This window comes from Anaerobacillus arseniciselenatis (assembly GCF_001865995.1).
In the GTDB taxonomy this organism is placed as follows: Bacteria; Bacillota; Bacilli; order Bacillales; family Anaerobacillaceae; genus Anaerobacillus; species Anaerobacillus arseniciselenatis.
In genome coordinates, this window is record NZ_MLQQ01000040.1 from 115,344 (window position 1) to 173,014 (window position 57,671).

Annotated in this window: 47 protein-coding genes (1 of these 47 only partly in view); 12 read left to right on the forward strand and 35 right to left on the reverse strand. The window is 36.8% G+C overall.

The window, feature by feature from the left end:
* Both BKP35_RS13850 and BKP35_RS19645 read left to right on the forward strand, forming a co-directional pair.
* Positions 1 to 2,113, forward strand: partial view of a DEAD/DEAH box helicase gene (locus BKP35_RS13850; protein WP_084031663.1) — the 3' portion only. The gene continues 905 nt to the left of window position 1, outside the view; the window shows 2,113 of its 3,018 coding nt (coding positions 906-3,018); its start codon lies beyond the left edge, outside the window; it ends in the stop codon at positions 2,111 to 2,113.
* Between the two features lie 151 nt (positions 2,114 to 2,264).
* Entirely contained in the window at positions 2,265 to 2,432 is a 168-nt protein-coding gene (locus BKP35_RS19645) for a hypothetical protein (protein WP_169819229.1), read from the forward strand.
* Between the two features lie 62 nt (positions 2,433 to 2,494).
* Here the strand turns inward: BKP35_RS19645 and BKP35_RS13855 are convergent, their stop codons facing one another.
* On the reverse strand, positions 2,495 to 2,827 hold the full coding sequence (locus BKP35_RS13855; RefSeq protein WP_071313954.1) for a BsuPI-related putative proteinase inhibitor: 333 nt from the start codon (positions 2,825 to 2,827) through the stop codon (positions 2,495 to 2,497).
* 241 nt (positions 2,828 to 3,068) lie between these two features.
* A complete protein-coding gene (locus BKP35_RS13860) occupies positions 3,069 to 3,890 on the reverse strand; it encodes a YitT family protein (protein WP_420534833.1) in 822 nt (273 codons plus the stop codon).
* A 200-nt stretch (positions 3,891 to 4,090) separates the two neighbouring features.
* Here BKP35_RS13860 and BKP35_RS19200 point away from each other — a divergent pair, with 200 nt between their 5' ends.
* On the forward strand, positions 4,091 to 4,225 hold the full coding sequence (locus tag BKP35_RS19200; RefSeq protein ID WP_139192886.1) for a DUF3941 domain-containing protein: 135 nt from the start codon (positions 4,091 to 4,093) through the stop codon (positions 4,223 to 4,225).
* Between the two features lie 167 nt (positions 4,226 to 4,392).
* On the opposite strand, the gene BKP35_RS13865 is transcribed toward BKP35_RS19200, so the two are convergent.
* From BKP35_RS13865 to BKP35_RS13920, 13 genes are all read right to left on the reverse strand, one after another.
* Positions 4,393 to 5,127: a P-II family nitrogen regulator gene (locus BKP35_RS13865; protein WP_071313956.1), complete on the reverse strand. Its 735-nt coding sequence runs from the start codon at positions 5,125 to 5,127 to the stop codon at positions 4,393 to 4,395.
* Complete coding sequence (locus BKP35_RS13870; RefSeq protein ID WP_071313957.1) at positions 5,102 to 5,854, reverse strand: DUF1538 domain-containing protein; 753 nt, start codon at positions 5,852 to 5,854, stop codon at positions 5,102 to 5,104. Before BKP35_RS13870 ends, BKP35_RS13865 begins: the two co-directional genes overlap by 26 nt.
* Positions 5,851 to 6,543, reverse strand: a complete 693-nt coding sequence (locus tag BKP35_RS13875) for a DUF1538 domain-containing protein (protein ID WP_071313958.1) — start codon at positions 6,541 to 6,543, stop codon at positions 5,851 to 5,853. The genes BKP35_RS13870 and BKP35_RS13875 overlap by 4 nt, the downstream gene beginning before the upstream one ends.
* 772 nt (positions 6,544 to 7,315) lie before the next feature.
* Positions 7,316 to 7,684, reverse strand: a complete 369-nt coding sequence (locus BKP35_RS13880; RefSeq protein ID WP_071313959.1) for a rhodanese-like domain-containing protein — start codon at positions 7,682 to 7,684, stop codon at positions 7,316 to 7,318.
* Between the two features lie 1,512 nt (positions 7,685 to 9,196).
* A complete protein-coding gene (locus BKP35_RS13885; RefSeq protein ID WP_071313960.1) occupies positions 9,197 to 10,282 on the reverse strand; it encodes an AI-2E family transporter in 1,086 nt (361 codons plus the stop codon).
* A 388-nt stretch (positions 10,283 to 10,670) separates the two neighbouring features.
* Complete coding sequence (locus tag BKP35_RS13890) at positions 10,671 to 11,711, reverse strand: LacI family DNA-binding transcriptional regulator (protein WP_071313961.1); 1,041 nt, start codon at positions 11,709 to 11,711, stop codon at positions 10,671 to 10,673.
* Positions 11,712 to 11,784: 73 nt separating this feature from the next.
* On the reverse strand, positions 11,785 to 14,163 hold the full coding sequence (locus tag BKP35_RS13895) for a glycoside hydrolase family 31 protein (protein WP_071313962.1): 2,379 nt from the start codon (positions 14,161 to 14,163) through the stop codon (positions 11,785 to 11,787).
* A 252-nt stretch (positions 14,164 to 14,415) separates the two neighbouring features.
* Entirely contained in the window at positions 14,416 to 16,083 is a 1,668-nt protein-coding gene (locus BKP35_RS13900; protein ID WP_071313963.1) for a glycoside hydrolase family 13 protein, read from the reverse strand.
* A 139-nt stretch (positions 16,084 to 16,222) separates the two neighbouring features.
* Positions 16,223 to 17,065, reverse strand: a complete 843-nt coding sequence (locus BKP35_RS13905; protein ID WP_071314116.1) for a sugar ABC transporter permease — start codon at positions 17,063 to 17,065, stop codon at positions 16,223 to 16,225.
* Between the two features lie 5 nt (positions 17,066 to 17,070).
* Positions 17,071 to 18,378 (reverse strand): sugar ABC transporter permease, encoded by a 1,308-nt coding sequence (locus BKP35_RS13910; protein WP_071313964.1) that lies wholly within the window; start codon positions 18,376 to 18,378, stop codon positions 17,071 to 17,073.
* A gap of 66 nt (positions 18,379 to 18,444) precedes the next feature.
* Positions 18,445 to 19,731: an extracellular solute-binding protein gene (locus BKP35_RS13915; RefSeq protein ID WP_071313965.1), complete on the reverse strand. Its 1,287-nt coding sequence runs from the start codon at positions 19,729 to 19,731 to the stop codon at positions 18,445 to 18,447.
* A gap of 400 nt (positions 19,732 to 20,131) precedes the next feature.
* Positions 20,132 to 20,272: a hypothetical protein gene (locus BKP35_RS19650; RefSeq protein ID WP_169819230.1), complete on the reverse strand. Its 141-nt coding sequence runs from the start codon at positions 20,270 to 20,272 to the stop codon at positions 20,132 to 20,134.
* 97 nt (positions 20,273 to 20,369) lie between these two features.
* Positions 20,370 to 21,245 (reverse strand): AraC family transcriptional regulator, encoded by an 876-nt coding sequence (locus BKP35_RS13920; protein ID WP_169819231.1) that lies wholly within the window; start codon positions 21,243 to 21,245, stop codon positions 20,370 to 20,372.
* A 270-nt stretch (positions 21,246 to 21,515) separates the two neighbouring features.
* Here BKP35_RS13920 and BKP35_RS13925 point away from each other — a divergent pair, with 270 nt between their 5' ends.
* From BKP35_RS13925 to BKP35_RS13935, 3 genes are all read left to right on the forward strand, one after another.
* The gene (locus BKP35_RS13925) at positions 21,516 to 22,886 is read left to right on the forward strand and encodes an MATE family efflux transporter (RefSeq protein ID WP_071313967.1); all 1,371 of its coding nucleotides are present in this window, start codon (positions 21,516 to 21,518) and stop codon (positions 22,884 to 22,886) included.
* Positions 22,887 to 23,173: 287 nt separating this feature from the next.
* Positions 23,174 to 24,121 (forward strand): TAXI family TRAP transporter solute-binding subunit, encoded by a 948-nt coding sequence (locus tag BKP35_RS13930; RefSeq protein WP_071313968.1) that lies wholly within the window; start codon positions 23,174 to 23,176, stop codon positions 24,119 to 24,121.
* A 162-nt stretch (positions 24,122 to 24,283) separates the two neighbouring features.
* On the forward strand, positions 24,284 to 26,227 hold the full coding sequence (locus BKP35_RS13935) for a TRAP transporter permease (protein ID WP_071313969.1): 1,944 nt from the start codon (positions 24,284 to 24,286) through the stop codon (positions 26,225 to 26,227).
* A 314-nt stretch (positions 26,228 to 26,541) separates the two neighbouring features.
* Here BKP35_RS13935 and BKP35_RS13940 read toward each other — a convergent pair whose 3' ends face one another.
* Positions 26,542 to 27,396, reverse strand: coding sequence for a MurR/RpiR family transcriptional regulator (locus BKP35_RS13940; RefSeq protein WP_071313970.1), 855 nt, complete (start codon positions 27,394 to 27,396; stop codon positions 26,542 to 26,544).
* 127 nt (positions 27,397 to 27,523) lie between these two features.
* Entirely contained in the window at positions 27,524 to 28,918 is a 1,395-nt protein-coding gene (locus BKP35_RS13945; protein ID WP_071313971.1) for an aspartate aminotransferase family protein, read from the reverse strand.
* 333 nt (positions 28,919 to 29,251) lie between these two features.
* On the opposite strand from BKP35_RS13945, the gene BKP35_RS13950 reads away from it, so the two are divergent.
* On the forward strand, positions 29,252 to 30,421 hold the full coding sequence (locus BKP35_RS13950; RefSeq protein ID WP_071313972.1) for a KamA family radical SAM protein: 1,170 nt from the start codon (positions 29,252 to 29,254) through the stop codon (positions 30,419 to 30,421).
* 401 nt (positions 30,422 to 30,822) lie between these two features.
* Here BKP35_RS13950 and BKP35_RS13955 read toward each other — a convergent pair whose 3' ends face one another.
* The 4 genes from BKP35_RS13955 to BKP35_RS13970 all read right to left on the reverse strand — a co-directional run bounded on the left by BKP35_RS13955 (position 30,823) and on the right by BKP35_RS13970 (position 35,082).
* A complete protein-coding gene (locus BKP35_RS13955; RefSeq protein WP_071313973.1) occupies positions 30,823 to 31,443 on the reverse strand; it encodes a polyadenylate binding domain-containing protein in 621 nt (206 codons plus the stop codon).
* A 602-nt stretch (positions 31,444 to 32,045) separates the two neighbouring features.
* A complete protein-coding gene (locus tag BKP35_RS13960) occupies positions 32,046 to 32,840 on the reverse strand; it encodes an ABC transporter ATP-binding protein (RefSeq protein WP_071313974.1) in 795 nt (264 codons plus the stop codon).
* A 16-nt stretch (positions 32,841 to 32,856) separates the two neighbouring features.
* Positions 32,857 to 33,834, reverse strand: coding sequence for an ABC transporter permease (locus BKP35_RS13965; RefSeq protein ID WP_071313975.1), 978 nt, complete (start codon positions 33,832 to 33,834; stop codon positions 32,857 to 32,859).
* A 189-nt stretch (positions 33,835 to 34,023) separates the two neighbouring features.
* Positions 34,024 to 35,082, reverse strand: coding sequence for an ABC transporter substrate-binding protein (locus BKP35_RS13970; protein WP_071313976.1), 1,059 nt, complete (start codon positions 35,080 to 35,082; stop codon positions 34,024 to 34,026).
* Positions 35,083 to 35,317: 235 nt separating this feature from the next.
* Here BKP35_RS13970 and BKP35_RS13975 point away from each other — a divergent pair, with 235 nt between their 5' ends.
* Positions 35,318 to 35,872 carry a GNAT family N-acetyltransferase gene (locus BKP35_RS13975; RefSeq protein ID WP_071313977.1) on the forward strand — a complete coding sequence of 185 codons (555 nt, stop codon included), beginning with the start codon at positions 35,318 to 35,320 and terminating at the stop codon, positions 35,870 to 35,872.
* A gap of 74 nt (positions 35,873 to 35,946) precedes the next feature.
* Here the strand turns inward: BKP35_RS13975 and BKP35_RS13980 are convergent, their stop codons facing one another.
* Entirely contained in the window at positions 35,947 to 36,261 is a 315-nt protein-coding gene (locus BKP35_RS13980; protein WP_071313978.1) for a YbjQ family protein, read from the reverse strand.
* Entirely contained in the window at positions 36,242 to 36,445 is a 204-nt protein-coding gene (locus BKP35_RS13985) for a hypothetical protein (RefSeq protein WP_071313979.1), read from the reverse strand. Before BKP35_RS13985 ends, BKP35_RS13980 begins: the two co-directional genes overlap by 20 nt.
* Before the next feature lie 338 nt (positions 36,446 to 36,783).
* Here BKP35_RS13985 and BKP35_RS13990 point away from each other — a divergent pair, with 338 nt between their 5' ends.
* The gene (locus BKP35_RS13990; protein WP_071313980.1) at positions 36,784 to 38,553 is read left to right on the forward strand and encodes a B12-binding domain-containing radical SAM protein; all 1,770 of its coding nucleotides are present in this window, start codon (positions 36,784 to 36,786) and stop codon (positions 38,551 to 38,553) included.
* A 162-nt stretch (positions 38,554 to 38,715) separates the two neighbouring features.
* Here BKP35_RS13990 and BKP35_RS13995 read toward each other — a convergent pair whose 3' ends face one another.
* From BKP35_RS13995 to BKP35_RS19655, 3 genes are all read right to left on the reverse strand, one after another.
* A complete protein-coding gene (locus BKP35_RS13995) occupies positions 38,716 to 39,972 on the reverse strand; it encodes a M48 family metallopeptidase (RefSeq protein ID WP_071313981.1) in 1,257 nt (418 codons plus the stop codon).
* A 159-nt stretch (positions 39,973 to 40,131) separates the two neighbouring features.
* Entirely contained in the window at positions 40,132 to 41,010 is an 879-nt protein-coding gene (locus tag BKP35_RS14000) for a methyl-accepting chemotaxis protein (protein WP_071313982.1), read from the reverse strand.
* A 148-nt stretch (positions 41,011 to 41,158) separates the two neighbouring features.
* Positions 41,159 to 41,335 carry a hypothetical protein gene (locus tag BKP35_RS19655; RefSeq protein WP_169819232.1) on the reverse strand — a complete coding sequence of 59 codons (177 nt, stop codon included), beginning with the start codon at positions 41,333 to 41,335 and terminating at the stop codon, positions 41,159 to 41,161.
* A 258-nt stretch (positions 41,336 to 41,593) separates the two neighbouring features.
* Between BKP35_RS19655 and BKP35_RS14005 the strand changes: the two genes are divergently transcribed.
* Genes BKP35_RS14005 through BKP35_RS19660 form a run of 3 tightly spaced genes read left to right on the forward strand, consistent with a single transcriptional unit; the run spans position 41,594 to position 42,398 of the window.
* Positions 41,594 to 42,115 carry a TlpA family protein disulfide reductase gene (locus BKP35_RS14005; protein ID WP_071313983.1) on the forward strand — a complete coding sequence of 174 codons (522 nt, stop codon included), beginning with the start codon at positions 41,594 to 41,596 and terminating at the stop codon, positions 42,113 to 42,115.
* Entirely contained in the window at positions 42,115 to 42,231 is a 117-nt protein-coding gene (locus BKP35_RS19000; RefSeq protein WP_084031667.1) for a cytochrome c biogenesis protein CcdA, read from the forward strand. Before BKP35_RS14005 ends, BKP35_RS19000 begins: the two co-directional genes overlap by 1 nt.
* Positions 42,232 to 42,233: 2 nt before the next feature.
* A complete protein-coding gene (locus BKP35_RS19660) occupies positions 42,234 to 42,398 on the forward strand; it encodes a hypothetical protein (protein ID WP_169819233.1) in 165 nt (54 codons plus the stop codon).
* Between the two features lie 188 nt (positions 42,399 to 42,586).
* Here BKP35_RS19660 and BKP35_RS14010 read toward each other — a convergent pair whose 3' ends face one another.
* The 9 genes from BKP35_RS14010 to BKP35_RS14050 all read right to left on the reverse strand — a co-directional run bounded on the left by BKP35_RS14010 (position 42,587) and on the right by BKP35_RS14050 (position 57,007).
* Positions 42,587 to 43,495 (reverse strand): phosphatase PAP2 family protein, encoded by a 909-nt coding sequence (locus BKP35_RS14010; RefSeq protein ID WP_071313984.1) that lies wholly within the window; start codon positions 43,493 to 43,495, stop codon positions 42,587 to 42,589.
* Between the two features lie 508 nt (positions 43,496 to 44,003).
* On the reverse strand, positions 44,004 to 45,020 hold the full coding sequence (gene meaB, locus BKP35_RS14015) for a methylmalonyl Co-A mutase-associated GTPase MeaB (protein WP_245741972.1): 1,017 nt from the start codon (positions 45,018 to 45,020) through the stop codon (positions 44,004 to 44,006).
* Positions 45,021 to 45,289: 269 nt separating this feature from the next.
* Positions 45,290 to 47,440 carry a methylmalonyl-CoA mutase gene (gene scpA, locus BKP35_RS14020; protein ID WP_084031669.1) on the reverse strand — a complete coding sequence of 717 codons (2,151 nt, stop codon included), beginning with the start codon at positions 47,438 to 47,440 and terminating at the stop codon, positions 45,290 to 45,292.
* Entirely contained in the window at positions 47,433 to 49,532 is a 2,100-nt protein-coding gene (locus tag BKP35_RS14025) for a methylmalonyl-CoA mutase family protein (protein ID WP_071313985.1), read from the reverse strand. The genes scpA and BKP35_RS14025 overlap by 8 nt, the downstream gene beginning before the upstream one ends.
* 182 nt (positions 49,533 to 49,714) lie before the next feature.
* On the reverse strand, positions 49,715 to 51,271 hold the full coding sequence (locus BKP35_RS14030; protein WP_071313986.1) for an acyl-CoA carboxylase subunit beta: 1,557 nt from the start codon (positions 51,269 to 51,271) through the stop codon (positions 49,715 to 49,717).
* Between the two features lie 92 nt (positions 51,272 to 51,363).
* Positions 51,364 to 51,882 (reverse strand): acetyl-CoA carboxylase biotin carboxyl carrier protein, encoded by a 519-nt coding sequence (gene accB / locus BKP35_RS14035; RefSeq protein WP_071313987.1) that lies wholly within the window; start codon positions 51,880 to 51,882, stop codon positions 51,364 to 51,366.
* Positions 51,883 to 51,902: 20 nt separating this feature from the next.
* On the reverse strand, positions 51,903 to 52,517 hold the full coding sequence (locus BKP35_RS14040) for a TetR/AcrR family transcriptional regulator (protein ID WP_071313988.1): 615 nt from the start codon (positions 52,515 to 52,517) through the stop codon (positions 51,903 to 51,905).
* A gap of 84 nt (positions 52,518 to 52,601) precedes the next feature.
* Positions 52,602 to 53,948: an acetyl-CoA carboxylase biotin carboxylase subunit gene (gene accC, locus BKP35_RS14045; RefSeq protein ID WP_071313989.1), complete on the reverse strand. Its 1,347-nt coding sequence runs from the start codon at positions 53,946 to 53,948 to the stop codon at positions 52,602 to 52,604.
* Between the two features lie 1,076 nt (positions 53,949 to 55,024).
* On the reverse strand, positions 55,025 to 57,007 hold the full coding sequence (locus tag BKP35_RS14050; protein WP_071313990.1) for a methyl-accepting chemotaxis protein: 1,983 nt from the start codon (positions 57,005 to 57,007) through the stop codon (positions 55,025 to 55,027).
* Positions 57,008 to 57,671 lie beyond the last annotated feature (664 nt).

Below are 57,671 nucleotides of genomic sequence, written 5' to 3' on the forward strand. Positions count from 1 at the left end.
TCAAGACCGTAAAGATCCTACGTTAATGATTGATGTTAGTGATCTTTTAGTTGGTCATCATCCTTGGCGAGAAAACCCGATTACATATTTTAATGAAGCTTTAATAAAAGGGAAAAATCACATTCATCAATTTAATAAGTTCTCTTTAACCTCCCCCTCCTTTGAGGCTACCATCGATGAGGTTTATGATTTTTTAACGGAAAATGAAGAAGCTCTTAACCAATTAGGAATTAAAATTCTCGTTCCAAGCTGGTGGCATAAAAAAGAAAAAGATTTTTCCGTCACCTTAACGCAAAAAGATAGGATTGAAACGAGAGGAGAAGCGGAACCTTTATTAAATTGGCAAGCGATTGCTGACTTTAATTATTCAATATCAGTTGGCGGAATTACCGTTTCTGAAAAAGAGTTCCAACAACTCGTTGATCATAAACGACCAATTGTAAAGTTAAGAGGAAATTGGGTATATTGGGACGTTTCTACGGCAGAAAAAATTCAATCAAAATTAATACAATATAAAGAAAAAAAGAAACTGACCTACATGGATGCTTATCAAATTCACCTCGAAGAAGATAAAAATATAAAGTGGGAAACTCAATGGAACGACAAAATCAATGAGTTATTAGAAGACTTAGCAATACATACGTGGAAAAAAAGAACAATCCCCAAAGCGCTAAATGGGGCATTACGCGCTTATCAACAAGACGGATACTCATGGCTATTAAATATGCGTAAAATTGGATTTGGGGCGTGTTTAGCCGATGACATGGGGTTAGGGAAGACGATCCAGACGATTACCTATTTACTTGCCGTAAAAGAAGCAAGACAAGGTGATTTAAATGAGCCTTTTCTTCTTATTTGTCCTACATCGTTAATCGGAAATTGGGAACATGAAATCCACACATTCGCTCCATCATTAAACATATATGTACACCACGGCCATAATCGCTCTACTAAAGAACAGCTAGGAGATTCACTTCATGAATATGATATTGTGATCACTTCCTACTCTCTATCTGTTCGTGATGAAGAGTTATGGATGTCCCGTACATGGGAAGCCCTTATTTTAGATGAAGCTCAACATGTAAAAAACATTGAAACAAAGCAGCGTAGGAGTATAAAGCAAATTACCGCTGTTCATAGGATCGCTTTAACAGGAACACCGATCGAAAATCGCTTAAAAGAAATGTGGTCAATCATCGACTTATTAAATGACCATTTTCTTGGCTCATATCAACAATTCTCGAAACGATACATTAAAGAGATTGAAGGCGAAAAACAAAATAAAGAAAGGCTACAAGAGCTAAAGCAGCTTATTTCTCCTTTTTTACTAAGAAGAACAAAACAAGACAAACACATCCACTTACAACTCCCTAGTAAAAAAGAGATCATTCATCGCGTAGGGTTAACTGTTGAGCAAGCTAGTTTATATCAAGCGGTCATTAACGATCTTTTTGATAAAATTGATCAAGTGTCGGAAATGGAGCGAAGGGCCCTTATTTTAAGTAGCTTAACAAAACTAAAACAAGTTTGTAATCACCCCGTTCACTACTTAAAAAATGGTGACGAGCTCGAAAACCGCTCTGAAAAATGGGAAAAACTAATGTTATTAGCTGAAACGATTGAATCAAATCAAGAAAAAGCACTAATCTTCAGCCAATATAAAGAGATGGGAGCGATTCTCAAAAAAGGGCTAGAGGCGAAATTCAATACCGAAATCCCTTTTTTACACGGAAGCTTAGAACGTCAAAAACGTGAGGCACTCATTTCTAAATTTACAAATGAGGACATACCGTTTTTTATCCTATCTTTAAAAGCAGGTGGGGTTGGACTTAATTTAACAGCAGCAACACACGTCATTCATTACGATCGTTGGTGGAATCCAGCTGTTGAAAATCAGGCAACAGACCGTGCCTACCGTATCGGTCAAACCGAAGATGTCACCGTTCATAAACTATTAACTAAGGGAACACTTGAAGAAAAGATTCATTTAATGTTGGAGAAGAAACAAGCCTTATCTGATCAGTTACTTAATACAAATGAAAACAAGCTTTCTGAGCTTTCTACAGATGATTTAGAACAATTTTTAACGTTACGCGTTTCTAATTTATCGTAGCTAGAAAAGTGTATGGCGCCTAAAGCTAGCCAAAGAAAAGCGCAGGCGCCTTGGTTAGCTTCGACAATCCAAATAAAAAAGCTCCGCGTCAGAGTAATGGCACAGAGCTAGAAGAAAGTTTAACAATTAAACTTGAGAGGTGGTGTGTTTAGTGGACAAAGAACAATTACCAAAACCATTTAATGAATACTGGAAGATCAAGAAACCACTCCCTACCAGCAATAGCACTTCGACTAATCACGAAAACCTCAGCAAAGAATGGAGTGATTTTTTGTTAGCGGTAAAAAATCGCGTTGAAAAGGATTTACAAGAAGAATGACGTCAATAGGACCTACTTGTGCTAACAGCGATAAGCTCTTAATACAAGTAAAGGTCCTTTTGCTATATCACGACCTTTTTTTCAATCATAAATTGTTGTGGATCAACACTTTCTCCATTCAAAGACATGATTTGGAGTTGTGCAGTTACAAAATACTCCCCTTGCTTCACTAACTCCCCATTTACCTTCATATCCCATTCATCCGTCCATGTGACCGTTTCTCGTGGCTTGATCTCCTTTATGACAATTGCCTGAGTAAACACTTTTCCTTCACTGTATTGGTATACAATAGTGCCCTTTCGATCACGAACAATAATCTCAAATTGCTGCCCAGAAGGAAATTGTAATTCAACTGTCTCTTCAGTTTGGTTCGTTAACGAAATTTCAAATTTCATGTTCCTCAATTCCCCCAGATACATAGTAGTGGCTATCCATATATCACCCTAATTTATTTATAAGTACGATAAGATGTACTTTATGCTAAATGATATAAATTTTTGATAACACTACTGAGTCTACCGCCACCATCTAACATGAAAAGTCAAGCGAGTGTCCTAACCAACAAACCAAATTTCTACAAATCACCCTCACATTTTTAATTTTAATATTTTTAAATTTTAGATTCTACATTTTAATTTAACGATCCTTCCTAAACATCCCATAAATCCCCGCCGTTTCAACGATATTCGTGAACGCTTTGTCATCAACGTTTGCAATTATATTTTGTAAACTATACAACTCGTACCTAGTAATGACAATCATCAGCATTTCTTTATCCTCTTTTGTATATCCACCCTTAGCAGGAATACGAGTAATACCCCTCGTTAATTTTTCATGAATGGCGATTTGAAGGTCATCAGGTTTTTTCGTAACAATCATTGCTGTTAGCTTCACATGACGAGTATGTATAGAATCGATAATTCTTGAACTTACATATAACGTGACAAGCGTATAAAGTGCTTTTTCCCAATCAAATAAAAAACCAGCAGTTATTACAATTAAGCCATTTATAACAAAGAAATAAATTCCTAGAGGTCGATCACTATACCTAGCTAAAATAAGTGCAATAATATCAACTCCGGCAGTTGAAGCACCATATTTTAAAATCACACCCGCGCCAATTCCGATAATAACACCACCAAATACTGAATTTAATAAAATATCCTCTGATATTGAAATAACCGGTAATACTTCAAGGAAAACGGTTGTAATTGCAACACTCAAAAAGCTATAAAGTGTAAATAACTTGCCAATTTTTAACCAACCTATTAACGCAACTGGAATATTTAACGCAAATAAATAAATCCCAGTCGATATAGGAGTAATCGCCGCCAATATTTGCGCAAATCCCGTGAAACCACTAGCAAAAACGTTCGCTGGTATGAGAAAAAAATTTAATGCAACTGCAACTAAGATTGATCCAATAGTATAGATGGACACCTTTTTAAAAGTTTCCACGAATTTTCCTCCTTCCATCCTTTATTTACTATTCCCAAAAACAATAAGTTCAATTTACACTCTCAAAGGTCGGAACAAAATCACTAGTTTAACTTTGTAATGATAAAAATGGTATTTCAATACGAACTTCATTTCCGCTTACATAGGAGTATTCGTTTTGGAGATAATATCGTTAGAACGATCTGAAAGGAGTTTTATGAATGCCTCATACAAAAGACGATGATAAAAAGAAGCAAGATAATAATGCAAAACGTCACATGAAAAATGTTTTAAGAGAAAAGAATGCAGAAGAACGCGGAGAAAGACAATTTTCAAAGAAAACAGATCATCTATAATAAGAAAAGCGCAAAGCGCCCGCCTATCGGCGAAAACCGGTGGAAGACCTGCCCGTAGGCGCTGAAGCTAGACAGCTTTCAAAGTTCAAAATTATATGCTTATCTTTAAGCAAACGGGCTATCCCAACAAAGTGTCAGACACTTTTGGGACAGCCCTTTCCTTTTATTTAGGCATCATTATCACTGAATTTTTCATTCACCATTCGATTTAAAATGTGGTTAATACCAATCGTCTTCTCAACTTCAAGAACAAAGGCAATACCTTTTCCAGGTTGATTTAATCCTGCATCTTCATCAATCTTTTTTAATACATGCGCTGTCTTCTCGCGGTCAATTAACGTCAATACGATATCTTTTTCCGGCTCAATAGGAATGTTAAATAGTTTTGCTTGCTCATGAATTCCTGTTCCACGTCCTGAAATAATTGTTCCACCTTCTGCACCGGACTTTTTTGAAGCTTCAACGACTTCATCCGCATCCCCTTTGTTAACAATAGAAACAATGAGATCATAAAGTACTGCTTGATTTTCCATACAAGATTTTACCTCCGTCCATTCATTTATATAAGTATTAATCCCGAGTAAATGAGCAATCCCTGTGATTGTCTTCGTATTTATAACCATTGCTAACCCTGTCCCTGGACAACAGAGGTTAGCCTCTTCTTCAATGGCTGATAAAACTCTATTACTTATATCACTACCAACAAGAGTTAAAATGATTTCTTTTTCAGGAATGATCGGTATACCTAAAAATGATTTATTTTCATGGACACCTGTTCCACGCCCTAAAATAATTGTGCCACCTTCTGCACCGGCTCGTTTGGAAACTTTTACGACCTTTTTTGCTTGTCCCTTTTTGACAATAGTTACAATAAGTTTATGCGCCTTGTTTACGGTGTTCATTGCTTTGTTCTCGCCCCTTTCCTTCAAATAAAAGCCCTAATGTAAGGACAGAAATTATTGGCGATAATGCGACTAATGCGATCATACCAAATCCATCTATTAGTGGGTCGCGCCCTTCCATTACCGATGCAACTCCGACTGCAATCGCTAAAATAAACGTCACCGTCATTGGACCAGTTGCAACTCCCCCTGAGTCAAACGCTATTGCTGTAAACCTTCTGGAAGAAAAAAACATTAATACTAGTGCAATCAAATACCCTGGAATAACAAAATACCATAACGGGATCCCTAATAATATACGGAGCATCGATACTGCAATTGAAACTGCCACACCTATCGATAATGTATAGAGCATCATTTTTTGTGATATCGATCCACCGGAAACTTTTTCGACTTCATGGTTTAAGATACGGACGGCAGGTTCTGCAAATGTTGCCACAAAACCAAATATAAACCCAATCGGGATTAAAATCCACCGGTATGATAAACTCCCTAGTTTCTCCCCAATCATCTCACCTACAGGAAAAAAGCCGACATGAACTCCTTGTAGGAAAAAAGCTAATCCAAAAAACGATAAAACAAGCCCTTTACCAATATTGATTAATTTTTTCTTATCTAATTTTAAAAAGAAGAATTGAAAAATCAGGAAAAAGATAATTAACGGAATTAATGCAAATGTAACTTCGAGCAATACATGGCTAAATCCTTTAAAAACATGAATTGTCATCCGTAGATCACCCCCAAAATAAGGACTGCTAAAATCGGACCTATAGAAGCTAACGCCACTAGCCCGAAGCTATCACTTGAAGTTGCTTTCCCTTTTAAAACAGAGGCAACACCTACACCTAACGCTAAAATAAATGGAACAGTCATTGGACCCGTTGTTACCCCACCTGCATCAAAAGAAATCGGAATAAAATTTGCAGGGGTAAAAGCTGCTAATAAAAACACTAACCCATATCCACCCATTAAAAGGTGGGTAATTTTAATATTAAAGATAATTCTTAACATTGCAAGCGCGACAAAAATTCCAACCCCTAAAGCAACTGAATAAATAAGAATATTACTTGAAATTTCACCATTTGAAACAAGGTCAATTTGCGTTGCTAGCACACGTACATCCGGCTCAGCAACGGTAACGACAAAGCCTAATAAGAAACCAAAAAATAAAATCATCCATAACTTATTCGTTTTCGGTAATGACGATCCAATCATTTCTCCAACGGGTAAAAGACCGATATGCACCCCTAAAAGAAAGAGGATAAGACCAACAGTAACAAAGGCGACCCCTACTAAAAATTGCAAAAACATTTCAAACGGTAACCATATAATTGTAAATTGCAGGATGATGACAACTAACGTAATTGGAATGACGGCATAGATAACTTCTTTAATTGTATCCTTGAAATCTTGCATAACTGTCTCCTCTCCTATTTTAAAAAATAAACAACATTAACTATAGTAAGTATTTTTTGACTTTGAAATATCTCTTTTCCCTTTTCCATGGCAAACTGAACATTTTGATTTTACATTAAGGAATTTCAGTAAAGTTTTTTCCACGTTTCCTGTACCTTTACACTTTTTACAAATCACAATAATTGCCATGACCTCACCTCTTTTAGTTGGTATTTACCATTATATTTAAAGAATAAACTTTTAATTTCTAATTTATTAATTAATTATAATTATTATAACATATATTCAAAAAATACGTTACTTATAACTATAAGATAATATCATTATGTAACATAGACAGTGATAATGAGTGTAAATTATTTTGAGGAGGTCATTCAAGGTTAATCATCTGAAAATAAAACAAAACGAATAACTTTAAAAAGAATATACAGGAGGGAATAATCGATAAATTGATGTCAATGTATAAGGTAGAATAGGAAGAGCTATGATTTGGGGACAAACTAAAACTATTAAATGATTTTTGCAAGATCATATACTGTTAATAAAAGTGATTAAAGAGCAGAGACTAGCCAAAAAATAGTGTTTATGTCCCTTCATAGAGGAAAGGGGAAAACATTAATCGGATAGCCTCCTCACTTCCAAAGTTTTACGAAAAGCGTGAAGACGATGCTTCGCTGACAACAATCACAAAAGCTAAAAGTAACAACTTTTTTGAAAAGAACCTCTGTTTTAGTACTACTTCATTAATTTAAATCACAAAGAGGTCCGTTACTTATTTATATAACTTAGATACATCATCGACGACGTTTTCTAATCCAGTTTTTACTTCTTCATCCCAAGTGAGCATCCCACCATAAAAATTATGAGCTTCTTTAATTCCATTTTCCTTTAAAAATCGTGCTACGTGATGACTTCGATTACCACTGCGACAAACAAGAATATACTCCTTATCCTTCTTTAATTCGGTTATGATATTCGGAATATTATGCATCGGTATAAGTGGGACCCCTGGAATATGAAATTCATCATATTCCTCTCGTTCTCTCACATCGATCATCACTACATCTTTCGGTTGGTCTTTAATGATTTCCTTTAACTCATTTACATCAATTTGTTTAATTCCTTCGTGTACAAAAGCCAATGTTGTTCCCTCTCTTTCTTAGCTTGAAGCTTTTTTATTTTATCGAGTTAAAAACTATCTACTCACAATATTTATTTAGTGTAATGAATTTCATAATTCATTATTTCCGCCACTAAGATCAATATATAGTTGCGTCAAAACCATTCGCAAACTATATATTGCATGTGGCTCATTTTTTGTAATCATGAAATTCACTCAGTGATGCTTATATAATAAATTTTATGTTATATAAAATAAAGTAATCTGACTTACATACAAAACTTTCATACGATGTATCTTCACCATCTAATATGGAAAAGGCGGATGATTTCCTTCTCTTCGCTGTGACCTTCTTTCGAATATCAGAGGCTCGTTCACGAAATCATCCGCCTCTTTTCATACAAAACGCCATGACATAGCTAGTCAGCGTTTAGTATGAATGTAATTCTCGTATGGGAGACTGTGCATAAATGCGGATTGGTGCAGAGATATTACAATTTCTGTAAAATGCGCGCATCAATACGCCGATTGTTGCACAAAAATTACAGCATCTGTAAAATCCACGTATCAAAACCCGATTGATGCACAGATATTACAATTTATGTAAAATACACGTATCAAAACGGCGATTGGCGCACGGATATTACAGTATTTGTAAAACACGCGCATCAAAACCAGTGATAAGCGAGTGTGAATTCCAGTATCTGTTAAATACGTTCGTCTAAAGCATAGATAAGCGAGCGTGAATTCCAGTATCTGTTAAACACGCTCGTCTAAAGCATAGATAAGCGAGCGTGAATTCCAGTATCTGTTAAACACGCTCGTCTAAAGCATAGATAAGCGAGCGTGAATTCCAGTATCTGTTAAAAGCACTCGTCAAATCCACTGTATGGTGTAGGGTGACGCCAAATGATTTCTCTTCTTGACTCAATCCAAGAGATGAGTAATCAAAACGCCTGAATGATTTCTCTTCTCGACTCAAAGCAAGAAAAGAGTAATCATAACACCGAAATGCTTTCTCTTCCTAGCTCAAAAAAAGAGATGAGTAATCATAAGCTTCTAAATGAGCATTCTGTTCTCTCTTTTACTGCGCACTCCTCCCATACTGTGAAGCAACAACATACTGTTTACTCCCCATTCCCATTAGGTGACACCTATTACATTAAAACAAAGTAGAAGTTTACCTAACTTAATGAATTTCATAATTCATTATTCTCGTCACTAAGATCAATATATAGTTGCACCAAAACACTTTGCAACTATATATTGTTTGATGTGACTCTTTTTTGGTAATTATGAAATTCACTCAACTAAATAAGAACAATTATTTTTAGGAGAAATGAGAACATAAGTAGAAATGGGCTGTCCTAAAACAAGTGTCGGACACTTTGTTTTGGACAGCCCCTTTCTATGCTAATTGCATTGTTCATTAAATATGCTAAATTCGCTGTTAATTAGAAGCAGAATTAAATGCTATTTTTCCCAATATTAATCCGTTTCGCTAAAAGCGAGCGCCTTGACACTTACAAACTTCTATTCAACTTTATTTCTTAATTTTAGTAAGCGATAAGTATGACCAACGACAACTTTACATACGGCGTAAGTCGGAACAGCTAGAAGCATTCCGATAATGCCAGCAAATCTCCCTGCAACAATTAATAATAAGATAATTGTTAATGGGTGGACCGCAAGTTTTTTCCCCATGATTTGCGGTGAAATAAAATTACTTTCAAATTGTTGCACGATTAAAATAACTGCCAATACTTTAAATACCATAAATGGTGAATCTATAATTGCCACGATTAGAGCGGGAATCGTACCAATCCATGGACCTACAAAAGGAATAATGTTCGTAAACATTGCGATTAAAGCAAGAATTAACGAATAATCAATGCCAATAATTAAAAAGCCAGCAAACATTAGCACTCCTACACAAAAGCTGACAAGAATTTGTCCTTGAATATAAGAGCTAAGCTTAAAGTCCATATCATTTAAAATTCTTTCACCTTCTATTCTTTGCTTTTCAGGTAAAAGCTTTAGCACTTGGTTAGGTGCTTTCTCCCCTTCTTTCAACATGTAAAATAAAATGAAAGGAATAATGATAAAAACGATAACGACATTCGTTATAAAACCAATTAATCCGGCAATATTTGAACTAACAATATTAAAAGCTTGATTCACATATTGAGTCATATTGGCTGCTAGTTTATCAAGAGATAATATATCGGTCGCTTGGAAGCGATCAATCCACTCGTTATCTTGCAATTGAATAATAAGAGCACGCATTTCATTGACTAAATAAGGTAAATTATCGATTAAACTATTGACCTGTTTTTGTAAGGTAGGTCCGATTAATAAAACTAAAACCGTTAACAAACCGATAACTCCTAAATAGATCATAATAATTGCATACGTCTTTGGAACCTTTTGCTTATGTAACCAATTCACTACCGGACGAAACAAATAATATAATACCCCAGCGAGTAAAACCGGGAAAAATAAAGTTTCAACAAAAACGACGAAAGGACGGAAAATAAACTGAACTAAAGACCCTAAATAAATAATGATGAAAACCATAATAATACCTAGAAACACACGAAACCATTTATATTGAGCCAATTGGCGACACCTACTTTCTTAACCAAAAACTACAAAATTTTAACTTTATAAATTATATCACAAATCTTTAACATTTTTTAGAAATATGAATTAAGTTGGTATAGTGGGTTGTTGGTTTGTCGCTAGTTATCTAGTTGGAAAGCCGAATGTTGGTAGTTTAATGAATTTCATAATTCATATTTAGCGCTACTAAGATCAATATATATCCTGAACGAGCCTCTAAATTTCGTTAGAAGTTTAAAGCGAAGAGAGGGAAATTGCTCGTTCTTTTACATTTTAGATTGTGGGATGCCGTCATCAGGGTTTTGTATAAGTAATAAAAAGATGACTAATTAAAGTGAAGTTATGTTAAAACTTCATCGCCTTAATTAAGTCACCCTTTTCTCGTCTAGTTGTTTTGTAATGCCATTTTTTTGCACGTTTGTCGTTTTACTAATTTATGTGGAATAATAACATTTTTTGGTTCCAATGAAGGAAGTTGAATTTTTTCAATTAATAAATTTGTTGCTTCAAAACCTAATCCAAAAATATTAATATCCACTGTCGTCATAGGGGGTGATGAAAGTTCAGAGATTAACACGTTATTAAAGCTAATAATTGAAATATCTTCAGGAACACTCATCCCCATTTCACTCAACATTCGCATAACACCAAAGGTCATAATATCATCAGAGACGACGAGAGCTGTTGGCGGCTCTGATAAGCTCATCAGTTCAATGACGGCATCTTGTCCACCTTCTTGTAGTTCCTTATGATAAACGACAAACTCCTCTTTAAACGGGATCTTCGCATTTTGTAACGCCTGTTCATATCCCTTTTTGTGGTCAACCGTAATTACAAAGTCTAGCTCTCCACCGATAAAAGCAATATGTTGATGACCGAGTAATATTAAATACTCTGTAACAGTTTTGGAAGCTTTAAAATTATCATTGTTGACATATGTGATTTGTTCGTCTAGTTGATCTCCGTATGGGCGCCCAATCAAGACAAACGGAAACTTTTGCATTTGTAAATAAGGCATAATTCGGTCATTAATTCTTGAATAAAGTAAAATAATGCCGTCTACCCTGCCACCTTGAACCATATGAACAACTTCTTGGAAAATTTCATCTTCGGATTGTCCAGTTGATAAATATAATCCAAAACCTTGTTGGTGAGCTTTTGTACTAATTCCACGAATCACTTCTGGGAAGAAAGGATTTTGAAACGCTTTATTTGCTGAACTTGGCATCACAATCCCAATCGTTTTTGTACTTTTATTTGCTAAACTTCTTGCATTAAAATTTGGATGGTAACCGAGCTTTTCCATCGCCTCTCGAACTTTGTCCTTTGTTTTTTGACTAATTCTAGGACTGTTAGCAATAACTCGAGATACAGTGGAAGGCGCAACATTTGCAAGCTTTGCAACATCCTTAATTGTTACCGCCATAGTTCCCCCTCTTTTCCACTTTTATTTCTTATTTTTAGTGTAGCTATTTTTCATTATATTAACAATGTATTTTTTACCTTTCTACACTAACTTTTAATGTTTTTTTCGTTTTATCAAATAGCTGATTCGTAATTGAAATCTGCTCACCGTTTACAAAAACATCTACACCTTTATTAACGTTATGCAATACTAACGTTTCTATTGTCCAACTCGGATCATAACTGCCGTTTGCTTCTCGCAAAGAAATGTTTACAATACTTGAACTGTATTCACACACGAGCTCTTGATCAAACGTTTCCCCTTCATCATAACGATTAGTTGTACCATCATCTTCATATAGTTTGTATTCTGTACGGCCCTCGTCACCAAGATAAATGTGATATGTTAGTTCGTCTTCAGGAGTTGCTGTTGACTGCTTAATCGTTCCATGTGGGATAACCGTCCCTTGTTTAATAAAAATAGGTAAAATATCGATCGGTGCTTCAACAAGATGATGCTTATTTCCTAAAAGCACTTCATCCGTCCAATAATTCACCCATTTTCCTTCTGGTAAATAAACGACACGGTGTTTAGTTGTCGGTGTTAAAATAGGTGCAACAATGACATTGTCACCAATCATAAACTGATCAGACAAATTAAATGTATTCTCATCAGTTGGATATTCTAAAACGAGCGGTCTCATCACAGGGAGCCCTGTTTGATTTGCTTCACGGAACAATGTATATAAATGTGGAAGCCACACATATCGTTGTTCAATATATTTTTTCGCCAGCTGCTCAACGTCTTCCCCAAAAGACCAAGGTTCTTGTCGGACCGTATTTATTGCACTATGGTTGCGGAAATAAGGAGTAAACGTTCCAAATTGTGTCCAACGTACTAATAGCTCTCCACTTGCGTCATGTGCAAATCCACCAACATCTGGCCCACAAAAAGGAACACCTGACATTCCTAGGTTCATGCACATCGGTAAAGCGAGTTGCAAGTGTTCCCAAAAAGAACGATTATCACCTGTCCATACTGAAGCATAGCGTTGTACTCCTGCGTAACCAGCTCTTGTTAGTAAAAATGACCGCTTTCCGTGTAAATGTTGTTTCATACCTTCAAACGTTGCTTCTCCCATCAAAAAACCGTATACATTGTGTAACTCTCGATGTGTTTTTGAATCACCATCATTGTCGTGCATTACTTTAACATCCATCGTTTTCGTTTCATTAAACACCGCGGGTTCATTCATGTCATTCCAAATACCTTCAATTCCTAAATCAGCATAAAATTTATGTTGCTCTCCCCACCACTGGCGAGTATTCGTTTTTGTGAAATCAGGAAACGCTGAATTACCAGGCCATACATCACCAAAATAAATATTACCTTCAAGATATTTGCAAAAATGATTGTTTTTTACACCTTCTTGATAAATGGAATATTCAGGGTCTTCCTTTACGCCTGGATCTACGATCGGAACCACTTTAATACCTGCTTTTTTCAAATCTTCAACCATAGCTTTCGGCGTTGGAAAACGATCGTTGTCAAATGTAAATACACGATATTCATTCATATAATGAATATCTAAATAAATCGCATCGACAGGAATCTTTTTTTCGATAAAATCATTTGCAAGTTGTCTTACTTCTTCTTCCGTTTCATAACTATAGCGTGATTGGTGATACCCTAACGCCCATTTAGGGGGCATTGGCATCGTTCCAGTTAATTCCGTATACTGCTTTAATACGTCTTTCATAGTCGGACCAGCAAATACATAATAATCGATTTGCCCAACATCTGCCTTAAATGAGTACGTATCTTTCTCTGACTTTAAATCAAAGTGAGTTCTACCAGTATTATCAAAAAATATTCCATGAGCCTTTCCTTCACGTAGCGTTATAAAAAACGGAATCGATTGATATAACGGATCAGTTTCTGGGTTATGTGGAGCATACACATCGGTATTCCACATTTCCATCTTTTCACCACGTTTATCTAGAAAACCAGTTTTTTCACCAAACCCGTAAAAATGATCGTCATCTGTCATTTTTTTATAGCAAATGACTTCACTTTTTTCATTGAAAGCCATCCCTTTATCAGTTTCAGAAACTAAGGTTTTCCCTTCATTGTCGAGTACCGACACTCTAAAAGGCTTTTTTGAAATATTGATAACGATGGTAGCCGTTTTTAGTTCTACAAAATCTTTATTATCTACTACTTCGAGCTTAACGCCTTGTTGTTCTTTAATTACCGCAAAACTTGATTTCAACTGAGGGCGTTTTTTTTGATTCATAACGATTCGTGCCGTTTTATCATTATAAAACATTATCGCAACATGGCCATTGACCGTTTTAAAATAAACAACATCAGCCTCAATATTAAATGATAAAAGATCACCAATATCTTTAAAATTGTCACCAATTAACTGTTTTTTCGTTCCAGGGTGAATCGCAAAACTTGTATCTTCCATGTTTTTCCCTCCTTAATGAATGCAAGACGATATCTTAAAAAATCGCATGATAAATTACTCGTCACCATCTAAGATAGAAAAGGCGGGCGCTTTTCCTCACTTCACCTTGACCTTCTAAAGAATCTCAGACGTTCGTTCGCAAAAGCACCCACCTTTTTTCAGACAAAATCTCATGACGAACATCGTCACCATCTCGGATGAAAAAATCAGGCTCGACTTCCTAACCAACTAACCAACAAACCAACTAGCCAACTAAACCAATTTATAAACTCTTGCTTCATAAGGTTTTAATAAGATGTCTGACAGGTCGGCGTCAGAATCAACTTCATAGTTACTCATTAAAAGTTCACACGTGTAATCCTTAAAACGATCTGGAATAACAAACTTTGCTTCATCTCCAAAAAGGTTCGTTATTACGATTGTTTTTTCCCCTTCAAAACTTCTAGTATAAGCATAAATTTTCGGATCATCTTTTAAGATAAGCTCATAAGTACCGTAAATTAATTCTGTAAAGTTTTTGCGAAGTTTGATTAAATTTTTGTAATAATGATAAATGGAATTTTCGTCTTTCATTGCTTCTTCAACATTGATATGTTTATAATTAGGGTTCACTTTTAACCACGGCTCACCACTAGTAAACCCAGCATTTTTTTCATCATTCCAGTGCATCGGTGTTCTCGAATTATCTCGACCATTTTTCCAAATGATCTCCATTATTTCATCATGAGAACGTCCACTCTCAATTTCATTAGCGTACATATTTTTTATTGCAACATCATTATAATCTTCAATTGAGTCAAATTGGACATTTGTCATGCCAATTTCCTGTCCTTGGTAAATAAAAGGAGTACCCTGCATTAAAAAGTACATTGTCGCTAAACATTTAGCAGATTTCTCCCAATACTGATCATCTTTCCCCCATGTAGAAACAGAACGAGGTTGATCATGATTTTCTAAAAATAAAGCATTCCAACCTTTTTGATCTAATGCTGTTTGCCATTTCGTTAAAATTTCTTTAAGAGCAGGAAGGTTAATACCGGAATCAGTATTTTTCCCCCATAGGTCTAAATGTTCAAACTGGAAAATCATATTGAAATAACCGTTCTCCTCGCCTACCCACGCATCTGCTTCCTCAGCCTTTACCCCGTTGGCTTCACCGACTGTCATAATATCGTACTGATCAAACGTTTCTTGTTTCAACTCTGTTAAAAAAACATCAATGCCTTCTTGATTCATATGTCCGTCAAAAGAAGGTACGTAACGCTTATTTTCAGGGTTAGGCATATCAGGAAAGCCTGGAGCTTTTTTAACATGAGAGATGGCATCAATACGAAAACCATCGATGCCTTTATCTAACCACCAATTGACCATTTCATATAATTCTTTTCTTACTTTTTCGTTTTCCCAGTTTAAATCTGGCTGTTTTCGTGAAAAAACGTGCATAAAGTATTCATTCGTTTTCTCATCAAACTCCCAGGCAGAACCACCGAAAATTGATTCCCAATTATTCGGTTCACGCCCTTCTTTTCCAAGATGCCAAATATAATAATCTCTATATGGATTTTCTTTTGAAGAACGCGATTCGATAAACCACGGATGTTCATCTGAAGTGTGATTAATAACGAGGTCCATAATAAGTTTCATACCACGACCATGGACTTCTTGGAGTAATTCATCAAAGTCTGCCATCGTTCCAAACTCATCCATAATCCCTTTATAATCACTTATATCATAGCCATTGTCATCGTTTGGCGAACTATAAATTGGGCAAATCCAAATTACATCGATTCCTAAGCCTTTTAAGTAATCTAATTTAGATATGACACCTTGAATGTCGCCTATGCCATCTCCGTTTGAATCCATAAAACTACGAGGGTAAATTTGATAAGCTACGGCTTCTTTCCACCATTTTTTATTCATATTGTCTTCTCCTTTTCTCTAGGTGCTCTTTAATTTAGAAAAGAGGAGCTAATAGTAAGCTCCTCTTTCAACTGTTTGTTTACTATTTTTATGAAGCAAGTTTGCTACATTAAATAAAATCATCCTATTGTAATTAACTTTATCCTTTCGTCGCTCCCGATGTTAAACCTGAAATTAAGTAACGTTGTAACATTAAGAAAATAAGAGCAATCGGAACAGCTACAAGGATTGCACCTGCAGCAAATCTCGTAAAGTTATTTGCAAATTGGTCATTTACGAAGTTAAATAAGCCTAGTGCTAACGTAAAGTTTTCTGGACTTCTTAAAACAATTCTCGGTAAAATAAAGTCCATGAACGGCGCCATAAAATTGAATAATGCAACTACCGCCAAAATTGGCTTTGCAAGTGGCAACATAATTTGGAAGAAAATCCTAAAGTGCCCTGCACCATCAATTTTCGCACTTTCATCTAACTCTCTCGGTATCGTATCAAAGTACCCTTTGACTAAGAAGGCATTCATCGGAATTGATCCACCTACGTAAATAAGAATTAATCCCCATAACGAGTCAAGTAATCCGATGATGTTTAATAAAATAAATAATGCAACCATCGCCATGAGAACCGGGAACATTTGTAGTAGTAAAAATGCGTATAACCCATATTTACGACCGACAAAGCGATATCTAGAAAACGCATAAGCAACAAGTGACACAAAAAATGTTGACGCTAATGATGTTGTAAATGCAACAAATAAAGTGTTTTTATACCACTGAACGTAATTACTTCTTGGATCAAAGAACAACCATTCATAGTGAACGAACGACCAGTTTTCTGGGAACATTCGCGCTCCATATAGGCTTGTTCCTGGATTTAGTGAAAGCCCCAGTGCCCATAGAAGAGGATAAAAAATGATCACAAACATCACTGCAATAATCGCATATATTACCGTTAATTCTAAAGTGTTTTTCGTTTTTTTCGTCATAGCCATTAGTAATTACCCTCCTCTTTAAAGGAACGAGTTCTTCGGAATTGGAAGAAGGCAAATCCTGCAACCATTAAACCAAGGATAATGGAAATTGCCGCTGCCATATTATAATTTTGTGTTTCAAATGTTAATCCGTAAACCCACGAAATCAAGATATCCGTTCCACCGGCATTTTGTCCGCGAACAGCCGGTCCACCTTGGTTAAATAAGTAAATAATATTAAAGTTATTAAAGTTTCCAGCATATTGCATAATTAATAATGGTGCAGTGGCAAACATCAAGTGTGGGAACGTGATGTTACGGAATTTTTGCCAACGATTCGCTCCATCAATATCCGCTGCTTCATACCAATCTGAAGAAATACTTTGCAAAACACCAGTAAATAGAGCAAATACGAACGGGAACCCTAACCATGTTTGAATCATGATCAATGCGGTTTTTGTCCAAAACGGATCTGACAACCACGGTATTCCTTCACCGAACAGTGGGATAATAATTTCCCGATTGATCGCCCCGAAATTATCATTAAATAATGCTGTGAAAATAATAATTGTAACGAAAGCTGGTACTGCCCACGGTAAAATAAGTACTGTACGAATTAATCGTTTAAATTTAACTCGTGGATCATTAACGAGTATTGCTAAAAACATAGCTAAACCAATTTGTAGTGTTGTGGCGATAAACGTCCAAATTAACGTCCATGAAAGAACCGTTAAAAACGTTGTTCGCCATATTGGCATCGTAATTAAAGCTTTAAAGTTGTCAAATCCTACCCACTCTAATAAGTGTCTGGGTGGAGAGTTGTACAAACTGTAATTAGTAAATGCTATAAAGACCATAAATAATAGTGGGAAGATAACGACGAATACTAATAAAAATAGCCCTGGGCCTACAAGTAAATAAGGAAACCCTTTATCCCATGCATCACGAAAAGCCTCACGCATCGATGGAATTGTCCAACCTTCTTGAATTCTCTTTGCGTCCTTACGTGCATCGATTAAATTGGCGATATAAAACGTTAAAGCAAAGGCAGTTAAAATGAGGGAGATAATCCCTTGACTTAGTAATACACGTGAATCATCAACCCTCGGAATCTCACCTAGTGTCATCAATCCCCAATATCCCATATTTAAAAAGTCATAAAAAGCTATAATGAAAGCAGCAAAGAGAATGAATAAAATTGAACCTTTTATATAACGCCGGTTATAAAGTTGTCCGATACCTGGGACAACTGATAATAGAGTAGCTAACGTCGGGTTATGGTTATTTTTTTTGTTTGCTACATTTTGTTGTTCGTTTTTAGACGACATGGACACTTTCCTCCTGCTTGAAAAAGTGGAGCGAAAAAGGTCGCCCCTTTCCGCTCATTCATTAAATTATTGACCAGCAGTCATTTCGATTTGCTCATGAATATCTTCAACTGCTTCTTCTAATACTTCTGCTACATCATCACCTTGAGAGATGAATTCTAAAGCATCGCCCATAGGATCCCAAACTTGAGACATTTCAGGAACGTTAGGCATCGGTTCAGCAAATTCTGCTTGAGCTAAAATGCCGTTTCTTAATTCATCATCAATTGTAATATCGTCACGAGCAGGAATTTCACCAGCAAGGTTAAAGTAGTGCTCACTGTTTTCTGCATTCGTAATGAATAACGCTAAGTCAGTAGCCCAATCTTTGTTCTCACTATACTCAGATACGAACCATCCTTTAACACCAGAAAATGAGTTTAAGTTGTTACCATCTATTGTTGGTAATGTTGTAACCGCTAAGTTTTCACCTAAAGCGTCAGAAAAATCAGGAATGCTCCAAGGCCCCGTTACGACCGCTCCAACTTTTCCATCCATAAATAAACCACTCATTACATCTCCAGTAATTCCACGTGGCATTAACCCTTCTTCAAACCAAGATTGGATTAATTGTCCACCTTGTACTGCACCTTCATTCGATAATCCGATATCAGTAATATCGTAAGCACCATCAGCGTCACGTCCAAATACGTAACCACCAGGGCCAGCTAAGAACGGATATGTGAAATAGAAGTTTGTCGCTTCCATTAAGAAACCGTACTCATCATTTGCAGCATTTGTTAAGTCTCTAGCGATGTCTAAAAGCTCATCCATTGTTTCTGGAGCTTCAGGAATTAAATCAGTGTTATAAAATAATCCGTAAGTTTCAACAACTGCAGGAATACCAAATTGGAAGCCTTCATAACTTAAGGCTTCAAGCGCTCCTTCTTGGTAACCAGCTAATTGATCAGCCGTTAAATCTAATTCAGCCGCTAAACCTTGTAAGTAAATCGCACCTACTCTATCATGCGGGTGAATGAATAAATCTGGTCCAAGACCTGCAGGACCATCTAAAGATAATGCATCTAATTGGTCTAACATTGACATAGGAACGATATTAACTGCAATGCCTCTTTCTGCTTCATAATCAGCAGCGATATCCTCGTATGCTTGAAGTTGAGTTTCTTCATCGTTAACCCACATTGTTAAACTTTCTGGCTTAGGCTCGTCTACGGCCGTTTCGTCTGTTACTTCGTCTCCTGTTTCACCTGGAGTTGGTTCTGGCTCAGCATCACGCTGTGGCCCACACGCCGCTAATGCTAAAGAAAAAACTAACACTAGCATCATCATTAATAATGTTGACTTTTTAAACATTTCTTTTTCCCCCTTTTAATTTTATAAAGGATTTTAAGTACTTGAAATGATCTCCAAATACATGAATGTTGCCTCTCATGAGAAATCACTTCTAAAATGATTAGCCTATAAAATAATTTGCGACAAATTTTAGATCATATACTAATTATTTTTATAGTGATTTTTCCCGAATTCCAGTCATTATGTAAGTTGGCCATCCCAAAACTCAAATTAAGACAAACGGTTGCGCAACAATCACAAAAAAATATTACTATTTAATACCTCTTGTGAAATCGCTTGCACCGTATCTTTAATTCTCATTATACTTACGCTTTCTTAATATGACAAGCATTTTTTTTAATACTTTATAATTTCTTAGATTAACACTCGCTTTCATCACTTTTTAGCAAAGATATAATCGTTAATAAAAATCATCTGCACTCGTTTGCAATCTTTGTAGTAAATGATCTATATCCGTTGTATTTTCATCTTGCATTGAGACATCAGCTAATATTTTCTCGGTATTTTTAGATAAAACCGAACTTGTTTTTGTCGAGAGCAAACGATTGCGTTAGTTTATAGCTTAATTTTACTGAAAATTATATTAACATCCAATAGTTTTTATATTTTATAATAAAAATAGAACTAAAGTTCTATCTTTACTTCCCTTCTCGTTTAGCTAATCTACGATATTCATTCGGAGTTATCCCCTCTACCTTTTTAAATAACCTAGAAAAATAGGCACTATCCGCTATACCTACTTGTCTAGAGATTGAATCTAATTTTTCATTTGTTGTTGTAAGCTGTTTTTTCGCTATAGAGAGGCGGTAGGATGTTAAATATTGCAAAGGTGTTATTCCTAATGTTTTTTGCATACAGCGTGTAATATAATCAGAATGAAATAATAACTGTTTTGATATGTCCTCCATCTTTATTGCTTCTTTTTGATAATTTTTTTGAATAAACGTAATCACTTGTTTTGTTACTTGTTCTGCGCTCGTTGGAATTTGGATTGAATCTTTTTGTAATTGTAAAATTAACTCTTGGAAAACAATTTGTTCTTTTAAACGTTTTTCCGGACTATTCGTATCATTAAATGAAAAAAGACGATCCAGTTCGTGATTTATAAATTCTTGACTCCCTATTTTTCCATACCTCGGAATGTGAAACATATGCTTTGCTGATTCTATATACGTATGTTCCTGCTTGAGAACCATTCCCCAATTAATATCAGTACAATTTTTTAATACATAAGGTTTTTCTAAACAAAAATGAATCCAACTATAATGGGTATCAACCGTACAGGCTTTATATCCGAAGTGTTCTAATCCTGGCATAAGAATTAAATACTCTCCAGCTTTCACATCGTACTTTACTCCATCTTCACAAATATAGAGCACTCCTTTGTTTACAATTAAAAGATCGAAAACTGAAAAAGTACAACGTCTCATATGTTTTTTGCCTTCATTAAAACAATCTTTACTTCCGGCGATATATGTTGGAAACGGCGGTACTTCAAAAATTAATGTGTTCACTAGTCCCACTCCTTTAAGTCGAAATCGTCCAATTATCATCGACATTATGTCTTTTTTATGCTTTTAAAAACCGTTACAATAATGATACTGAAAAATTCGTTATTGTCCAATTACTTGACTGAATTTCATAATTACCAAAAATGAGCCACATCACCCAATATATAGTTTGCGAATGGTTTTAACGCAACTATATTTTTGACCTTAGTGGCGATAATAATAAATTATGAAATTCATTGTAGATAAAATTGGCAGATGAGGTGGAAAACAATAATGAAAAATACCAAAAAAAACAATGGGGCTAAATTAACTTTATTTGCGTTAACTTGGCCTATTTTTATTGAAATCTTTTTGCATATGTTAATGGGAAATGCCGACACTCTCATGTTAAGCCAATATGATGATAATGCAGTGGCTTCCGTAGGAGTTTCCAATCAGTTAATCAATGTGATTATCGTTATGTTCGGGTTTATAGCCACAGGAACTGCAATTTTAATTGCGCAATATATTGGCGCAAAAAAAGAGCAAGACGCAAATAAAATCGCTGTTGTATCAATTGTAGGAAATTTAGCTTTCGGCCTAGTCCTTAGTGCTATTTTAGTGTTTTTTGCTCCCTACATTTTGAGAGCAATGAATATACCTCCAGAGTTAATGGATGCATCTTTAATGTATTTGCGGATCGTTGGTGGGTTTGCCTTTATTCAAGCACTAATCATGACAATTGCAGCAATCATTCGTAGTCACGGTTTTACAAAAGATGCAATGTACGTCACGATGGGCATGAATTTAATTAATGTGATTGGTAACTATTTCTTTATTTTCGGTCCTTTCGGGTTTCCAGTTTTAGGAGTAACTGGTGTAGCAATCTCGACGGCAACTAGTCGTACGATCGGACTAATTGCGATGTTCATATTGCTTCATTATCGGATTAAAGGCAGCTTACCATTTACCCATGTTTTTAAATCATTCCCGAAAACAGAATTAAAAAAATTATTAAAGATTGGCATTCCTTCTGCTGGAGAACATTTATCTTATAACACTTCTCAAATAGCCATTACTTACTTTATTGCTTCAATGGGGACAATTGCATTAACATCGAAGGTTTACACTCAAAATATAATGATGTTTATATTATTATTTTCAATTGCGATCGGCCAAGGTACTCAAATTTTAATTGGTCAATATGTTGGCGCTGAAAAATTACAAGCTGCTTATAAACGTTGTTTAAAAAGCTTAAAGCTTGCGATACTAGTCTCGACGAGTATGGCAATTATTTTTTCTTTCTTTAGTTCATCATTATTTGGTATTTTTACAGAAAACCCGGATATCATTACCCTTGGAACGACACTTATTTTACTTACGATTATTTTAGAGCCTGGTAGAGCTTTTAACTTAGTCGTTATTAACTCCTTAAGGGCAGCCGGAGATGTTAAATATCCTGTTTATATCGGTATTTTATCAATGTGGGGAGTTGCTGTAACTCTTTCATATGTTTTAGGTATCGTGTTTGAATTAGGATTGATTGGTGTATGGATCGCCTTTATTGTCGATGAATGGCTAAGAGGCTTGTTAATGTTAAGACGATGGCGTTCTAAAAAGTGGCAACAAATGTCCTTTGTAGAAAAAGATTCTGAAGCTTCATAGCGGTTGTATATAAAAAGCAGAGCGATTGTCCTGAACAAGGCTGTTTATTTCACCAAGAAATAATAGCTAAGATATGGATATCGCTCTGCTGCTTTACAATCGTCTAAATATTACGAAAAAATGGCATTTTTTATAAAAATCAACTAAATTCATCGCTTTTTGGTGTTTTTTTACATACGAATAATTTTTGACAATAAAAGGACATTCTGCTTAAATAAAGAAGGGATTCCTTTTTTCATTATGTTAATAGGAATCTTACTAAAAAATAAAATATAGGGGGAATGAAAATGAAAAAGAAATTGACTCTACTGTTCAGTTTAGTTTTCAGTGTTTCTTTGCTTTTAGTTGCTTGTGGTGAGACTGATACGCAACTGCAACTAGGAACTGGAAGTCCTGGTGGTACATACTATCCACTTGGAACAGAGATTGCTAATGTTGTAACTGCTGAAGTTGAAGGTCTTTCAGTAAGTGCTGTATCGTCTGGTGCATCTGTTGAAAACCTTTCGATGATTGGGCAAGGTGAAATGGATTTAGGAATGACGGTTCATTTACCAGCACAAGATGCTCTTAATGGTGTAGGAGCTTTCGAATCTCCTGTTGAGAACTTCGGTTTTATGGGCCATATATACCCAGAAGTGATGCAAGTAGTAGTAAGAGCTGATTCTGGTATTGATTCAATTGCTGATTTAGCTGGGAAGCGTGTAGCTATTGGACCTGCAGGAAGTGGGACACAAGATGCAGCTACTTTAATTCTTGAAGCTTACGGTGTTGAAGATGGTGATTACACTCCATTTGCTGAAGGTTTCGGGAATGCGGCTGGACAATTACAAGATGGTAATATCGATGCATTATTCGGATTACTAGGTTTACCAGCTTCTGCGGTTACAGAGTTAGCCTTAAACCGTGATATTAAAATTTTAGATGTTGAAGGTGACGCATTAGACTACATTTTAGAAAATAGTGGTTACGGTCATTTAGAAATCCCAGCAGATGCTTATGATTTCCTTGATGCTCCCGTGAGCACAGTAACTGCTTATGCTGTTCTAGTTGGTTCGCTTGATTCAGTTGATGAAGATTTAGGATATGAGATCACAAAAGCAATGTTTGAAAAGGCTGGTAATGTTACTCATGACCAAGCAAGACATTTAACTAAAGATAATGCACTTTTAGGGTCTGAAGGTCTTCCTTTCCACCCAGGTGCTGAAAGATATTTCCAAGAAATTGGTCTAAGGTAATAAAATCAATAGACCGGGCAAACTAAATGTCCGGTCTATTTTTCAAGTTACTAGTGAAATACGTAACAATTATATGTCCGTTCAAAACGGGTATCGATGAAAAAGCAGGAATTAGCAGTCCTACTTTTTCATCGGTTTTATTATTTTTTAGGTGGTGGTTTTATGGCTAACGAAAAAAACGTTTCAGAACAAGAGTTATTAGCTAAGTACGACCGAGAGTCTGCTTATCGAATTAATGTTGGAAAATGGGCGTTAATTATTAGTGTTATAGCAATTTCATTAACGTTTTTCCAACTTTATACTGCTCTTAAAGGTTCTTACGTATCAATGATCCAAGGGGCGATCCACCTTGGTGCAGGTTTATCATTAATTTATCTTTTATATCCGGCGAAGCGATCATTAATACGCCATAAAGGGATTGCTTGGTATGATGTCGTCTTGGCATTTCTATCATTAGCATGTAATTTTTATGTTGTATATAATTATGAATGGTTAACAACGAGAGCACTTACCACTGGATTTACAACGATGGATATTGTCGTCGCTTCTTTAGCCATTGCACTACTTTTAGAAGCAACACGTCGTGCCGTTGGTTTGCCGATCGTCATTATCGCACTACTTGCCATTGCTTATGGATTATGGGGAAGCTACATCCCTGTATTTGGTCACAGAGGTTTCTCATGGGAAGGATTAGTTCGAAGACTTGTTTATAGTGATAATGCGATTTTCGGAATTCCAATTCAAATATCTGCAACATTCATTTATTTATTCTTGTTCTTTGGTGTAATGTTAACAAAAACTGGTATTGGAAAGTTTTTTAACGATTTAGCCTTTGGGGCTACTGGACGCTTCACTGGTGGAACAGCAAAAGCTGCAGTATCCGCTAGTGCACTTCAAGGTATGGTAACAGGAAGTTCTGTTGCCAACACTGTTGGGTCAGGTTCTTTTACTATTCCAATGATGAAACGGGCAGGCTTTAGGCCAGAATTCGCTGCAGCATCGGAAGCATCCGCTTCTACTGGTGGACAAATTATGCCACCAATCATGGGAGCTGCTGCCTTCATTATGGCAGAATATACAGGTGTTCCTTATAGTGAAATTATTTTAATTGCGATTGTTCCTGCTCTTTTATATTTTTCAGGAGTATTTATGGGGGTTCACTTTGAAGCTAAAAAGCAAGGAATTTTAGGTTTACCGAAAAGTGAACTACCTTCTTTTAAGAGTTTAGCGAAACGTGCAGATTTGCTCTTACCATTATTCACGATCGTTGGGTTATTATTTTACGGTTATACGCCAACGTACGCAGCTCTTTGGGGGATCTTAGTATCATTTTTGGTAAGTTTGACGAGACGTGATACGCGTATGTCGATTAAAGATCTTTTTCAAGCGTTTGAACAAGGTGCAAGAGTCGCACTTCCTGTCATAGCTGCGTGTGCGAGTGCTGGTATAATCGTAGGAATAGTTGTATTTACAGGGCTAGGCGGTAAAATTGCCGGTGGAATTTTAGATTTAGCTGGTGGAAATTTCTTCTTACTGTTATTCTTTACGATGTTTGCTTGTATTTTACTAGGAATGGGTTTACCAACTACAGCAAATTACGTAGTTACTGCTTCAATGGCAGCACCTGCTTTACTTGAATTTGGTGTACCTGTTATTGCTGCCCATATGTTCGTTTTCTATTTCGGGATTGTTGCCGATATCACTCCTCCTGTTTCATTAGCAGCTTATGCAGGGGCAGGAATAGCAAAGGCAAATCCTATGAAGTCAGGAATTACAGCATTTAAGATTGCAATTGCAGCCTTCATTATTCCGTACGTGTTTGTTTATAATCCTGTACTCGTACTTGAAGATGCTACATTTGCGACATTTACACCTGTCCTTTTAACGGCATTAATCGGAATGGCAGCAATCAGTGCGGCAATGATGAACTACTTTATTTATACGCCATTACTGATTGAAAGAATTGGATTATTTGCAGCAGGCATTTTACTCGTTTACCCTGGAAACTTATATGTTTCTGGAATTGGATTAGTGCTACTAGTTATTATCGGCTTAATTCAGTTTTTACGAAAAAGAAAAAATGAACCAACAAAAGCAATGGCGTAATAAGAAAAGCGCAAGGCGCCGGAGCTAGACAGCTGCCAAAGTTTTTTACATTTCTTATCATCCATACGAAAGGGCTGTCCAAAAAGTGTTTTGACACTTATTCGGACAGCCCATATTTTTTACTTTAGCGGACATCTTGGATGCACCGAAAAGATGGTAAAATAGCGGATTTTTGTAGATTAACGGAATATGTCCGGTAAGAACTACTACAAGCGAGTGTAGCAACCACCAGCCTCAAGACTAAGCCCCAAACAACTCAAAACTCTTAACTCAACATTCAAAACTCAACACTCATAACTCTCAACTCAAAAAAGCTAGTCCTGAAAAACATCAAAGCTATCCCATAACCCTTCTAAATCCTTTAAGCGCTTTTCAACTTTCACTTGCTCGGCTCTCGTTACGGCGGTAATTAACGCACTAACAATACTAATTGGAGCCGCAAAGGAATCAATAAATGAGTTGATGTCTGTTGTTGCTATTAAAGCTCGATCCGCATAAGGAACGAGTGGCGACATTAGGTGATCTGTGATCACAACCGTTTTTGCCCCCCTTTGATTTGCATACTTTAAAACTTCGACCGTTCTTTTCGTATAACGTGCAAAACCAAAGCCAATAACAAGGTCATCGCTCTTTATATCAAGTAAATGTTCAGAAACACCGTCAGCCTGACGAATCATTTCTGTATTTTGAAGAACTAAGTCTAAATAAAACTCTAGAAATGAACCTACACTCGTAGCACTCCGATAAGCTATGATATATATTCTTTTCGCTTTACGAATATCATTAACCGTTTGTAAAAAAACCTCAGGATCGATTTGATTTAAGGTAACTTTTAAGTTTTGGATGTCATCATATAAAACTTCTTTCACAACATTCGCGGGCTCTTCATTTTCTTCTGTCGTATGTGCAAATACTTCTGCAGAAGTCCACTTACGTTGCAAAGCTTCTTGCAAATGCCGTTGTAAATCGGGATATCCTTTATAATTTAAAAATACAGCAAACCGAATGACGGTCGCTTCCCCGACACCAACGTTTTTGGCTAATTTTGACGCTGTTAAAAATGGTGCTGTCTCCATATTTTCAATTAAATAGTTTGCTATTTTTTTATGTGACTTACTCATTTTTTCCTGTGTATCAACAATTCTACGGTACACTTCACTTTCTAACATTGACCTCACCCACCTAACGATCCCCTTTAAAATGAAAGAAGGAGCTACACTACACACAACTCGTGTAACCCCTTAGTTTCAAACATATATTATCGTTCATGAACATCTTAAAGAGTAAAATTATAGATTAATGGTGACCGCCACAAACTTTGCTCAATACTCTTTCATATGCTTTTATTGTCGCATCAATTTCTTTTATACCATGAGCAGTTGATAAACTGTATCTATTTAAAGGCTTCGTATAAATTCCTTCATTTAAAAGATGCAAATCAATTTCTTTTCTAAGCGATAGGTCAGTTTGCTGGAGGTCACGATAATTACGAATATTCTCCTTATTAGTTAATACTACACTAAAAATTGACCCTATGCCAATCGCTTTCATTCCGATCTTATATCGTTTGAATAATTGCTCTAATTGCTGTTTTAAAAAAGCTGTATTTTTAAAAACATCTTCAATTTTTTCTTCTAAAACTTCTACTGTTGCTAAACCTGCCGCTAAAATCATTGGGTGTCCGTTATAAGTCCCACTATGGAATAATACATCTTTAGACTTTGATTTTTTACTTTGGCTCGAGTCAAAGACATCAGCGCCTCTTCTAGGTGAACTTTCAAGCATAATTTCCTCTCTACCACCAACAATTCCAATGGGAAATCCTCCACCGATGACTTTACCTAAAGCTGTAATATCCGGCTTGACGTTATATAATTGTTGCGCTCCACCTATAGCAACCCGAAAACCTGTTTTTACTTCGTCAAAAATAAGAAGTATCCCTAGTTCTTTCGTTATTTCTCTTAGGCCTTTTATAAACTTTTCTGTAGCTGGAATAAATCCGCCTTGGACAGGTTCGATCATCACAGCCGCTAGATCATGCTGGTGCCTTCTCAAAATGGCTTCACATGCCTCTAATTCGTTAAAAGGAAGGATAATCGTATTTTCTGCTTCTTTTTCAGGAACTCCTTTTGATTCAATAACAGAATTAGGATTTAGTTCCTCACCAGCTTCATTTAATGGAGGGGATACGCTTACTAATACTTCGTTGTAACCTCCGTGATAATGTCCTTCAAATTTAGCAATCTTATACTTTCCTGTATAAGCATAAGCAAGTCTTAATGCTAACAAAGTTGCCTCAGTACCTGAGTTCGTATATCGTAACAACTCCATTGACGGATAATGTTGTTGTATTTTTTTCCCAAACGTATATTCTAATTCATGTGGCGTTCCGAAAAGGCAAGTTCCATTTTGGTGTAATTGCTTTGTTATCGCTTCAGTAATCTTTTCGTGACCATGCCCTAGCATTAAAGCGCCATAAGCAAGTAAATAATCGATATATTCATTGCCGTTCACATCCGTTAAATGAGCACCATTTCCTTTTTCCATAACAATTGGATATGGGTCAAACGATTTAATGTTAGCTGTCACTCCACCTGGCATTACTTCTTTCGCTTTCTTCATCCATTCTAATGATTTACTCGTCCTTTCGAAATAATCCGGTAATGGATAATCAACCTTTTGGATAGCCATTTTTTATTATTCTCCACCTTTTCGTTAGTTTTAATTTCATAATTTCATTTTTTTGAATTATTTATTTCATTTTATGATAAATCACTTCATTTGTGAAGGGTTAAATTCAAAAATATTATTTTTTGAAATATTTGTTTCATAATCTATTAAATGAAAGATAGATTTCACTTTATATACATTTATGAAACTAAAAAACCACGAAAATAGGACTATTATGAAGCTTACACTTCAAAAGTTATGTTTTTTTAATGATTTCCTTCATTTTTGACCAAATTCAGCTTTTTTTGATATACTCAAAATGCTGAATGAAATTTTAATAGAGGAGATGGTAGAATGGCGATGCCAAAATACGTAACGAACATTGATAAAATTGAGGGGATTTCTGAAGAAGAAAAAGTAAAGTTAAAAAAGATTACTGAGAAGTATGTTTTTCGCGTGAATGATTATTATTTAAATCTCATTGATTGGAATGATCCGAACGATCCCATTCGTAAATTAGTTATACCTAATGAAGGAGAATTATCTGAATATGGGCGCTGGGATGCTTCCGATGAAGCGACAAACTACGTAGTACCAGGCTGTCAACACAAATATGGCACTACAGCATTATTAATGGTGTCAGAAGTGTGTGGCGCTTATTGTCGTTATTGCTTCAGAAAACGCTTATTCCGAAACGATATTAAAGAAGCTATGAATGATGTGAACCCAGGCATCGAATACATTGCCCAAAATCCACAAATTAACAATGTACTTCTTACAGGTGGAGACTCTTTAATTTTAGCAACCAAAAAATTACGCCAAATTATCGAAAGACTTCGTGCGATTGACCATGTAAAAATTATTCGTTTAGGTTCTAAAATGCCTGTTTTTAATCCAATGCGCATTTACGAAGATGAAGAGTTACTACAACTTATTCGGGAGTATTCAACACCAGAAAAGCGTATATATGTGATGGCTCACATTAACCATCCAACAGAAATTACTAAAGAAGCAAAAAGAGGTTTCCAAGCACTTCATGATGCAGGTGCTATTGTTGTAAACCAAACGCCAGTTTTAAAAGGAATTAATGATGACCCTGTTGTTTTAGGTGAACTATTAGACAAACTATCATGGGCAGGTGTAACACCTTATTACTTCTTTATAAACCGTCCTGTTGCAGGTAACAACGACTTCGTATTAACACTTAAAGAAGCTTACGATATTGTAGAACAAGCAAAAGCACGCACATCTGGACTTGGTAAGCGTGTAAGGCTATCAATGAGTCACACTTCAGGAAAAATTGAAATTTTAGCAGTTGAAGACGGAAAGGCTTACTTGAAATATCACCAATCTAGAGACAATGTGTACGGAAAGTTTATGGTATTAGACTGCCCAGAAAATGCTGCTTGGTTTGACGATCTTCCTGGAAACGAGAAATACTGGAATGCACCTAAAAAGAAAAGTGAAGATATCATCTCAGCTAATGAATTTATTGCTGAAAAAGAATTAGTAGGAACAAAATAATAAGAAAAGCGGAAGCGCCTCGGTAAGCTTCGACAAGCGTTGGAGGGCCAGCAACGTTTTGCCTCCTCTTCGTTTCTTCCTCGTGAATAGGCAAATCTTGATGGACCGAAACGCTCGAGAAGCTAGGGGCTGGAGCTAGACAAAGAAAAGCGAAAGCGCCTTGGTAAGCTTCGACAAGCGTTGGAGGGACAACAACGTTTTGCCTCCTCTTCGATTCTCCTCATGAGTAGGCAAATCTTGATGGACCGAAACGATCGAGAAGCTAGGCGCTGGAGCTAGACAAAAAAGCGAAAGCGCATTTCTTTAAAACAAAATTTTTTTTTATAATCCGCACTGATTGAAAACGTTTGTCAACAGTCTGATGGATCTGACAAAACTGTCAGATCCATTTTTTCATACTCCTACATATTCGAATTAAAATCATGCCAATTCATTTGAAGTTCTTCTAAATCGTCATCAAAATCATCCATATGCATAGGACCCATGTGATCTGGCATCATTTCGGAAGTTGGCATTCCTGTATGGTGTGGTGCCATTTGTGGTCCTGGTACGCCTGCATGATCTGATGTCATATGTGGCCCTGTCATTCCTGGGTGATGTGGTGCCATTTGTGGCCCTGTCGTTCCTGGGTGATGTGGTGCCATTTGTGGCCCTGTCATTCCTGGGTGATGTGGTGCCATTTGTGGCCCTGTCATTCCTGGGTGATGTGGTGCCATTTGTGGTGCCGGCATTCCTAGGTGATGTGGTGCCATTTGTGGCCCTGTCATTCCTGGATGATGTGGTGCCATTTGTGGCGCAGCCATTCCTGGGTGATGTGGTGCCATTTGTGGCCCTGCCATTCCTGGGTGATGTGGTGCCATTTGTGGCGCAGCCATTCCTGGGTGATGTGGTGCCATTTGTGGCGCAGCCATTCCTGGATGATGTGGCATCACGTTTGGTAGTGGCATTCCTGTATGGTATGGCATCATTTGTTGCGCCTTTCCAAAAGGCATTTGATGAGTTTTGTTACATCCGCAAGACATTAGTTTTTACCCCTTCCTTTTTTTAAAGCTAGGTACTCGAGTGAATTCCATAATTCCAATAAATTCGCCACACCCTCTAGACTAATTGCAAACAATTAACTTAACTAGATGTAGCATCCTAGTGGGTTTAATGATTATGAAATTCATTTATTTAGACAATATCAATTTTATGAATTAGGGGGATGTCTTGTGATAATAATCTAGAAAAATATTATGTGAATAACCAATTTAGGCATAAACCTAAAAAAAAACCATCATGCCGTTTTAACGTCATCATCTAAGATTGGAAATGCGGGCGAATTCTCTCGCTTCGCTGTAAAGCTACTGACCTCAATCACATCATGGAATGCTTCTTAGAGATTTATCATGCAGCTTTGCGACGAGTAACCGCAGGAGCACCCTCTATCGAGTTTTAGAGGCTCACTCTGGAAATTGGCCGGACATTTTCAAACAAAAACCGCATGACGATTAATCGTCACCATCTAACATGAAAAAATCCGGTCGATTTCCCTCACTGCGCTGTAAATCCGTTCCGGCTTTAGAGGCTTGTTCGGAAAAGTCGACCGTCATTTTCTTTTCATATAAAAAGAAACGATCACACTTTATCCTAATAAAGCGCGATCGTTTACCATATCTGTTCCTCTAATACGTTGGAATTCATTTAATAACTTTTCAATCGTTAACTGGTTCTTTTCTTTTCCAGCAACATCTAAAATAATTTGTCCTTTATCCATCATGATTAAGCGATTTCCTAAATCTAATGCTTGCTGCATATTATGAGTCACCATTATGGTAGTTAATTCATACTTCTTTACGATATCGCCAGTTAAATTCGTTATCATCTCAGCCCTTGAAGGATCAAGTGCTGCTGTATGCTCATCAAGAAGTAAAATATTTGGTTCTGTGAAAGTAGCCATCAATAAAGAGAGAGCTTGCCTTTCTCCACCTGATAATAAGCCTACTTTTGCAGTTAGCCTGTTTTCTAACCCTAAATGCAATGTTTCTAAATACTCTTTAAACATTTGTTTTCGTTTTTTATTAACTCCGAAACGTAAAGTTCTTCTTTTATTTCTACTGTATGCAATCGCTAAATTTTCCTCTATCGTCATGTTAGGAGCTGTACCTGCCATCGGATCTTGAAACACACGCCCTATATAGTGTGAACGTTTATATTCGGGGATAAAAGTTACATCTTTATTTTCAATATAAACATTCCCAACATCCGGTAAAAGCGAACCGGATGTAATATTCATTAACGTTGATTTTCCAGCGCCGTTACTACCGATAACAGTTAAAAAATCACCACTATTTAGCATTAAGTTTGTTCGTTGTAACGCTTTTTTCTCATCTAACGTGCCCTCATTAAATGTTATACTGACATCTTTTAGCGTTAACATATCATTCCCTCCTTTCTTATCCTGCTACTTTCATCTGTTCAGTGCGTTTTCTTTTACGTCGCTGCTTTTCCTTAAAATTATCAATAATTTTTGGAGCAACAAGTGCTGTGATAACGATAACTGCAGTAATTAGTTTTAAGTCACCGGTTTCTAAAAACTCTACCCTTAATGCTAACGTTACAACGATACGATAAATGATAGCTCCACCAATGACAGCGAGTGTTGTTATCGCAATCGTCTTTGTACCAAAAAGTGCCTCTCCAATAATAACCGATGCAAGACCGATGATAATCATCCCAATCCCCATACCGATATCAGCAAAGCCACCATATTGTGCGATCAACGCCCCAGATAAAGCTACAAAAGCATTTGAAATCCCTAAGCCAAAGATCGTTAAATTGTCTGTATTCGCAGAGAAACTACGAATCATTTTTTTGTTATCTCCGGTTGCTCGTAAAGCTAAGCCAACTTCAGTTTTTAATAAATAGTCTGCAAGAAATTTAATTAGAAGGGTTACAACTGCAGCAAAAATAACAATCCCAAAAGTTCTTGGAAGATGTGTAAACCCTAAAGAAGTAAATAACGAAGACATAACTTGATCAAAACCAATTCTTTCGGAAAGCTGAGATATTTTCGTCATTATTGTTTCTTGGCTCAATAACGGAATATTCGAGCGTCCCATGATTCGTAAATTTATTGAATACAGTGCAATCATCATTAAAATACCAGATAATAAGGGATTTATTTTTCCTTTCGTGTGCAATAGTCCTGTGATGCATCCTGCTAAAAATCCAGCTAGTATTGCAATAACGGTAGCAATTAAAGGGTTATAGCCACTAACAATTAACATAGCGGCGATCGCAGCACCAGTGACAAAACTTCCATCTACAGTTAAATCAGGAAAATCTAAAACACGGAAGGAGAGGTAAACACCTAGCGCCATAATAGCGTAGAAAATCCCTGCCTCAATTGAACCAAATATAGATATAAACATTACCTCTCTCCTTTCAAGAAAAGCGCAGGCGCCTTGGTCACGAGCGAAAGGCACTGGAAGCCCTTTGACAGAAGCCGCTTTTTGGCTTCCGAAATGGACTGAAGTGACCGAGCTCGTAGGCGTCAGAGCTAGACAACTGCCAAAGTTTAAAAAATTTCTTATCTTTCAAGAAAAGCGCAAGGCGCCTACTTATTCTACAAACTGTGCCTTTTCATCCCACTCAGAATTCCATTCAACCCCTTGAGCCTCAGCTGCACTTTTATTAATAAAAAGTTGCATTTCTGGTGGCGATTCCGCTGGGATATCTCCAATTGCTTTTTCACCTTTTAAAACTTCTGCTGCCATTTCACCAGAACGGTAGCCGATCGTAAAATAATCAATTCCAAACGTTGCAAAGCCACCTCTATTTAACGAATCTGGCTCACCAACGATTAATGGAATATCATAATCATTTGATACTGCAACAACCGTTTCTAATGCCGAAACAACGGTATTATCAGTAATAATGTATATTACATCAACGTCACCGACTAATGATTGAGCTGATTGTTGAACCTCAGCTGACGTCGAAACTGTTCGCTTTGCAACTTCTAATCCAATTTTTTTAGCTGCTGTCTCAACCGTTTCAATTTGAGCAATCGAATTTTGCTCTCCAGAGTTGTATATTAGACCAATTTTTGCTCCTTCAAAATATGTTGCTATAAACTCAACCGTTTCATCGACCGCCTCAGCTAGAAAATCACTTACTCCTGTAATATTTCCACCAGTTGGTTCATTCATTTCGGGAACAAGGTCAGCACCAACTGGATCTGTAACAGACGTAAAAATAATCGGAATATCTCTCGTTGCATTTAATGCTGATTGCGAACTAGGTGTTGAATTAGTAAAAATTAGATCGACCCCATCAGCAACAAATTTTTGAGCGATCGACGCCGCATTATTCATGTCCCCTTGTGCACTTTGAAAATCATAAGAAACATTTTCACCTTCGACAAAACCATTATCAGCAAGAGCTTTTTTAAATCCCTCAAAAGCCGCATCAAGAGACGGGTGTTCAACAATTTGTGAAGCACCTATTTTAAACTGCTCTTCTTCTGGGCTTGCAGCCTCAGTTTGGTCACTATCACTAGCTTGTGTCGAGTTTTCCTCTTCGTTATTATCTTGTGAAGCATCTTGACTACCACATGCAGTTAAAACAAATAAACTAAATAAAAATGCTACTAAACTAATAAATAATCGCTTTCTCATCGTTTAATCCCCCTACAATATTTTAAAAATTCTAATATTTATGTATTATCATAGTACATTGTCATTGCTGTGTAAATAAAAAGTTTTGCACTTTAAAGCGTTTTAGCGTTTTGGTATTGAATTTCTTGTGAACAGAAAATTGCCAACTAAAAAATGATTATAGGAAAATAATTTTGTAGCATGATGATCAATTCGTTCATATATTGTCATAGAACTTATGAAAAGAGTGACGAAAATGAGCGTAATTATTCCTTTTGAAACGATGATCAAAAACGGACAGCGTGTTCTCATCCGTAGTGCTACCGATAAAGATGCTACCCAGATTATGACATTAAGCTACGATGTTATTAATGAAAGTAAAACATTAATTGCAACTTCCGAAGAATTTAATATAACCACTGATGAACAAAAAAAATTTATTCATTTGTACAATAATATTCCATTAAACTGTATCCTCGTTGCTGAAATTAACCACTGTATTATCGGAATGCTCACTTTTCAATGTGGGACGTTAAAAAAATACTCACACCACGGAACGATTGGTATGATTGTTGACAAACGTTGGAGGGGAATGGGGATTGGTAAAGCTTTGCTAACATCGTTAATCAAATGGGCTTACTTTCAACCTACACTCGAAAAGCTTTGTTTAGAAGTGCTCGCTTCAAATACAAACGCTATATCCTTATATAAAAAATTCGGGTTTATTGAAGAAGGCCGTCAAATAAAGCAAGTGAAGAAATCAGCTGGAGAGTATGATGACATTATTTTAATGGGGAAGTTCTTATTCTAGGGCGGGGGCTGTTCCATAAGTGTCTGACACTTTGTTTTGGAATAACCCCTGCCCTTTTCTGCTTTCAATTAATTTTATTCAACAATAACAGCTGTACCGTATGCTACAATTTCAGAAGCACTATTCATAACACCTGAAGTTTGCAAACGAACGCCTACAATCGCATTAGCCCCCATTCCTTCAGCTTCTTTCACCATTCTAGCAATCGCTGTTTTTCTTGCTTTATCCATCATATCGGAGTATTCTTTGATTTCTCCACCTACAATATTTTTTAATCCAGCTAAAATATCACTTCCAATATGTTTTGCTTGAATTGTACTTCCTTTAACAAATCCTTTGTGGGATACAACTTTTTTTCCTGGAACTGCATCAGTAGTTGCTATAATCATCATCATCTTCCTCTCTTTTTTCTTTTATTCTTTCCATGATTAATAATACAAAAACGATAATCCAACCTAAAATGTGAAAAGCGAATAAATAAACGGCAGTGACGAAATCGATAAAAAAATAAATAATCGCGACAATTTGCAATAGGACGGTTACGACTAAAGTAATTGATTTTAAATTAAGCATTGAAATGGTCTCCTTTTTTTATCCACCATTATTATAGTACGAATCACTCATTAATTACAGTTTTTTTGTTAATCAATCCCAATTACGGTTAAGATGATTAATGGTTAATGATACTTTTACCTCTAATTATAAATAGTTCAATAATAACAACTGAGTCAAATTCATAATTACTTAAAGTGAGCCATATCAAACTATATTCAGTTACGAGCGACTTAACGTAACTATAATATATAGATACTTAATGGCGATAATATTGAATGATGAAATTCATTAAACTAAAAAAGTGATTTATGATAAAATACGATAGTGTCAATTAAAGATGAATTGAGGGATTTCCTTTGAAAATAGTACTAACTACGTTAAACGCAAAATTTATTCACACTGCACTTTCACTGCGCCTATTAAAAACTTATACAGCTTCTGAATACGACACAGAAATTAAAGAGTATACAATTAAAGACCCTATTTTAAATATCGTTACAGACCTTTACGGTGAAAATCCTGATGTGATCGGCTTTAGTTGTTACATTTGGAATATCGAAAAAACGATTGAAATCGTCAAGATGCTCAAAAAAGTAAAACCATCTTTAAAAATCATTTTAGGTGGACCTGAAGTTTCTTTTGATGTTCCGTATTGGATGGAACGAGTGCCAGAGGTAGATTTTATCGTTTCAAATGAGGGCGAAGAAACGTTTAAACATTTATTAGATGAAATTACAGGAGCACAAAAATATCACCTCGTGTTTGGCATGAGCTACCGTAAAGACGGCGAAATCATCGTCAACCCTCCAAGACCGAATATGAAGCTGGATACGATCCCTACAGCTTATCGATTTCAAGAAGATAAAGCCGATTTAAACAAACGTATCGTTTATTTTGAAACAAGCCGTGGTTGTCCGTTTAGTTGTCAGTTTTGCTTATCTTCAATCGAGGTAGGGGTTCGTTATTTTGACATCGAGCGTGTTAAAGAAGATTTGCTTTACCTAATAAATAACGGAGCTAAATTAATTAAGTTTATCGACCGTACATTTAACATTAAACGTGACTATGCCTTAGAAATTTTCCAGTTTTTAATTGATAATCATCAAGGTTGTGTGTTTCAATTTGAAATTACAGCAGACATTATGCGCCCTGAGGTGTTAGAGTTTCTAAACACTCACGCCCCTCCAGGAATCTTCCGGTTTGAAATTGGGATTCAGTCAACAAATGACGCAACGAATGAATTAGTAAAGCGCAAGCAAAACTTTGAAAAGCTATCAAGGACGGTAACGATGGTTAAAGATGGTGGAAAAATCGATCAACACCTCGACTTAATTGCTGGTCTTCCTGAGGAAAATTACGATTCCTTTAGAAAAACATTCAATGATGTATTTGCAATGCGACCTGAAGAACTACAATTAGGTTTCTTAAAAATGTTGCGTGGCACAGGATTACGAAATCAAGCGGAACAATATGGATACATTTATATGGACCAATCACCGTACGAAATTTTAGGAAATAATGTGCTATCTTTTTCAGAGATTATTCGAATTAAGCGTGTTGAAGATATATTAGAAAAGTATTGGAACGCTCACCGCATGGATACGACGATTGAATTTTTGATTAAAAATGAGTTCGAAACAGCGTTCGACTTCTTCCAACAATTCGGAGATTTTTGGGACGGGCAAGGCTGGTCAAAAATTGGTCATCAGCTCGAAGATTTATTTTTACGGCTTGAGCAATTTTTGCAAAGTCGTTCTACTAAAGATATGGAAATTATTAAAGGGTTAATGATTTATGACTTCTTTTTAAATCATAAACATAAGCCTCGTAAAACGTGGTGGGAATTCACACTTACAAAACAATCACAATCTAAATTCCTTGAGTTTGTATCCGAAAATAGTGAGCTTGTATCAACAGCATTTGCCGAAATGCAGCTTTCAGTAAAAGATCTGCATAAACATACGATGATTGAAGTCATTCCTTTTAACTTAGATCACTATTTACGAACAGAGGAAGTCATACTTGAACCTTCGCTACTAATCGCCTACTTTAATACGAAACAGCAGCTTTGCGAACCGTTCGTACTAAGTGAAATGTCCATTTGTGGTGTCTCCCCTGTAAATTAGTTGCTACGGGAAAGTTTACTTTCTTTGATTGAGTATTTCTTAGCAACTTTATTACAGGGCTGTTGGGTGAAAGTGAACTTTCGCTGGTGTCTGACACCACAAATGGACAAATCGTTAATTTGTCTTTCTGGAATGGACACTTTTATGCAAACAATACCTTTATTACTCTAATTTTTCACTATATTGCCTGATGTGCGTAATTCGATCAACCATTGGTGGGTGCGTATATCGTAAAATTTTTACGATGGTTGGTGGATTTACATCCGCTAACCCTTCCACCGACAGCTTATGAAAAGTTGAGACAGCAGCATCTGCATCTTCTGTTAAATCAATCGCGTAACGATCGGACTGATACTCGTAAGCTCTTGAAATAGCATTTGAAAAAGGACTTGATACAAAGCTTAATAGTGAAAAAATCAACAATATAATTGGTAAGGCTGCTAAGTCAGCCTTTTTTATATTGAGATATTTACCGAGATTATTAATCGTCACACTATACAATTTACTAGTTATATATAAAGCAACAAAAGAGGCTACAATCGAACCGAGTAATAAAAGCTGAAGATGTTTTAAGTCATAGTGCCCCATTTCATGTGCCATGACAAATAGCACTTCATCTTTTGTCAGTTTTTCTAATGTCGTATCCCACAACACAATCCTCAAATTGCTACCAATCCCAGTCACGTATGCATTTAATGAGTTTGTTTTATCTGACATCGTAACTTCGTATACTCGATCAGCTGGGATATCGGCTTTATTTGCTAACTGTAATATCTCTGTTTCTAATTCCTTATCTTTTATTGGATAAAAATCATGATATAGCGGATCAACAACCACTGGTTGAATAAACATTAAAAACAAAGTAAAAGGAATCGACAGTAGCCACGTATAAAACCACCATTTTTTAGGACTCTTTGAAATTAATAGCATGATCACATAAGCAATGATAGTTAAAATAATGGCGCCTACCCAAAACGAGACTAATTGGTCCCTCATCCAGTTATGAAAAGGTTGAATCGATATCCCAAAGTCTTTACTAATAGAATACGAAAAATATTTGATAGGAAAACTAACTAGCCAACTAAAACTAGATAGTAAAATAACATATATCGCGGTTTGCAAAAAGCGAAACTTCAACTTTGCCTCTGACCATCGGGCAAATATTCGTGAAAGACCAAAACAAAGAACAAATAAATAGATCATCCATTCAAAAGGTGTATGAACAAAATAAAGCACATTTCGCCATTTTGAAAACTCTTGAGATAACATTAATTGCTCTTCATCCATGAAAGTTTGCGGATCTGCTTCTGTACCAATATAATGCTCAGGTAAAGGTGTATCTACCGTAAACAAATACGTTGAAATTGCTACAGCATATAGAGCATAGATAATTACAACACCGAAAAATACTTTTTTCATTGTCTTTCCCTCCAATTTTCGTTCAAAACTATTAAAGATAACTGGACAAAGTCCTCCTTTATTAGTTTAGATGTAGTGAAGAGAAATAGAACTAAAATCCAAAGAGGGGGCCAAAAAGTGTCTGACACACTTGTTTTGGTCCCCTCTCAATTCTAGCGACTATGTTTTTTTCGTTTCTGCTACTAAATTTGTCATCGCTTTTTCAACAACACCAATTAAATGTTCCATCTCTACCATAGAGCTTGTCTGCTCCTCAATAATAGCTGTATTTGTTTCAACTTGCTCTTGAATTGTTTGGAATATTTCTTGAATTTCCTCTAAAATTACACTTACACCCGCAACTGAATCTTCACTTTCACTTGCTAGTTTACGAATTTCTTTTGCAACTACAGCAAAGCCCAGGCCTGCTTGTCCAGCGCGGGCCGCCTCGATACCAGCATTTAAGCCTAATATTTTGCTTTGACTACTCACCTGTTTAATTATTTTTAATACTTCTTCCATTTTTTTCACTTTTTCAATTGAAGCTTCTGTCGTATTTTGAGTTTTAAATGTAGAACGTTCTACTTCTTTAGATCCTGTCGTTACTTCTTCTGTTTTTTCGAGCATTGACTGCAAGTGTCCGTTGATAGATTCAATCGTATTTGTTAAGTGATCTAGCATTTCCTTATTTTCTAAATAAAGTGTAATCGTTCTTCTCGTTAATCCTAGTATTGGCCTTATTGCTTCGGGATCACCCCCAACTCCTAAGTTGGCTAAGCGCTGCCCCTTATAGATTACAGGTAAGTTTATCCCTGCACGTGGCGCTTCATCACCCATTTGTTCTTTTAGCCTCTCATGCTCCTCTTGAGTGACTACACCCTCCTCAATGATTCCGTCTATCACTTTTTTACCTACCGAATGAAAATCTCCAATTCGTTCTTTATCATATGCTGCAAATATGGTTCCTTCTTGGTTTACAAATATTAATCGATAACCAGTCTCTTCACTTACTATTTGACATATATGTTGAGCAAATTCATCAGACAATAAACTTTTCATCCCATTCTCCCCCTCTTTGATGACACTAACAGTCCTCCCTTAATAAAGTTGGCTATACAAACCAATCAGAGTGTAAGGTTATATGGTCATCACATATGTACTAATTTTATCAGAATATAATGTGATTTCTATAACAAAAATCACTGTTTTATAAGAAAAGCCTCCACAATAAATGTGAAGGCTTTTTATGAAATTCTGTCGGCATCGTCGCCCCTTCATTTTCAAAGGTTACATTCAAATTTTCCAAAAGCTGCTGATTACTAGAACACCCTATTATTAACATTAACACTGTAAAAAATGTCACAAATAAGTTAAACTTATTCAAGATAACCTCACCTCATTTTAGTATGATTGTATTATGAACTCATAGAAAGAAAATAACACTTATAACAGCACTTATCAAAACATTGATTTAGTAAACATTTTGTATGAAAAAAGGCGGATGATTTCGTGAACGAGCCTCTGAAATTCGTTAGAAGATCACAGTGAAGAGAAGGAAATTATCCGCCTTTTCCATATTAGATGGTGCCGGTATATCGTCATAAACATTTTGTATGTTAATAATTTATTGGAGGAAATCAAAATGGCAAATAAACTATCAATTGCATTTATTTTATTTATTTTGAGTGGTATGGCTTATACGGTCTATGGTTTTTGGGCAGTAGATGAAAACCCAGATATTATAACTGTGGAACGCTTTAATGATGAAGAACCAATTTTATTAGACAATTATATCGGTGAAAAGAAAACGATTTTACAATTCGTAGCTGTTCCGTGCGAATGTTGTAGCTTTTCGATGCCGTTTATTCAACAGTTTGCTGCCGAGCAAGATGAGATTGAAGTAATTACGATTGTTTTCCACGGTCGCCGTGGAGAAATTCAAGATAAGTTTGAAAATGAATATAAAGCTACTCATTTATATGGACTTGATTTAGATCGAAGTATTGCTAACTATTACGGGGCAAACGTCTCACCGACTTACGTATTCTTTGATGAAGCTGGGAATAATCTTGGTGCTTATCCTTATATTATTTTAGATGCTGAGGAGCTAGAGCAACGTTACGATGATGCTTATAAGAAGTTTAACAATGAAGGGGAAGCATAATGGATTACCTTCTCGCCTTTACTGCAGGGATATTATCATTTACATCTGCATGTATTTTACCGTTAATTCCTAGTTATTTAGCTGTGATCACCGGGCTATCTGTTACTGAATTTTAGGATTGCTCTTTTTACTAATCGGAATATTAAGTACACTTGGCTTTCAATTTATTAACGTTTTAAAAAGACATGTACGTACAATCTCAATCGTTAGTGGTGTTCTTTTAATTATTTTAGGATTACTCTTAATTACTGGCAACATGGCTTATATAACACCAACAATATAGCAAAATTCATAGTAAAAAGGGGCTGCCCCATAAGGTCTGACACCATGCAGAACTTACTAAATATAGACGTATAAATGTATGTATCCGTCTATATTTGGTGCCTAACGGTGTTTGCCACTTACTTTTGGGACCGCCCCTTTTCAAACTTTTTTCCTTAAACATTGTTGCTTTTGAACAATCTTTAATTATTACATTCTATTAGTGAACGTTGGAAAATATCCTTTTTCTTCTTTATCGTAAATTTTAAACAGGACAAAAATATAAGGTGCTAAAAATAATCCCCAAAGACCAATTAATGCATAGCGAATAAAATCAAAAATAAACATATCTGGAAAAACGAACTTAAAACCTTCCTGGATTGCAAACATTCCAACTAAGCCAATCATAAAAGCAATACCTTTTCGAATAAAGCTAGCACTGATTTCCATTTTCACGAATTTACTTTCTAATATGTATCCAACTCCTGCTCCTAAAAGTAATCCTGCAAATTTAAAACCCTCTTCTTCTGGGAACAAAAATACGAGAATTATAGGAACGATAACAGCTAAAATGAGTTGTAGACCAACATTAATCTTCGATAAAAAATTCTTGACATAAATTGCGATAATAATAATCCCAATACCTAAAGCAACCCCTGCAATGATGTCTGTTGGCCAATGTAGTCCGGTGTAAAGTCTAGATATAGATATAAAGAAGATTAACGAACATGCTAGCGCAATAAAAACTGACGTTCGAAATATGTAAGCTAAATACCCCCAAAGCGTTGCCGACCCTTGTGCATGTCCACTAGGAAACGAATCATGTGGGTAATGACTCCCTGCATCAGCTGCAGAGCTAATAAATAAAGAATTAACCCCTTCAGCACCGATCGGTCTAGTGACTGCGAAATAAATTTTCAAGAAAGAATTAATATATATTGAAAATATGAAAATGTAAAAAAGACGAAAGCCTATCGGTTTTGATATACACCAATAAATTAATGGTAAAATTATAAAATAAAACTCTTCATTCCCTAAAAACGTAAACACCCTTGCAAATTGATCTAAAAAAGGATGTTGTAGTTGTGTAAACCATTGTAAAATTTCTAATTGACTCATTATCTTCCTCCATTAATTTAATTTATTTGTCCGATAAATTAGTAGAAACTCTGATGTAATCACATACAAAACCCGCATGACTATTCCGTCACTATCTAAAATATAAAATATCGGTCGCCTTTCTTTCGCTTCGCTGTAAAGCTACTGACCTCAATCACATCATGTCAAGCATCTTAGCGAAGACTTCGTGCTGCTTTGCGACGAGTAACCGCAGGAGCACCTTCTGACGAATTTTAGAGGCTCACTCAAGAAAAGCGACCGAGCATTCTTTTTTCATATAAAACTCTCCTGTCGCCACACAGTCACCATCTAACATGAAAAGTCGTACGAGGGTCCTTACCAACTTACCACTCAATTATAATGGATATCTTTAACAACCGCACCTAAATTGTTCTCTTACACACTTTTTTACACATATATAAGGTATATTTTTTATAACAATAATTTCTGAAATCATTATAAAAAGGCTAAGAGAAAATAAATTCTCTTGCCTTTTATATTTTAATATTTAACTAGTATCATAATCCTCTAGTAACTTTTGCGCAGCTAAAGTTACTGTCGTTGTTCCTGCTTCAATTTCTGCCTTATATGTGGGTAAACTACTTTTTATTGTTGGGTGGTCGTAAAAGCGATTTAATAATTGGGATTGTAATGTTTCATTTAGCCATAGGAACAGTTGCTCTTTGCGACGTTCATAGAATATATTTTTCTGTTTTGTATGAGAGATATAATTATTTACTACATCCCACATCGTATCTATCCCTTCCTTTTCCAAGGCCGAACAAGTATGAGCTTTCGTTTCCCAGCCTTTTGTTGCTGGTGGTAAATAGTGCAAAATTTGATTATATTCTTCTTTCGCTGCAAGTGCCTTTATTTTATTATCGCCATCAGCTTTATTAATAAAAATGGCATCAGCAATTTCTAATACTCCCTTTTTCATTCCTTGAAGCTCATCACCGGCCCCTGTAATCATAACAACGAGGAAAAAGTCCACCATCGAACGAACCGTCGTTTCACTTTGCCCAACGCCTACAGTTTCGACGATAATGACGTCATAACCGGCCGCCTCACAAACGAGCATCGTTTCTCGACTTTTTCGAGCCACCCCACCTAGAGTTCCTCCAGAAGGTGTCGGACGAACGAAGGCATTTTTATTTTTTGTTAATTGTTCCATTCTTGTTTTATCTCCAAGAATACTCCCTTTAGACACTTGACTACTAGGGTCGACGGCTAGAACGGCCACTTTATGACCACGATCACACAAGTGTGTGCCTAAAGCTTCAATTAATGTACTTTTTCCTGCCCCTGGGACACCAGTAATACCTATCCGTATTGATTTCCCGGTATGAGGTAAAAGTTCACTAATGACATTTTGTCCTAACTGAAAATGTTTTTCAGCATTACTTTCCACTAAAGTAATTGTTCGTGCAAGCATCGTTCGGTTATTTTCTAAAACTCCATTGACATAATCTCCAACCTGTAACTGCTTTTTTCTACGAGGAGTTTGTTCTATATCGTTATTCATGTTAATCTCCTCCATTTTCAAAATGACGGTCGATTTTCATACAAAACCCGCAGGACGATTAATCGCCACCATCTAACATGAAAAAATCCGGTCGATTTCCCTCACTGCGCTGTAAATCCGTTCCGGCTTTAGAGGCTTGTTCGGAAAAGTCGACCGTCATTATATTTTCATACAAAACCCTCATGGCGGTATGCCTGCGGTCACCATCTAACGTAAAAATTCGAGCGAGGGTCCTAGCCAACTAACGACAAACCAACTAACCAACATCATCAAAGAAGTTTTTCGTTTATTTTTTCTAATACTTTTTGGGCAGCAACTGGGATAACGGTCCCAGGTCCGAAAATAGCTGCTGCTCCTTGTTCATATAAATAATCATAATCTTGTGGAGGGATGACCCCACCGATAATGACTAAAATATCTTCTCTTCCTAGTTTACGTAATTCCTTGACCACTTCAGGAAGTAATGTTTTATGACCTGCAGCTAAAGAACTCATACCAATCACATGGACATCGTTTTCGACAGCTTGTTGGGCTGCTTCTTCTGGGGTTTGGAACAACGGCCCGATATCAACGTCAAACCCTATGTCTGCAAATGCTGTTCCAATAACTTTAGCACCACGGTCGTGACCGTCTTGGCCGAGTTTCGCAATCATAATCCGTGGACGTCTACCTTCGTTTTCGGCAAATTCATCCGCCTGTTTTCTGACTAGATCAATTTCTTCACTTTCAGCAAACTCAGCTCGATAAACCCCACTAATCGAACGGATCACTGCTTTATGTCTACCGACGACTTTTTCATATGCATCAGAAATTTCTCCTAAACTCGCACGTGCTCGCGCTGCTTCAATTGCAAGTTCTAATAAATTACCTTCACCAGTTTCTGCAGCTGTAGTGATCGCTTCTAGCGCTTTAGTTACTGCTTTTTCATCACGATTACTTCTTAATTGCTCTAATCTTTTAATTTGCGCCTCTCTAACAGCTGTGTTATCAATATTTAAAATTTCAATCGGATCTTCTTGTTCTAGACGATATTTATTGACACCAACAATCGTCTCTTTATTAGAGTCGATATGCGCTTGACGTCTTGCGGCCGCTTCCTCAATTCGCATTTTTGGTAGACCTGTTTCAATCGCTTTGGCCATGCCACCTAACTTCTCTACTTCTTCAATATGGGCCCAAGCTTTTTCAGCTAACTGTTTTGTTAACGACTCAACATAATAGGAACCGCCCCACGGGTCTAAGACATTACAAATACCTGTTTCATCTTGTAAAAACAACTGTGTGTTACGAGCAATCCTTGCCGAGAAATCCGTTGGTAAGGCGATCGCTTCATCTAAAGCATTCGTATGCAGTGACTGGGTATGACCGAGTGATGCTGCTAGGGCTTCTATACAAGTTCTTGCGACATTATTATATGGATCTTGCGCTGTTAAACTCCACCCAGATGTTTGTGAGTGTGTTCTTAGTGCCAGCGATTTTTCATTTTTAGGGTTAAATGGCTTAATAAGCCTTGCCCAAAGTAATCTAGCTGCACGCATTTTAGCAACTTCCATAAAATAGTTCATACCGATTGCCCAGAAAAATGATAGTCTTGGAGCAAAGGCATCTACCTCTAGCCCTGCTTCGATTCCTGTCCGTACATACTCTAGCCCATCGGCCAACGTATAAGCGAGCTCAATGTCAGCTGTAGCTCCGGCCTCTTGCATATGATAGCCCGAAATACTTATACTATTAAACTTCGGCATATGTTTCGATGTATATTCAAAAATGTCAGCAATCGCCTTCATCGAAGGTTTTGGCGGGTAAATGTACGTATTTCGAACCATATATTCTTTTAATATATCATTTTGAATCGTTCCCGTTAGTTGTTCTTGTTTCACACCTTGCTCTTCGGCAGCCACAATATAAAAGGCCAACACAGGTAAAACTGCGCCATTCATTGTCATCGAAACACTCATTTTATCTAACGGAATACCATCAAATAATATTTTCATATCTAAAATCGAATCAACAGCAACTCCGGCCTTACCTACATCACCAACAACCCGTGGATGATCAGAATCATAGCCACGATGAGTAGCCAAATCAAAAGCTATTGAGAGACCTTTTTGACCTGCTGCTAAATTACGACGATAAAAAGCATTACTTTCCTCAGCCGTTGAGAACCCTGCGTATTGTCTAACCGTCCACGGACGAGTTTTATACATTGCTGGGTACGGTCCACGTAAAAATGGAGGGACACCTGAAACATAATCAAGATGCTCCATTCCTTCAATGTCCTTTTTTGTATACAAAGGCTTTACTTGAATTTGTTCAAGCGTACGAAACAAATCTTCTTCAGTAAAAGATGGCTGATTTTGATCATTATTTTCTGTTTTTAAACGATCATATGGTATTTTTGTGAAATTTGGATTACTCATTAACCATCGCCTCCTTTTCACCTTGAAGATCACGTAGCACTTGATAACAATTCGTACCTACATGAATAAAGCCATCTACTCCTGCTACTTGTAATTTTTCCTCAAGTTCACTCGCTTGCTTACCAGCAACAAATATTTTCATGTCTGGTCGTCTCTTTTTGACCTCTTCGACAATTTGTACTGCATATTTTTCATAGCTTTCATTTTTGCCACAAATAACAGCCGTATTCGAAGATGTATCTGCTGTTGCAGTAATCGCTTCATCGAAATTTTCGTACCCATCATTTTTAAGTACTTCAAAACCACCCGTTTCAAAGAAATTGGAAATAAAATCTGTACGAGGTTTATGCTCAGCAAGTTTACCGATGCTTGTCAAAAATACGTTGATCGGTTCACCTGCTTCTTTTTTCTGTTCGGAATATTGACGCAACACTTCAAATGCTTCGGTTGCACGGTACGTTTCTATTTTTTCAACGGTTTCACTACATCCTTTGCCTAACGCTCGACTTAGTTGTTCGATCGTTTTCCCTTGCGAAGCTGCTTGAATGACATCTTGCATCACGTTATCTAGTTCTATGGATACATTAACATCTAGGTTTTCTTTCGTCGTTTTAAGACGTTGTTGTAACTGCTCTTTTAAACTGTAATCTTCATTAACATTTGCTTGTTCAGCGCTATTAGGATACATCGTTGCACCCACAAATACGAGTTTACGTTTTTCAATATCTTGCTTTTTCTTTAGTGAAACTTCGTTAACGAGCTGCTGTGGAATTCCTTGATTGACAGCTTCATACATTCCACCCTTCTCTTCTATGCTTTGGAATTGCTCCCAAGCCTTCCTGGCGATTTCAGCAGTAATGTGCTCGATATACCAAGACCCCCCAGCTGGATCCCACGCTCTAGTCACTTGCGCTTCCTCATTAATAATTAAATGAATGTTTCGCGCAATTCGTCTTGAAAAGTGGTTTGGTACCGTATAAGCTTCATCAAACGCACTAACGTGTAAACTATCGACTCCACCAACCGCTGCAGTAAACGCTTCCACAGTACTCCTTAAAATATTTACATATGGGTCATATACGGTTTTTGTCCAACGAGATGTACGTGCATGTAACGTTATTTTTTGAGATTGTGCATTACCGCCAAATGCATCAATAACGTTAGCCCATAACATTCTCGTCGCTCGAATTTTAGCTAGTTCCATAAAGAGATTTGAGCCGATTGACATTGAAAAACGTATCGAAGGAGCAACTTCATCGACAGACAAACCTCGTCTTTGTAACTCACGGATATAGTACACTCCGCTAGACAGCATATATGCTAATTCTTGAACAGCACTTCCACCACCATCGTGGTAAGGAGAACCATCAATATAAATCGTTTGTAGTTTAGGGCTATTTTCAGCTGACCATTTAATCAACTCAGACATTTGGTCTAAATAAGAGTCAATAGAAGCCTCTGTCTCCCCATGTTTTATTAACATCGCTATTGGGTCTGCACCGATACAGCCTTTTAACTTTGTTAATGGGATTTGATTATTTTTTAAATAAGAGCTAATCAAGCCAACCATCGGTACAGCACTCACACCAGTTTGAACGACAAATGGTAAGTTACTCACATCGATCTCATCTAAAACCATATTGACATCTGCTATAGATGTTATAGATACACCGTTAGCCGACGTTCCCTCTTCGACCGAAATATTTAAACCTTTTTTCGTTTGTTCATCTAAAACTAAATGGATTGCATTAACACCTTTTTCAAGTTCTGCTTTTAAACAATCATTTACAGATTTGGGTAACGGATGATTCACCTCTTGAGCGACTAACCAACCGTTTTCTCCACCTACAGAATCGGTGCCTCGCACAAAGGGAAACTGTCCTGGTACTGTTTCAGTAAAAGCAAGGTTTTCGATATCCTTTTGTTGATACATTGGTTGCAAAATGATCTCTTCATACGTTTTCGTGATCAACTTTGAAAAAGGCGCGCCTTTTAACGATTTCTCTACCGCTTGCTTCCATTCATCATAAGTGGGGATTGGAAAATCACAAATATCTCGAAAAACATTTTCATTATTTTGTTTTGCACACATCTTTAGTCACCTACCTTGATTTAAAGTACAGTATTAAGAGAACATGAGGGTGGAACAGAACAAAGTGTCAGACACCGCTAGGCACCGAATATAGACATTTCATAAATCTGTACATCTATATTTAGTAGGATCCGCGTGGTGTCAGACACTTTTGTCCCACCCTCATCTTTAATTTAAGTCTTTTATAAAGGAATATTTCCGTGTTTTTTCTTCGGTAATTTCTTTTTCTTGTTTGTTAACATTTCTAAAGCGTTAATTAAACACTTTCTCGTGTCTCTTGGATCAATAACGTCATCAATCATCCCGTTCGATGATGCGATATAAGGGTTAGCAAACTTTTCACGGTACTCTTGAATTTTTGCTTGCCTCGTTTGTTCTGGATTATCGCTCTCTGCTATTTCTTTTGCAAAAATAATATTTGCTGCTCCTTCCGGTCCCATAACAGCTACTTCTGCATTCGGCCATGCAAATACTTGGTCAGCGCCAATCGCTTTACTATTTAAAGCAACATAAGCTCCACCGTAGCCTTTTCTTAAAATCACCGTTATTTTTGGAACTGTCGCTTCTGAGTAAGCATATAAAATCTTTGCTCCATGACGAATGATTCCACCGTGTTCCTGGTTAACCCCCGGAATAAACCCACTAACGTCTTCAAAAGTAATGAGCGGAATATTGAAGCAATCACAGAAACGAATAAACCTTGAACATTTATCAGATGAGTCAATATCTAATCCACCAGCCATAAATTTAGGTTGGTTGGCAACAATACCGACTGTTTCTCCGTTTATACGGGCAAAGCCAACAACGATATTTTTAGCAAACGATGGTTGAACTTCCATGAAGTTGTTATCATCAATAATAGCTAAGATCACTTTTCGAACATCATAAACTTTCGTTCCGTCAATGGGAACCAAATCTATTAGTTCATCAATTCTTTCTTCACGCGACTGATTATTTTCTGCTACTTTTGCAGGTGCTTTTTCGGTATTGTTTTGTGGAAGAAATCGAATTAATTCTCGAACTTGTTCTAAAACTTCTTCTTCCGTAGGCGCCGTGAAATGAGCATTCCCACTTTTTGTAGAATGAACACTTGCACCACCTAAATCTTCTGTGGCTATGTCAGCTCCAGTTACACTTTTTATGACTTTAGGTCCAGTTATAAACATTTGACTCGTTTTCTCTACCATGAAAACGAAATCTGTAATTGCTGGTGAATAAACGGCACCACCAGCACATGGACCCATAATGACAGAAATTTGTGGGATGACACCTGAATAAATCGAATTTCGATAAAAGATGTGACCGTATCCGTCTAAAGAAAGAACACCTTCTTGAATTCGTGCACCACCTGAGTCGTTCAAGCCGATAATTGGTGCCCCATTTTCAGCGGCAAAGTCCATAATTTTTGCAATTTTCGTTGCATGCATTTCCCCAAGCGCACCACCGAAAACGGTAAAGTCTTGAGCGAATAAAAATATTAATCTACCATCTATCTTTCCGTAACCAGTTACAACACCTTCCCCCGGTGCTTCTGTACTCCCTGATGCTATAGCAAGACCCCTATTTTCGATAAAAGGATTAATTTCTACAAACGTTCCTTCGTCTACTAAAAGGTCGATTCTCTCTCTTGCTGTTTTTTTACCACGTCTATGTTGTGCATCTATTCGATCATCTCCGCCGCCATTTTTAACTTTCCAACGACGTTCTTCCATTTCTTCTATTTTGTCAAACATATCCATAGCTGCTTCACCCTCCTTTTCCAGTGTAAGTGGAAAATGTTATCTAAAACTCGAAATTTCCAACGCTTCAAGCATTAACGCATTTTATAATATTAAGCTTTCACTAAGAAAAGTGGTTGGCCGTATTCTACTAACTGACCATTCTCTACTAAAACTTCAACAATTTCCCCTTCAACTTCAGCTTCTAACTCATTCATTAATTTCATTGCTTCTACGATACAAACGACAGAATCTTTCGTTACTTTATCACCTTTTTTAACATAGTTATCAGCATCTGGTGATGGTGCTCCATAAAATGTCCCAACCATTGGTGACGTAATTTTGTGTAAGTTCTCATCTGCAGTAGCAGCGGGTGCAGGTGGCTCTTCTGCTTTCACTTCTACTTGTGTCGGTGCTACGGTTTGTGGTTGTGGCGCCGGTGGAGTTGTTGGTTGTGTAGCTACTTCTACTTGTGGCGTTGATACCGCTTCCAATTGATCAGTACCGACAACTTGTGCACCTTTTTTACGAATTTCAACTTTCTCATTATTTTCACCTTTTACGATTAACTCATCAATATTTGAACGATCTACCGCACGAATTAATTCTCTCAAATCAGTAATTTTAAACATAACTTTCATCCTCTCTAATCTTAATTATTAATTAATAGATTACGATATATTTGTAAAGCTTCAGTTGTTAACGTTGCATGAAGTACAAAATCGGCATAAAGATCAGCGATTTCCTGAATTGTGTATTGCCCATCAGTTTTATACCATTTGTACGTCCAGTTGATCATGCCAAAAACAGCCATTGATGTAATTGGAACAGGTAGTTCTTTTCTAAACTCTCCTAATTCTATTCCTTCTTCAACTACTTTGAACATCATTTCTTTATATTGATCACGCTTCTTTTTTATTTTTTGAAAATATTCTGGAGCTAAATATAAGCTTTCTTGATAAAAAACTGTAACGTGGGGACGATACATATCAAACATCATCACAAAAGATTTGATCGTAGCATTTAAACGCTCTGTTGGTGTATCACATGTTTCATACGCCTCTTTCGCTTTATCAAGAACGTACGTAATAAAATAATCATGGACACTGTACAGAAGTTCATCTTTCGATTTGAAGTAATGATAAAATGCCCCCTTGCTTACTCCACTCGTTTTAACGATTTTATCAACGGTTACTGCATGAAATCCATTTTGCTCAAAAAGTTGGAGTGCTACTTCTGTAATTTTTTCTTTCGTGTTTTCTGCCACAAAATCGCCTCCACTTTTTCCTACTTTTACTTGAAGGTTATACAGCCTCAGTATAGGAGAATATGCCTTATCTACTTGTTGTTCTTACGATAAAATAGTGTTTTTCTCTAAAAACTTCGTATCGAAATCACCATTTTTAAAGTCTTCATGTTCAAGTAACTCCAAATGAAACGGTATCGTCGTTTCTACTCCTGAAATCATGAATTCTTTCAAAGCTCGCTTCATTCTTGCGATCGCTTCTTCACGTGTTTTCCCATGAACGATCAATTTTGCAACCATTGAGTCGTAAAATGGTGGTATCGCATAGCCTTGATAAACAGCACTGTCAACCCGGACTCCTAAACCACCTGGTGGAAGGTATAATTCGATCTTCCCTGGAGAAGGCATAAAGTTTTTCCTAGGGTTTTCTGCATTGATCCTACATTCAATCGACCAGCCATCTATTTCAATATCTTCTTGATTAATCGTTAATGGGTAACCTGCAGCTACCATGATTTGCTCTTTTATTAAATCAACACCTGTAATCATTTCTGTTACTGGGTGTTCAACTTGTATACGTGTATTCATTTCCATGAAATAGAAATTTTTATGTTTATCTAATAAAAATTCAACCGTTCCAGCTCCGCAATAATCAACTGCTTTTGCAGCTTTTAATGCAGCTTCACCCATTTGCCTGCGAAGCGATTCATCTAATGCAGGTGACGGTGCTTCTTCAATTAATTTTTGGTGACGTCTTTGGATAGAACAATCACGTTCTCCTAAATGAATGACGTTGCCGTGGGAATCCCCTAACACTTGGATTTCAACGTGTCTTGGTTCCTCTACGTATTTTTCTAAATAAACTCCAGCATTACCGAAAGCTGTTTCTGCTTCTTGCTGTGCCATCGATACTGCTTTTTGTAATTGGTCTTCGGTTTCAGCAACACGCATTCCTTTACCGCCACCACCGGCAGTCGCTTTAACTATGACTGGGTAACCAATTTCTCTAGCGGTTACTAGCGCCTCATCTAACTCTTCAATGATTCCATCAGTACCAGGTACAATTGGAACTCCAGCTGCTTTCATCGTGTCACGTGCTACTGCTTTTGCTCCCATTTTCGAAATCGCCTCAGCTGATGGGCCGATAAAGGTTATATTGTATTCCCCGCACATCTCAGCAAACTCAGCATTTTCTGCTAAAAACCCATAACCAGGATGGATCGCATCACTACCAGTAATTGTAGCTACACTTAATAAATTCACTTGCTTTAAGTAACTTTCCTTTGATAAGTGAGGCCCAATACAATAAGCTTCATCTGCTAGTTGAACGTGTAGGGCTTCTTTGTCCGCTGTTGAATAAACGGCAACTGTTGCAATACCTAATTCCTGACATGCGCGAATAATTCGTACAGCAATTTCACCACGATTGGCAATTAATACTTTTTTGAACATCCTTTCACCTCATCTCAAATTAGAAACATTATTAATATTTCGGTAAGAGCCTCACCTTCTCTTGCTGACCACACTTTCGACCGACTAGTCAGTCTATTACCTAACTGAATTTTACGAAAATAATGAATATTTGTCAATATTTATTGTTAGAAAATTTTTGAAAAAGTATAAGATCGCTTTCGCAGAAGGCTTCAAGTTCGTACGTAAGACTAATGGAACTAGTAAAGAAAGTATCATAGTGCTGCGTATTATGGGGGAGGTGCATTAGTTCGCCTCGCTCGGTAGTACGCATTATGGGGGGAGTGCGCAATAATTCGCACTCGCTCGGTAGTATGCATTATGGGGAGAGTATGCTGTAGTTGGGTTCCTTATGGGGTCGGGCATGCGAGAAGATCTTGCGTTACCTTTTGGTGAGTGTGACGCTTCGATCGGGCACGGGAGAAGGTCTCGCGTTACCTTTTGGTGAGTGCGATGCTTTGTTCGGGCACGGGAGAAGATCTTGCGTTACCTTTTGGTGAGTGCGATGCTTTGTTCGGGCACGGGAGAAGATCTTGCGTTACCTTTTGGTGAGTGTGACGCTTCGATCGGGCGCGGGAGAAGGTCTCGCGTTACCTTTTGGGTGATGTGACGCTTTGTTCGGGCGCGGGAGAAGGTCTCGCGTTACCTTTTAGTTGATGTGACGCTTTGTTCGGGCGCGGGAGAAGGTCTCGCGTCACCTTTTGGGTGATGTGACGCATTGTTTGGGCGCGCGAGATCATCTTGCGTGCCTTTTTAGTTGATGAGAAGCTCGGTTACGTCACGCGAGAAATTCTTACGTTCCCTTTAGCTGATGTAGCGTACGATTAGGGCACTTACACTAATTTGCACATCACCCCCTGTTTTACTGCGCATCACCCCCATAACACGTAACAATTTGCCTCATACTCTCCAATCCAAATGCTCTTCAGCACAAAGCAGGCATGGATTGGATTCCATACCTGCCATTTGTTAATTATATTAAACTCTTCAATTGAAGCTTCGTGTGACGCTTCTTGCTGACATAGAACATTAATTAATTGTCTATTGGTTTCAACGTTTTATTTGTCACCCTTCTCGGTTTTAAATTGTTGTAGTAATTGTTGCAATTCGTTTGCTAAATTTGAAAGTTTACTAGCATCATTTGTAATGTCGGTAACGGCACCAGCTTGATCGCTACTAGCTGCATTTACTTCTTCAGTACTCGCAGAGGCTTCTTCTGTGATAGCTGATATGCTTTCCATCTGTTGGCTAATTCCATTACCGATGTCATTTAATTTTTGAACGGAAACATTAATTTTTTGATTTTTTTCGAGAACTTCTTCTGCGTAAGCGGCTATTTCTTCAAATGAAGCACCAGCCTCACGTACCGTAGAAGTTGCATCGTCAACAGCGGATGATCCTTTTAAAATGGCCTTAACCGCTCTTTGACTTTCTTCCTCAGTTTGTTTTACTAGCTTAGTAATTTCAACGGACGATTCACTCGTTTCGTTCGCTAATTTCCTCACCTCATTAGCAACTACAGAAAAACCTTTTCCATGCTCGCCCGCACGAGCCGCTTCAATTGAAGCATTTAAGGCTAATAAATTCGTTTGATCAGCAATGTTAGTAATAATATTAACAAAATTACTTATTTCTTTTGTACTTTTGTCAAGGTTTTGTACCAACTTCGTAGCTTCATGCACCGTTATGTTAACCTCTTCCATTTTCTTTGCTGCATCATTTGCATAAATTGTACCTTTTTCAGTCGTTTCCTTACTTTGAGTAGAGGTTGATATTACATCATTGGAAGATGTCGAAATCTCTTCTAAGGCTTCCATCATTACTCCCATTTGCTGTGTAGTGTCTAATACCGAATCGGTAATTTCATTAGAACCTTCTGAAACTTGAGAAATAGTTTCACTAATTTGCTCCGTCGATGCTTTAATTTCCTCACTCGACTGTAAAAGCTCTTCAGAAGAGTGATTCAATGTTCCTGAAACGTTATGAATCTCTTTTAATAAAAGTTTAACTTTTTCAACCATATCGTTAAAATTTATTGCTAGTTGACCAACCTCGTCTTTAGAATGTTGATCTGCCGTAATCGTTAAATCACCAGAAGCTACTTTAGTCGTTAAATAAGTTAACTTCCTTATCGGTTTCACTAATTTTCTTGCAAAGATCATTACGATTGCAACCGCTACGGCCAATACAGCCACAGTCGTTATTCCCATGATTAACCTTAAATGTGAAAGACCTCCGGTTACCTCAGAAACCGGTGCTGAGATGACAAACCCCCATTGCATTACTGGAATATTCGTATAAAAAGCATAGCTTTGTTCACCGTGATCATCATAAATGATGTGACCTGTCTCACCATTTAGTGCTAATTTGGAAAAATCAACAACCTCTTCGCTAGCTGTTTCAAATAAACTTTCGCCCATGAGTAAACTTTCATCTGGATGAGCGATCATTGTGCCACGGTGGTCAAATAAATATGAGTAACCCCTCTCACCTATCGTAAACGAAGTGACAAACTGTACGACATCATCTATTGGTAACGTGACAATTAATATACCTTGAGTCGCCCCATAATAATTAATTGGAGAAGCTATGACTACGACCGTTTCGCCACTAACTCGTGAAACAAGTGGTTCCGAAATCGCCGTTTGCTGTGTCCCCAATACTTGATTAAAATAAGGTCGATCGGTAACTCGTGCTTCATCGCCCTCTGTTGAAATCGCATTTCCTCCAACATCTGAGAAAAGCATCATTTCATATTCACCTAATCGATCAAACTCTTGCTTTAAATACGGCATAATCAACGCTTCGTCCATCGTCTTTAAAGTTTCAGTATTTGCAATCACTTCTATTTCCTTCATTTTCTCTTGAAAAAAACTATTAATATCACTCTGAGATCTTAACAATTCACTTTCTGTTTTCTCTAAAAACTCAGTTTCTAACATCCCTCTCGCTATTTCGTGATTTATGTATCCTACTAATAAAAGTGATAAAGCTAAAATAGGTACAATGACAACTAATAATTTTGTTCGTAAACTTTTCACTCATGCATCACCCCTATTTAAATTTGAATTTTGCTATAAAAAATATTGATTTTACAATAAAATCATATACCCTTATCTTAATATTCTAACTTTTCACTATAAATGTAAAGTATTTTTTCATACAAAACTCTCATGACGCTAATTCGTCACGATAATTCGTCACCATCTAATATTTAAAAGAACGAGCAATTTCCTTCACTTCGCTGTAATCTTCTAACGAATTTTAGAGGCTCGTTCAGGATATCACTCGTTCTTTTTTTCATCAAAACCTTCATGGCGGATATTCCGCCACCACCTAATATGAAAAGGCGGACACGTTCCCTCACTTCGCAGTGAAGCTACTGACCTCAATCACATCATGTTACACTTCTTAGAATAGGCATCATGCCGCTTTGCGACGAGTAACCGCAGGAGCAACTTCTTACGAATCTCAGAGGCTCGTTCATGAAATCATCCGCCTTTTTTCAACAAAAAAAAGAGGCTCCATAAGTGTTTGATCACCACACGGAACTATCTAAATATAAACGTATATATAACATCGTCTATATTTAAATGTTTAGCGGTGTCACTTGTTTTTGAAAGCCTCTTCCTTTTAAGTGAGTGAATTTCATAATTACCTTAATTGAGCCATATCAAACTATATGTAGTTGCGAGCGGTTTAGCG

Excerpts from the sequence above, each read along its gene's own strand:
- BKP35_RS13895 (WP_071313962.1), bottom strand. The coding sequence starts at position 14,163 with ATGGAAGATACAAGTTTTGCGATTCACCCTGGAACGAAAAAACAGTTA.
- accC (WP_071313989.1), bottom strand. The coding sequence starts at position 53,948 with ATGTTCAAAAAAGTATTAATTGCCAATCGTGGTGAAATTGCTGTACGA.
- BKP35_RS14005 (WP_071313983.1), top strand. The coding sequence starts at position 41,594 with ATGGCAAATAAACTATCAATTGCATTTATTTTATTTATTTTGAGTGGT.
- BKP35_RS13975 (WP_071313977.1), top strand. The coding sequence starts at position 35,318 with ATGAGCGTAATTATTCCTTTTGAAACGATGATCAAAAACGGACAGCGT.
- BKP35_RS13900 (WP_071313963.1), bottom strand. The coding sequence starts at position 16,083 with ATGAATAAAAAATGGTGGAAAGAAGCCGTAGCTTATCAAATTTACCCT.
- BKP35_RS19000 (WP_084031667.1), top strand. The coding sequence starts at position 42,115 with ATGGATTACCTTCTCGCCTTTACTGCAGGGATATTATCATTTACATCT.
- BKP35_RS13905 (WP_071314116.1), bottom strand. The coding sequence starts at position 17,065 with ATGACGAAAAAAACGAAAAACACTTTAGAATTAACGGTAATATATGCG.
- BKP35_RS13955 (WP_071313973.1), bottom strand. The coding sequence starts at position 31,443 with ATGTCTTGCGGATGTAACAAAACTCATCAAATGCCTTTTGGAAAGGCG.
- BKP35_RS13930 (WP_071313968.1), top strand. The coding sequence starts at position 23,174 with ATGAAAAAGAAATTGACTCTACTGTTCAGTTTAGTTTTCAGTGTTTCT.
- BKP35_RS14025 (WP_071313985.1), bottom strand. The coding sequence starts at position 49,532 with ATGTGTGCAAAACAAAATAATGAAAATGTTTTTCGAGATATTTGTGAT.
- BKP35_RS13910 (WP_071313964.1), bottom strand. The coding sequence starts at position 18,378 with ATGTCGTCTAAAAACGAACAACAAAATGTAGCAAACAAAAAAAATAAC.
- BKP35_RS13995 (WP_071313981.1), bottom strand. The coding sequence starts at position 39,972 with ATGAAAAAAGTATTTTTCGGTGTTGTAATTATCTATGCTCTATATGCT.
- BKP35_RS13940 (WP_071313970.1), bottom strand. The coding sequence starts at position 27,396 with ATGTTAGAAAGTGAAGTGTACCGTAGAATTGTTGATACACAGGAAAAA.
- BKP35_RS19200 (WP_139192886.1), top strand. The coding sequence starts at position 4,091 with ATGCCTCATACAAAAGACGATGATAAAAAGAAGCAAGATAATAATGCA.
- BKP35_RS13870 (WP_071313957.1), bottom strand. The coding sequence starts at position 5,854 with ATGACAATTCATGTTTTTAAAGGATTTAGCCATGTATTGCTCGAAGTT.
- BKP35_RS13985 (WP_071313979.1), bottom strand. The coding sequence starts at position 36,445 with ATGCTTAATTTAAAATCAATTACTTTAGTCGTAACCGTCCTATTGCAA.
- BKP35_RS13965 (WP_071313975.1), bottom strand. The coding sequence starts at position 33,834 with ATGTTTATATCTATATTTGGTTCAATTGAGGCAGGGATTTTCTACGCT.
- accB (WP_071313987.1), bottom strand. The coding sequence starts at position 51,882 with ATGTTTAAAATTACTGATTTGAGAGAATTAATTCGTGCGGTAGATCGT.
- meaB (WP_245741972.1), bottom strand. The coding sequence starts at position 45,020 with ATGAATAACGATATAGAACAAACTCCTCGTAGAAAAAAGCAGTTACAG.
- BKP35_RS13925 (WP_071313967.1), top strand. The coding sequence starts at position 21,516 with ATGAAAAATACCAAAAAAAACAATGGGGCTAAATTAACTTTATTTGCG.
- BKP35_RS13960 (WP_071313974.1), bottom strand. The coding sequence starts at position 32,840 with ATGTTAACGCTAAAAGATGTCAGTATAACATTTAATGAGGGCACGTTA.
- BKP35_RS13875 (WP_071313958.1), bottom strand. The coding sequence starts at position 6,543 with ATGCAAGATTTCAAGGATACAATTAAAGAAGTTATCTATGCCGTCATT.
- BKP35_RS13890 (WP_071313961.1), bottom strand. The coding sequence starts at position 11,711 with ATGGCGGTAACAATTAAGGATGTTGCAAAGCTTGCAAATGTTGCGCCT.
- BKP35_RS14000 (WP_071313982.1), bottom strand. The coding sequence starts at position 41,010 with ATGAAAAGTTTATTGTCTGATGAATTTGCTCAACATATATGTCAAATA.
- scpA (WP_084031669.1), bottom strand. The coding sequence starts at position 47,440 with ATGAGTAATCCAAATTTCACAAAAATACCATATGATCGTTTAAAAACA.
- BKP35_RS14010 (WP_071313984.1), bottom strand. The coding sequence starts at position 43,495 with ATGAGTCAATTAGAAATTTTACAATGGTTTACACAACTACAACATCCT.
- BKP35_RS13950 (WP_071313972.1), top strand. The coding sequence starts at position 29,252 with ATGGCGATGCCAAAATACGTAACGAACATTGATAAAATTGAGGGGATT.
- BKP35_RS13980 (WP_071313978.1), bottom strand. The coding sequence starts at position 36,261 with ATGATTATAGCAACTACTGATGCAGTTCCAGGAAAAAAAGTTGTATCC.
- BKP35_RS13865 (WP_071313956.1), bottom strand. The coding sequence starts at position 5,127 with ATGAACACCGTAAACAAGGCGCATAAACTTATTGTAACTATTGTCAAA.
- BKP35_RS14030 (WP_071313986.1), bottom strand. The coding sequence starts at position 51,271 with ATGGATATGTTTGACAAAATAGAAGAAATGGAAGAACGTCGTTGGAAA.
- BKP35_RS13935 (WP_071313969.1), top strand. The coding sequence starts at position 24,284 with ATGGCTAACGAAAAAAACGTTTCAGAACAAGAGTTATTAGCTAAGTAC.
- BKP35_RS13970 (WP_071313976.1), bottom strand. The coding sequence starts at position 35,082 with ATGAGAAAGCGATTATTTATTAGTTTAGTAGCATTTTTATTTAGTTTA.
- BKP35_RS13945 (WP_071313971.1), bottom strand. The coding sequence starts at position 28,918 with ATGGCTATCCAAAAGGTTGATTATCCATTACCGGATTATTTCGAAAGG.
- BKP35_RS13915 (WP_071313965.1), bottom strand. The coding sequence starts at position 19,731 with ATGTTTAAAAAGTCAACATTATTAATGATGATGCTAGTGTTAGTTTTT.
- BKP35_RS13855 (WP_071313954.1), bottom strand. The coding sequence starts at position 2,827 with ATGAAATTTGAAATTTCGTTAACGAACCAAACTGAAGAGACAGTTGAA.